This window comes from Sporosarcina sp. (genome assembly GCF_029257255.1).
Taxonomy (GTDB): Bacteria; Bacillota; Bacilli; order Bacillales_A; family Planococcaceae; genus Sporosarcina.
In genome coordinates this window covers 1-53838 of record NZ_JARICI010000055.1, presented here as the reverse complement: position 1 = coordinate 53838, position 53838 = coordinate 1, and the positions used below count along the sequence as shown (strand labels likewise).

The 53838-nt window shown below is 44.5% G+C and carries 55 protein-coding genes and 1 tRNA gene; 4 read left to right on the top strand and 52 right to left on the bottom strand.

Features of this window, described 5'->3' with window-relative positions:
• Positions 1–375 precede the first annotated feature (375 nt).
• The 15 genes from lysS to Q1J64_RS11720 form a co-directional block, all read right to left on the bottom strand.
• On the bottom strand, positions 376–1866 hold the full coding sequence (gene lysS, locus Q1J64_RS11790; RefSeq protein WP_301109261.1) for a lysine--tRNA ligase: 1491 nt from the start codon (positions 1864–1866) through the stop codon (positions 376–378).
• Positions 1867–2038: 172 nt separating this feature from the next.
• Entirely contained in the window at positions 2039–2554 is a 516-nt protein-coding gene (folK, locus tag Q1J64_RS11785; RefSeq protein ID WP_301109260.1) for a 2-amino-4-hydroxy-6-hydroxymethyldihydropteridine diphosphokinase, read from the bottom strand.
• A complete protein-coding gene (gene folB, locus Q1J64_RS11780) occupies positions 2551–2919 on the bottom strand; it encodes a dihydroneopterin aldolase (protein ID WP_301109259.1) in 369 nt (122 codons plus the stop codon). The genes folK and folB overlap by 4 nt, the downstream gene beginning before the upstream one ends.
• Before the next feature lie 20 nt (positions 2920–2939).
• Positions 2940–3791: a dihydropteroate synthase gene (gene folP, locus Q1J64_RS11775; RefSeq protein ID WP_301109258.1), complete on the bottom strand. Its 852-nt coding sequence runs from the start codon at positions 3789–3791 to the stop codon at positions 2940–2942.
• Complete coding sequence (pabC, locus tag Q1J64_RS11770) at positions 3791–4645, bottom strand: aminodeoxychorismate lyase (RefSeq protein ID WP_301109257.1); 855 nt, start codon at positions 4643–4645, stop codon at positions 3791–3793. Before pabC ends, folP begins: the two co-directional genes overlap by 1 nt.
• Positions 4642–6060: an anthranilate synthase component I family protein gene (locus Q1J64_RS11765; protein ID WP_301109256.1), complete on the bottom strand. Its 1419-nt coding sequence runs from the start codon at positions 6058–6060 to the stop codon at positions 4642–4644. Before Q1J64_RS11765 ends, pabC begins: the two co-directional genes overlap by 4 nt.
• Positions 6061–6089: 29 nt before the next feature.
• The gene (locus Q1J64_RS11760) at positions 6090–6746 is read right to left on the bottom strand and encodes a peroxiredoxin family protein (protein ID WP_301109255.1); all 657 of its coding nucleotides are present in this window, start codon (positions 6744–6746) and stop codon (positions 6090–6092) included.
• 161 nt (positions 6747–6907) lie between these two features.
• On the bottom strand, positions 6908–7834 hold the full coding sequence (gene cysK, locus Q1J64_RS11755) for a cysteine synthase A (RefSeq protein ID WP_301109254.1): 927 nt from the start codon (positions 7832–7834) through the stop codon (positions 6908–6910).
• A gap of 108 nt (positions 7835–7942) precedes the next feature.
• Complete coding sequence (locus tag Q1J64_RS11750; protein WP_301109253.1) at positions 7943–8869, bottom strand: peptidyl-prolyl cis-trans isomerase; 927 nt, start codon at positions 8867–8869, stop codon at positions 7943–7945.
• The gene (gene hslO, locus Q1J64_RS11745; protein ID WP_301109252.1) at positions 8847–9737 is read right to left on the bottom strand and encodes an Hsp33 family molecular chaperone HslO; all 891 of its coding nucleotides are present in this window, start codon (positions 9735–9737) and stop codon (positions 8847–8849) included. Before hslO ends, Q1J64_RS11750 begins: the two co-directional genes overlap by 23 nt.
• 14 nt (positions 9738–9751) lie before the next feature.
• The gene (locus tag Q1J64_RS11740; RefSeq protein ID WP_301109251.1) at positions 9752–10516 is read right to left on the bottom strand and encodes a type III pantothenate kinase; all 765 of its coding nucleotides are present in this window, start codon (positions 10514–10516) and stop codon (positions 9752–9754) included.
• Between the two features lie 165 nt (positions 10517–10681).
• On the bottom strand, positions 10682–12730 hold the full coding sequence (gene ftsH, locus Q1J64_RS11735; protein WP_301109250.1) for an ATP-dependent zinc metalloprotease FtsH: 2049 nt from the start codon (positions 12728–12730) through the stop codon (positions 10682–10684).
• Between the two features lie 142 nt (positions 12731–12872).
• Positions 12873–13415: a hypoxanthine phosphoribosyltransferase gene (gene hpt, locus Q1J64_RS11730; protein WP_301109249.1), complete on the bottom strand. Its 543-nt coding sequence runs from the start codon at positions 13413–13415 to the stop codon at positions 12873–12875.
• 18 nt (positions 13416–13433) lie between these two features.
• Complete coding sequence (tilS, locus tag Q1J64_RS11725; protein WP_301109248.1) at positions 13434–14843, bottom strand: tRNA lysidine(34) synthetase TilS; 1410 nt, start codon at positions 14841–14843, stop codon at positions 13434–13436.
• A 20-nt stretch (positions 14844–14863) separates the two neighbouring features.
• Entirely contained in the window at positions 14864–17275 is a 2412-nt protein-coding gene (locus Q1J64_RS11720; RefSeq protein WP_301109247.1) for a SpoIIE family protein phosphatase, read from the bottom strand.
• A gap of 207 nt (positions 17276–17482) precedes the next feature.
• Here Q1J64_RS11720 and Q1J64_RS11715 point away from each other — a divergent pair.
• Together Q1J64_RS11715 and Q1J64_RS11710 are read left to right on the top strand one after the other, a co-directional pair.
• Positions 17483–17556 (top strand) — tRNA-Met (locus Q1J64_RS11715).
• Between the two features lie 150 nt (positions 17557–17706).
• Positions 17707–17841: a hypothetical protein gene (locus tag Q1J64_RS11710; RefSeq protein WP_301109245.1), complete on the top strand. Its 135-nt coding sequence runs from the start codon at positions 17707–17709 to the stop codon at positions 17839–17841.
• Positions 17842–18043: 202 nt separating this feature from the next.
• On the opposite strand, the gene Q1J64_RS11705 is transcribed toward Q1J64_RS11710, so the two are convergent.
• From Q1J64_RS11705 to metG, 27 genes are all read right to left on the bottom strand, one after another.
• On the bottom strand, positions 18044–18466 hold the full coding sequence (locus tag Q1J64_RS11705) for a S1 domain-containing RNA-binding protein (protein WP_153723250.1): 423 nt from the start codon (positions 18464–18466) through the stop codon (positions 18044–18046).
• A 121-nt stretch (positions 18467–18587) separates the two neighbouring features.
• Positions 18588–19001: an FtsB family cell division protein gene (locus tag Q1J64_RS11700; protein WP_301109244.1), complete on the bottom strand. Its 414-nt coding sequence runs from the start codon at positions 18999–19001 to the stop codon at positions 18588–18590.
• Positions 19002–19030: 29 nt separating this feature from the next.
• Positions 19031–19516: a spore cortex biosynthesis protein YabQ gene (gene yabQ / locus Q1J64_RS11695; protein WP_301109243.1), complete on the bottom strand. Its 486-nt coding sequence runs from the start codon at positions 19514–19516 to the stop codon at positions 19031–19033.
• Positions 19513–19809, bottom strand: a complete 297-nt coding sequence (yabP, locus tag Q1J64_RS11690) for a sporulation protein YabP (RefSeq protein WP_153723253.1) — start codon at positions 19807–19809, stop codon at positions 19513–19515. Before yabP ends, yabQ begins: the two co-directional genes overlap by 4 nt.
• A gap of 915 nt (positions 19810–20724) precedes the next feature.
• Positions 20725–21015, bottom strand: coding sequence for an RNA-binding S4 domain-containing protein (locus Q1J64_RS11685; RefSeq protein WP_301109242.1), 291 nt, complete (start codon positions 21013–21015; stop codon positions 20725–20727).
• On the bottom strand, positions 21012–22472 hold the full coding sequence (gene yabN, locus Q1J64_RS11680; RefSeq protein ID WP_301109241.1) for a bifunctional methyltransferase/pyrophosphohydrolase YabN: 1461 nt from the start codon (positions 22470–22472) through the stop codon (positions 21012–21014). Before yabN ends, Q1J64_RS11685 begins: the two co-directional genes overlap by 4 nt.
• 5 nt (positions 22473–22477) lie before the next feature.
• The gene (locus Q1J64_RS11675) at positions 22478–24070 is read right to left on the bottom strand and encodes a putative polysaccharide biosynthesis protein (protein ID WP_301109240.1); all 1593 of its coding nucleotides are present in this window, start codon (positions 24068–24070) and stop codon (positions 22478–22480) included.
• 56 nt (positions 24071–24126) lie between these two features.
• Complete coding sequence (gene ytaF / locus Q1J64_RS11670; RefSeq protein ID WP_301109239.1) at positions 24127–24720, bottom strand: sporulation membrane protein YtaF; 594 nt, start codon at positions 24718–24720, stop codon at positions 24127–24129.
• Positions 24721–24861: 141 nt separating this feature from the next.
• The gene (locus Q1J64_RS11665; RefSeq protein WP_301109238.1) at positions 24862–26064 is read right to left on the bottom strand and encodes an NAD(P)-dependent malic enzyme; all 1203 of its coding nucleotides are present in this window, start codon (positions 26062–26064) and stop codon (positions 24862–24864) included.
• A 571-nt stretch (positions 26065–26635) separates the two neighbouring features.
• The gene (spoVT, locus tag Q1J64_RS11660) at positions 26636–27172 is read right to left on the bottom strand and encodes a stage V sporulation protein T (protein ID WP_301109237.1); all 537 of its coding nucleotides are present in this window, start codon (positions 27170–27172) and stop codon (positions 26636–26638) included.
• An 83-nt stretch (positions 27173–27255) separates the two neighbouring features.
• The gene (mfd, locus tag Q1J64_RS11655) at positions 27256–30789 is read right to left on the bottom strand and encodes a transcription-repair coupling factor (RefSeq protein WP_301109236.1); all 3534 of its coding nucleotides are present in this window, start codon (positions 30787–30789) and stop codon (positions 27256–27258) included.
• A gap of 117 nt (positions 30790–30906) precedes the next feature.
• Positions 30907–31134, bottom strand: coding sequence for an anti-sigma-F factor Fin (locus Q1J64_RS11650; protein WP_301109235.1), 228 nt, complete (start codon positions 31132–31134; stop codon positions 30907–30909).
• A 53-nt stretch (positions 31135–31187) separates the two neighbouring features.
• Complete coding sequence (gene pth, locus Q1J64_RS11645; RefSeq protein WP_301109234.1) at positions 31188–31751, bottom strand: aminoacyl-tRNA hydrolase; 564 nt, start codon at positions 31749–31751, stop codon at positions 31188–31190.
• A gap of 85 nt (positions 31752–31836) precedes the next feature.
• Entirely contained in the window at positions 31837–32460 is a 624-nt protein-coding gene (locus tag Q1J64_RS11640; RefSeq protein WP_301109232.1) for a 50S ribosomal protein L25/general stress protein Ctc, read from the bottom strand.
• A gap of 81 nt (positions 32461–32541) precedes the next feature.
• Positions 32542–33501 (bottom strand): ribose-phosphate diphosphokinase, encoded by a 960-nt coding sequence (locus tag Q1J64_RS11635; protein ID WP_301109231.1) that lies wholly within the window; start codon positions 33499–33501, stop codon positions 32542–32544.
• A 27-nt stretch (positions 33502–33528) separates the two neighbouring features.
• Positions 33529–34887, bottom strand: coding sequence for a bifunctional UDP-N-acetylglucosamine diphosphorylase/glucosamine-1-phosphate N-acetyltransferase GlmU (gene glmU / locus Q1J64_RS11630; RefSeq protein ID WP_301109230.1), 1359 nt, complete (start codon positions 34885–34887; stop codon positions 33529–33531).
• Between the two features lie 271 nt (positions 34888–35158).
• Entirely contained in the window at positions 35159–35434 is a 276-nt protein-coding gene (gene spoVG, locus Q1J64_RS11625) for a septation regulator SpoVG (protein WP_301109229.1), read from the bottom strand.
• A 272-nt stretch (positions 35435–35706) separates the two neighbouring features.
• Complete coding sequence (locus Q1J64_RS11620) at positions 35707–36081, bottom strand: RidA family protein (protein WP_301109228.1); 375 nt, start codon at positions 36079–36081, stop codon at positions 35707–35709.
• Positions 36069–36911, bottom strand: coding sequence for a pur operon repressor (gene purR, locus Q1J64_RS11615; RefSeq protein ID WP_301109227.1), 843 nt, complete (start codon positions 36909–36911; stop codon positions 36069–36071). Before purR ends, Q1J64_RS11620 begins: the two co-directional genes overlap by 13 nt.
• Positions 36912–36967: 56 nt before the next feature.
• Complete coding sequence (gene ispE / locus Q1J64_RS11610) at positions 36968–37834, bottom strand: 4-(cytidine 5'-diphospho)-2-C-methyl-D-erythritol kinase (protein ID WP_301109226.1); 867 nt, start codon at positions 37832–37834, stop codon at positions 36968–36970.
• A gap of 158 nt (positions 37835–37992) precedes the next feature.
• Positions 37993–38166 carry a small, acid-soluble spore protein, alpha/beta type gene (locus Q1J64_RS11605; protein ID WP_301109225.1) on the bottom strand — a complete coding sequence of 58 codons (174 nt, stop codon included), beginning with the start codon at positions 38164–38166 and terminating at the stop codon, positions 37993–37995.
• Between the two features lie 156 nt (positions 38167–38322).
• On the bottom strand, positions 38323–38589 hold the full coding sequence (gene veg, locus Q1J64_RS11600; protein ID WP_081243506.1) for a biofilm formation stimulator Veg: 267 nt from the start codon (positions 38587–38589) through the stop codon (positions 38323–38325).
• A gap of 155 nt (positions 38590–38744) precedes the next feature.
• Entirely contained in the window at positions 38745–39626 is an 882-nt protein-coding gene (rsmA, locus tag Q1J64_RS11595) for a 16S rRNA (adenine(1518)-N(6)/adenine(1519)-N(6))-dimethyltransferase RsmA (RefSeq protein ID WP_301109224.1), read from the bottom strand.
• Positions 39619–40185, bottom strand: a complete 567-nt coding sequence (gene rnmV / locus Q1J64_RS11590; RefSeq protein WP_301109223.1) for a ribonuclease M5 — start codon at positions 40183–40185, stop codon at positions 39619–39621. Before rnmV ends, rsmA begins: the two co-directional genes overlap by 8 nt.
• Before the next feature lie 134 nt (positions 40186–40319).
• Positions 40320–41558 carry a G5 and 3D domain-containing protein gene (locus Q1J64_RS11585; RefSeq protein WP_301109222.1) on the bottom strand — a complete coding sequence of 413 codons (1239 nt, stop codon included), beginning with the start codon at positions 41556–41558 and terminating at the stop codon, positions 40320–40322.
• A 137-nt stretch (positions 41559–41695) separates the two neighbouring features.
• Positions 41696–42463, bottom strand: a complete 768-nt coding sequence (locus tag Q1J64_RS11580; protein ID WP_301109221.1) for a TatD family hydrolase — start codon at positions 42461–42463, stop codon at positions 41696–41698.
• Between the two features lie 393 nt (positions 42464–42856).
• Positions 42857–44806, bottom strand: a complete 1950-nt coding sequence (gene metG, locus Q1J64_RS11575; RefSeq protein WP_301109220.1) for a methionine--tRNA ligase — start codon at positions 44804–44806, stop codon at positions 42857–42859.
• 302 nt (positions 44807–45108) lie between these two features.
• Between metG and abrB the strand changes: the two genes are divergently transcribed.
• Complete coding sequence (abrB, locus tag Q1J64_RS11570) at positions 45109–45384, top strand: transition state genes transcriptional regulator AbrB (protein ID WP_301109219.1); 276 nt, start codon at positions 45109–45111, stop codon at positions 45382–45384.
• 56 nt (positions 45385–45440) lie between these two features.
• Here the strand turns inward: abrB and rsmI are convergent, their stop codons facing one another.
• The 10 genes from rsmI to Q1J64_RS11520 all read right to left on the bottom strand — a co-directional run bounded on the left by rsmI (position 45441) and on the right by Q1J64_RS11520 (position 52596).
• Positions 45441–46316: a 16S rRNA (cytidine(1402)-2'-O)-methyltransferase gene (rsmI, locus tag Q1J64_RS11565; RefSeq protein WP_301109262.1), complete on the bottom strand. Its 876-nt coding sequence runs from the start codon at positions 46314–46316 to the stop codon at positions 45441–45443.
• Positions 46316–46579, bottom strand: coding sequence for a GIY-YIG nuclease family protein (locus Q1J64_RS11560; protein ID WP_301109218.1), 264 nt, complete (start codon positions 46577–46579; stop codon positions 46316–46318). Before Q1J64_RS11560 ends, rsmI begins: the two co-directional genes overlap by 1 nt.
• A complete protein-coding gene (locus tag Q1J64_RS11555) occupies positions 46566–47306 on the bottom strand; it encodes a tRNA1(Val) (adenine(37)-N6)-methyltransferase (protein WP_301109217.1) in 741 nt (246 codons plus the stop codon). Before Q1J64_RS11555 ends, Q1J64_RS11560 begins: the two co-directional genes overlap by 14 nt.
• Positions 47307–47364: 58 nt before the next feature.
• Positions 47365–47724 (bottom strand): DNA replication initiation control protein YabA, encoded by a 360-nt coding sequence (gene yabA / locus Q1J64_RS11550; protein WP_153723280.1) that lies wholly within the window; start codon positions 47722–47724, stop codon positions 47365–47367.
• Between the two features lie 13 nt (positions 47725–47737).
• Positions 47738–48565: a PSP1 domain-containing protein gene (locus Q1J64_RS11545; protein ID WP_301109216.1), complete on the bottom strand. Its 828-nt coding sequence runs from the start codon at positions 48563–48565 to the stop codon at positions 47738–47740.
• Positions 48558–49568 (bottom strand): DNA polymerase III subunit delta', encoded by a 1011-nt coding sequence (gene holB / locus Q1J64_RS11540; protein WP_301109215.1) that lies wholly within the window; start codon positions 49566–49568, stop codon positions 48558–48560. Before holB ends, Q1J64_RS11545 begins: the two co-directional genes overlap by 8 nt.
• 73 nt (positions 49569–49641) lie before the next feature.
• Positions 49642–50079, bottom strand: a complete 438-nt coding sequence (locus Q1J64_RS11535; RefSeq protein WP_301109214.1) for a YaaR family protein — start codon at positions 50077–50079, stop codon at positions 49642–49644.
• A 17-nt stretch (positions 50080–50096) separates the two neighbouring features.
• The gene (darA, locus tag Q1J64_RS11530) at positions 50097–50426 is read right to left on the bottom strand and encodes a cyclic di-AMP receptor DarA (protein ID WP_153723284.1); all 330 of its coding nucleotides are present in this window, start codon (positions 50424–50426) and stop codon (positions 50097–50099) included.
• Between the two features lie 88 nt (positions 50427–50514).
• Complete coding sequence (tmk, locus tag Q1J64_RS11525; protein ID WP_301109213.1) at positions 50515–51156, bottom strand: dTMP kinase; 642 nt, start codon at positions 51154–51156, stop codon at positions 50515–50517.
• 15 nt (positions 51157–51171) lie between these two features.
• Positions 51172–52596, bottom strand: coding sequence for an aminotransferase class I/II-fold pyridoxal phosphate-dependent enzyme (locus tag Q1J64_RS11520; RefSeq protein WP_301109212.1), 1425 nt, complete (start codon positions 52594–52596; stop codon positions 51172–51174).
• A 307-nt stretch (positions 52597–52903) separates the two neighbouring features.
• Between Q1J64_RS11520 and Q1J64_RS11515 the strand changes: the two genes are divergently transcribed.
• Positions 52904–53161: a hypothetical protein gene (locus Q1J64_RS11515; protein ID WP_301109211.1), complete on the top strand. Its 258-nt coding sequence runs from the start codon at positions 52904–52906 to the stop codon at positions 53159–53161.
• The last annotated feature ends 677 nt before the right edge of the window (positions 53162–53838 follow it).

Here is a 53838-nt window from a genome sequence, read left to right as displayed (position 1 = left end):
TAATAGAGAAATTCGAGTAGCTCGAGTTTCTTGCTGGCATCATTTAAGATACTCATTTTTGTTTATGTCACCGAAGTGCACAAACTATTTTCGTTAACGTTTTGCTGTTCAGTTTTCAAGGTTCATGTTGTTGCTCTTTCGTAAGAAGCAACTTTATTATAATACCAAATCGCTGTTTCGTTGTCAACACTTTTATTGAAAAACTTTTTAATTCGTTTTTTCGGCTGAGTCGCTAACTTCAAAAGCAACGTTATTTAATATACCATCCTCTTTTAAATAACGCAACTGTTATTTGAAATTCTTTTGTATTCTTTTCGTTTCCCTTCTTCTTACATAATGAAACAGCTCCGACATATAGAGTCGGAGCTGCTCAGATTAGTCTTTAGAACGCATCTGCGGGAATAGCAGAACGTCACGGATTGATTGGGAGTTTGTTAATAGCATGACTAGGCGGTCGATACCAATACCGAGTCCGCCTGTAGGCGGTAGGCCATATTCAAGTGCTTCAATGAAGTCTTCATCCATTTCATGCGCTTCGTCGTTGCCCTGCTCTTTCTCTACTAGCTGCGCTTCAAAGCGTTGGCGCTGATCGATTGGATCATTCAGCTCCGTAAAGGCATTCGCGTGTTCACGGCGTACAATGAATAACTCAAACCGGTCCGTATAGCGCGGATCTTCAGGATTCTTCTTGGCAAGCGGCGATACTTCAACCGGATGTCCGTAGATGAATGTTGGCTGTACAAGCTCTTCTTCAACTTTTTGCTCGAAGAATTCATTCAGAACGTGACCGGCTTCCATAGAAGGAGTTACTTGAACGTTATGTTCTTTCGCAAGTTCGTGCGCCTGCTCTTTTGTCAGCTGTTGCCAGAAGTCTGCACCTGTATATTCTTTTACTGCATCCGCCATATGAAGTCGTTTCCAGCGTGGTGCCAGTTCAATTTGGTCTTCGCCGTATTGAATAGTCGTCGTGCCGAGCACTTCTTGCGCAATATGCGCAACCAGGTTTTCCGTCAGTTCCATAATATCGTTATAATCTGCGTACGCTTCATATAACTCAATCATCGTGAACTCCGGATTGTGACGAGTGGACATTCCTTCATTACGGAATACGCGCCCAATCTCATAGACCTTCTCCAAACCGCCGACAATCAGGCGCTTCAGATGAAGTTCGATTGCGATACGCATGTAGAGAGTCATATCCAATGTATTATGGTGAGTGACGAACGGACGTGCAGCCGCTCCTCCTGCAATAGAATGCAACATTGGTGTTTCAACTTCCAAGAAACCTTGTCCATCCAAGTAATGACGCATCGATTGGATGATCCGGCTGCGCATAATAAATGTTTCTTTACTGCCTTCTGTTGAAATCAAGTCCAAATAGCGCTGACGATAGCGCTGTTCTACATCCTGCAAGCCGTGGAATTTCTCAGGCAGCGGACGAAGTGATTTCGTCAAGAACGTAAAGTTCGTTGCTTTAATAGAAAGTTCGCCTACTTTTGTTTTGAAAATAACCCCCTGAATGCCGACAATGTCGCCCAGGTCTGCCAATGTAAACAATTTATATGCATCTTCGCCGATTGCGTCTTGACGTACGTAAATTTGAATCTGGCCGCCGAGGTCCTGAATATGCGCGAAACCTGCTTTTCCTTTTCCACGTTTTGTCATGATCCGGCCTGCGATGGTTACTTCATGCTCAGTCGCTTCCAATTCTTCTTTCGACTGCTCTTCATAAGCCGAACGAATTTCATTTGTCAGGTGGGTACGTTCAAAACGCTGACCGAACGGGTCCAAACCGCCTTCTCTTATATCATTCATCTTTTGGCGTCTCACCAAAAGCTGATCATTCATTTCATCCAAATGGGACATTCCCTTTCACTCCTTATACTTTGGCTTATCTTCTTATCAGATCCAGCCTTCTGCAACTATTGTACACAAATTACACGCCTAACAAAAGTCCAAATGGTTATCGACTTTGATTCCATAGAAAAAACCGCCCCGATACAGAGCAGTTTTATCTTGATACAGTACTATGCCAAGCTCAATCCTGCTGCAAGAACTCCCCGGCGTTTTGAATTGGTTTCCAGAGAATCACTCCCTCTTCCTCCATAGCTGGCTCTTCGCGATAAAGCGACCCTGTCACAGGATTCTTCACTTCCGAATTAATCTCCACAAGAGGTACAAGCACAAATGCACGCTCCTGCATCCGCAAATGAGGAACAATCAGATCCTCCGTTTGTATACTTTGTTCATTATATAGCAAAATATCCAAGTCAACTGTCCGAGGGCCCCAGCGGATTTTTCGCATTCTGCCGAGTTTATTTTCAATCGACTGGCAGGCACTCAGTAACTCCACCGCTCCCAATGAAGTCTCCAGCTCCACAGCGATATTTAAAAACTTTGCCTGCTCCGTCAAACCGAGCGGCTCTGTTTCGTATATAGAGGAAACTTTTTTTACCTTCACAGCAGGATGTTCATGCAATAAGCGCACAGCCTGCTTCAAATGTTCCAGGCGGTTGCCAATGTTTGATCCGAGGGACAAGTAGGCTGCATTCACACATAGCGCCCCCTTTTGATTTCAACAGCAACTGAAGCATAATGGCCGTGAATCGGCGGATCAGGTTTCACCAGCACCACACGCACACCGTTAACTTTCTCCGCAAAGTCCGTCATGATTGTTCCCGCCACCGTTTCCGCCACCGTCTCAATTAACCGGACCGATTCTCCTTCGACGATGTTTTTGCACATATCATATACTTCCGCATAATTGACCGTTTTCGATAAATCATCAGCCTGCCCTGCTTCTGCCAGTTCTACTGCCAATGAAACTGTCAGCCGAAAACGCTGGCCCAGTTTATTTTCTTCCGGTAGTGCCCCATGATAACCGTAAAACTCCATATCATTCAAATGAATATAATCCATGAAATCGCCCCTTTGATTTCTTACATAGTCAACGCAGTCTTTTTCGTCAGAACATCCATCATCTTCGCCATACGTGCAATTCCTCTCACATCGTGCACACGCATAATATGGCAGCCGTGCTCAATACCATAACAAACGGTCGCACCGGTACCTTCCATTCGTTCTTCAACCGGCACATCCAGCACTTTCCCGATCATCCCTTTACGTGAAGTACCGAGCAATACTGGATATCCGAGATCCGCAATTGCCGGCAGCCCCTGCATCGCCAAAATATTCTGCTCCAGATCCTTTGCAAAGCCGATACCCGGATCAAGCCAGATCATCTCTTCCCGAACACCCGCAGCCTTCGCAATTTCCACACTCTCCTGCAGATCCTGCACGACCGCATTCATGAACGGCAACTGATAATCTCTATTGTCCCGGTTATGCATTAAAATAATCGGTACATCATAACGCGCCGCCACTTCGGCAATCACAGGCTCACGTTTCGCCCCCCATACATCATTAATAATGCTCGCACCTGCCTGAATTGCCGCTTCCGCCACCGCTGCTTTTGACGTATCCACGGAAATCACACACCCAAGCTCCTTCGTCAGCATCTCGATCACCGGAATTACCCGCTCCATCTCCTCTTCCAATGAAACCGGTGTGTATCCAGGACGCGTCGACTCACCGCCGATATCGATGATTTTCGCACCATCCTCAAGCATCTGCTGTGCATGGCGGAGCGCCGGATCTTTCAGGCCAAACTTCCCGCCGTCTGAAAATGAATCAGGCGTGACATTTAAAATCCCCATGATGACTGTTTCCTCTGTAAAATTCATTGTCGTCTGCCCAAATTGATACGACGACTTCGCCTTTGCTAACTCCATTACTGGTCACTCACTTTCATTCGGTTGACGGCCTGCTGATAGCCGTTATGTAATCGTTGATAGACAGGTCCTTGATTGCCAAGATATTCGATGTTCCCTGCACTGCGGATCGGCACAATTTCCTGAATTGCATTCGTAATGAACACTTCCTCTGCAGAATCCAGATCTTTCGGAAGAAACAGCCCTTCACGCACTACAATTCCGAGCCCATCTGCCAGCTCCAGTACAAACGCCCGCGTAGTTCCGGGCAAAATGCCGGTTTCCAATGAAGGCGTATAGAGCACACCGGCCTTTACCCAAAATATATTCGACGTAATTCCTTCCGCCACAATGCCTTCTTCTGTCACAAAGAATCCTTCAAGCTTCTGTAATGAAGGCAGTTCAAGTCTTGCCTTCACATTATTTGCGTACTGATGCGACTTATGACGCTGCGCACTTTCCGGTTCACTGCGCCTGGTCTGCAGCCATACCGCCTCTTTTTCCGTATGGGCAGGTGGCAGAACTAACGCCTTTTGGAAGATCATTACGTTCGGCTCCTGGTACTCCTGAGGGGCCAGCCCAATATCATGCACCCCAGCTGACACATTCAGACGGTAATAGCCGTCTTCATTGCCATTCTTCACATATAGCGAATGAACAGCCTGTCTGATCGCGTCATCTGTATACGGCATATCGATCCGGTACTCCATAAGCGCTTTCCGAAGCCGAGACATATGCAGATCAAATAGAAAGATTTCTCCATCATACGTCCGGAACGTTTCAAAAAACCCTACTCCATACAGAAACCCGTGATCAAAAGGTGAAATCCGTAAATCCTCAGATCGCTGCAACTCCCCGTTCATCCAGCAAATCAATGAAGCTGACCTATTGCCTGTTCAGCCATCTCTTTTGCCTGCCACAACGCCTTCGCCTTATTGAGCGATTCTTCATATTCTGCTGCCGGTACCGAGTCAGGCACTAATCCGGCTCCTGCCTGAATATGAACCATGCCATCTTGAATGAATGCCGTCCGGATCGTGATATTCAGCTCCATATCTCCATTGAAACCAATCCAGCCCATTGAACCTGTGTACAATCCTCTTCGGGTTGGCTCTAATTCTTCTATAATCTCCATTGTCCGCAGCTTTGGATCGCCCGTTATCGAGCCTCCAGGGAATACTCCGCGAATAATTGCGCCTGGATCTTCTGTAGCAGCTGTACCACGCACGTTTGAAACGAGGTGCATAACATGCGAATACTTTTCCACTACCATGAACTCATCCACTTCGACAGTTCCCTCAACACAGATCTCTTCAAAATCCTTACACTCCAGATCAACCAGCATCTTATGCTCGCCCTTCTCCTTCGTGTTCGAGATTAATTCCTGCTGCAAATCGGCATCTTCCGCTTCAGTGGCCCCCCGTTTGCGAGTTCCTCCGATTGGCCGTGTGCTCAATTCACTCCCGCGCTTTTTCAGCAGCAGCTCAGGCGATCCCGAAACGACTTCAAAATCAGGTGCGGCCATATGTGCCATATAGGGTGACGGATTAAATGAACGCAACGCTTCATACATAGACAACGACGTCGCACGGAGTGGCTTTGATTGGCGGACGGAAAGGTTGACCTGTACAACATCGCCCTGTTCGATAAATTGCTGCACATCGCGCACCATTTCTTCAAACTGCCCGCCTGTTACAGACACTTCCAACTCTTCCTCTGTGACGGAAACATCTACGGCCTGTCCTGCAGAAAACTGTCGGGCAGCGATTCCGGTTTCAGCAGCTTCGATCCACTCTGCCTTCATACTTGCCAATGACGCCTCCTCAGAAGGAAGTGCCATGAAATACGCCGTATCCGTATTGACATCAAGCACTGCCCAGCGATCAAATACATAGAAGTAAATATCCGGCGTCAGCAAATCTTCAGTCGCTAAAACGGGAAGCGTTTCATAGCGTCTGACATAGTCATAGCTGATCATCCCGATCGCTCCACCCTGGAAAGCAGGAAGCCCTTCATCTGTCTGCAATTCATACCGCGAAATGAATTCACGAAGAAGCGTTAGCGGATCTGCTCCCGTACGCAATTCTTCTGTGCCATCATTCCACTCTATCTGCAGACCTTCCGACACTGCTTTAGCAGCCGCAATCGGATCAATTCCCGCAATACACATCTCCCCGCCGCGTCCGCTTTCCAATAAAATATGTCGCTCTGTCTTCGCTGCCAGTTGCTTATACGAATAAAAGAATTCGTCTCTCGTCATTGAAGCGGATGTATAGGCTGCTGTTTCCATCATGTTTCCCCCTGCATTCTAGTTTAAATTTATTTGCTTTCGTCTATAATCTTCTTCAGAAACTTATCATCTATTGCTGATACGACTATATCTGTGATGACGCCTTCCGTGTTGATAATATACGTGGTTGGATAAGCCATTACACGATACATTTTCATCACTTTACTATCTTTATCCAATAGAATCGGAAAGGTTAGCCCGTACTCACCTACAAACTCTTTCGCGCTCTCTTCTTTATTGACTTCTGTTTTTGTCATATTAACTGCCAGTATTTCCATATTGTCTGTATCTTTGTATTCTTTATAATAGGTTTCCATATGCGGCATTTCAGTCCGGCATGGCGGACACCAGGATGCCCAAAAGTTCAACATGACTTTCTTGCCTCGGTAATCAGATAGTTTTACCGTTTTTCCGTCCAGCGTGGTCAATTCAAAGTCAGGTGCCAGATCTCCTCTTGCCAGACCAGATTCTTTCTCCTCATCTTCTGTAACGCTGTCGTCACCTTCAGCTACCCGCCACTCTTCCGGCACTTCCGCTAGCTCACCTTTAGACATATCTTTCATCATGGCGCTTTCATATCCCGGCATTCCGCCAGTTTCTTTCTTTATTTCTTGTCTAGTTATGATAACAATCGTCATCATACTGATAATAATCAATACTGAAATCAGCATACTCCACTTTTTCACAGCCAGCCTCCTCGTTATGTTTATTACGCAGTTTATTTTAAATTGTAGATCTAACTCACCTATAGCAATTATACAGAATCTTATAGTCTGACGAAAGCGTAGAGGTTTTACCTGTTTCTACTGGAATATGAAAAAAAGAGCGCAAATGAGCGCTCTTTGGGTTATTCTTCGTCAAATTGGTAAAGCGGTGTACTCAAGTAGCGCTCACCGTTGGACGGGATAATAGCTACTACCTTTTTGCCTTTGCCGAGTTTCTTTGCAACTTGCAACGCAGCTACAATGGCAGCACCAGATGATACGCCACCTAAAATTCCTTCTTCGCGCGCTGCACGGCGCGCGTAATCATATGCATCGTCATTCGAGACTTGAATGATTTCATCGTAAATATCTGTGTCCAATACTTTCGGGACGAATCCTGCTCCAATTCCTTGAATCTTGTGCGGACCCGGTTTGGCACCCGATAGTACAGCAGAATCTTCAGGCTCAACAGCTACAATTTTAATTTCCGGGAAACGTTCTTTTAAAACACCACCAGCTCCTGTGATCGTTCCACCTGTTCCAATTCCTGCGATGAAAGCATCTACGCGGTCAAGCGCATTTGCAATTTCAGGACCCGTCGTTAAACGGTGTACTTCAGGATTTGATTCGTTATTGAACTGCTGAGGAAGAAACCAGCCGTTTTCTTTCGATAATTCTTCTGCTTTTGCGATTGCGCCTTTCATACCTTCAGCACCCGGAGTCAATACCAATTCCGCTCCATATGCACGAAGCAAATTGCGACGTTCCAAGCTCATTGTGTCAGGCATTACGAGAACAGCCTTATAGCCTTTAGCTGCTGCAATCATTGCTAAGCCGATTCCTGTATTGCCGCTTGTCGGTTCAATGATTGTGCTGTCTTCTTTCAGGCTGCCGTCTTTTTCAGCCGCTTCGATCATCGCCAGTGCAATTCGGTCTTTAACACTCGAACCCGGATTAAAGTATTCTAATTTCAAATAAACGTCTGCATCCTCTGCACCAGTTAACCGATTTAATTTGACGAGAGGGGTGTTGCCGACTAAATCAATTACTGAATTTCCGACTTTACTCATAAATGATCCACTCCTAATCCCTAGTAGTTTGATATGTTTTATTGTTTTAATCATACTACCTTACTTTTCTCTTGTCAATTAAATTATTCAGAGAATTACAATCTGATTTCACTTCTTACCGTAAAACCATTCTGCATCAAACTCTTTCCAGAAGGCTTCCGGACTTACTGATTCAGGCAGCTGTTCCAAAGCAAGTTGGCGCTTGATATGGTCATTTACTTCTGCATATGTAAAATCACGTTCTTTAATCGTTTCAAGAACCGTAACAATTGCATAGGTTCCGTCCTTTAACGCAAACGGCTTACCCACTTCATCAGCTTTCAATTTTTCTGCCGCTTTAATCACCTGCGGATCCACATCTTCTGTCTGTGAATTTACATAGCCGAGGTCGCCACCCAGGTTACCAGAAGAACGATCAATGGAACGCTCTTTTGCAAGCGCAGAAAACGCAGAACCGCCCTTCAGTTCATCGGCTACCTGCTTCGCCTCTTTTTCTGTGGCAGAAACAATGATCGACGTACGGTAGGCAGGCAGTACATGAAAGAACATTTCATTTTGTTCAAAGTACTTTTTGATAGCGCTTTCCTTAATCACTACATCTTTCGTAAGTACTTTCTCTAAGATCAGTTCACTGCGAATCTGGTTCCTCGTCTGCTCCGTATCAAGTCCTGAGTGCTGCTGGCCATCGACTGATGTAATCAACGCAAGCTCGAGATCAACCTCTTTATCCGATACTTTTATACCGTATTCTTTAGCGGCAGCATTCATAACCCGATGATTCACTAAATCTTCCAGTACTTCTCTTCCTACCTCTTGCTCCATTGCCGACATCCATTCCGCACGGGTGATCGGCTCACCCGCCACAGAAGCCACTTCTTCTGTATCTGCAGCAGGAGAACGATCAGTCAACAGCCAATGAAATACCCAAAAGACATTCATGGCCAATAAAACTCCTAATAATGTAACAAACGGCTTCGTTTTCAGTCGCTTTTTCTGGGGTGCCGAAGCAAGCTCAGTCGGTCGATTGAATCTCATTAATATACCCCTTCAACTCTTGCTCCGAATACTGATACGTTTCCAGACAGAAATGACATTGTGCTTCAGCGCCGTGATCTTCGTCAATCATTGCCTGTATCTCTACAACGCCAAGACCCGTTATCGCTTCACCAAAACGTTCTTTCGAGCACTCACAATCAAATCTCACATCTACTTTGTCCAGGAACTCTACATTTTCCTGGCCTAATACTTCTGTAAGGATCCCTTCAGGAGTGAGACCTTGATCGACCATTGTAGAAATAGGTGTCATATTCGCAATCTTTTCCTCTAGAAGAGTGATTGTTTCATCTGTAGCACCAGGCATCACCTGAATGATAAAACCACCAGAAGCTTTCACCGTGTTATCCGGATTCACAAGTACACCTAGCGCTACAGCAGAAGGCACTTGTTCAGAGACAACCAGATATTGCGTGAAGTCTTCCGCTATTTCCCCGGAAATAATAGGAACCTGTCCTGTGAAATAATCCTTCAGTCCAAGGTCTTTAACAATAGAAAGTGTTCCTTCTGTACCGACAACACCGCGCACGTCTAATTTCCCTTTTTCATTTAACGGAACATGCGTCTGTGGATTCGTTGCATAACCACGGACTTCTCCATGAGCATTGGCATCCACAACAATTGGCCCCAGCGGACCGTTACCTTGAATTTTGATAGTCAGTTTATTATCACCTTTTAGCATTGCACCCATCATGACTGATGCTGAAATCGTACGGCCGAGTGCCGCTGTTGCAGTCGGCCACATCTGGTGACGCTGTTGGACTTCCGCTACTGTATCTGTAGAGCGTACTGCATACGCCCGAATTACTCCATCGAACGCAAGTGCTTTTACTAAATAATCAGTTGACATGTTCTTCACTCCTATTACAGATTTCTTTCATATATGAGATGCAGCCCTTTAAGCGTCAAGAAGTTATCGACTACATCAATGATTTTCGTTTCTGTAGATATCAGTTCGGCCATCCCGCCTGTCGCAATGACAGTAGGCTCTATATTGCTTTCTGCTTTCATCCGGTTGACGATACCCTCGACCTGTCCGACATAGCCGAATATGATACCCGACTGCATAGCTGCTACTGTATTTTTACCCACTACATGTTCAGGACGTGCCAGCTCTACTCGCGGCAATTTGGACGCACGGTCAAAAAGAGCTTCCATCGAAATTTTAATTCCGGGAGCGATCGCGCCTCCCATGTATTCACCGTGTTCATTGACATAGCAATATGTTGTGGCTGTACCGAAATCGACGATAATTAGCGGGCTGCCATAATCACGGATGGCCGCTACCGCATTAACGATACGGTCTGCTCCGACTTCCCGGGGATTTTCATACTTAATATTTAAGCCCGTTTTTACACCCGGACCCACGATCATTGGTTTCTGCTTGAAATACTTTTTGCACATCTGCTCCAGCGGGAACATGACGGGTGGCACCACAGAGGAAATAATGATTCCAGTGATGTCTTTAAATGAAAGACCTACGTGCTGGAACATTGCTTTGACCTGCATCGCATACTCATCTTCCGTCTTATGACGATATGTTTCCATACGCCAGTGATGCTTTAATTCGGCTCCCTCATACACACCTAAAACAATATTGGTATTGCCTGTATCTAATACTAACAGCATAGTCGTTTTCCTCTCTTACTCTGACTTTTCCCACACATCATACCATAAACATTCGGTCACTATACAAGCAGTTGGTTTGTCTTTTCAACATAGTTTTAGCACTTCAACAATAGCCCCGTCATAAGAAAACAGCCGACTGCTATATACAGTCGGCTGTTGTTGCACTTAATCTCTGCGTTCCTCATCAATGGAAGGAAGTGTTTTGTCACCTGTTCCACTTTCACTCGGCAAATCTCCGACAGACGGGTCTTGTGGTGCACCCGTGACGTCTGGATTTACATCAGAAGTTTCATTCGAATCCGTTTCCGTCGCGTCAGCAAGTTTTGGAGTCTCCGTTTCAGACTCTTTCACATCGCCTGCGCCATTGCCGTTTTCGTATGGTCGCTCAGGTAAGACACCATGGTCTTTCAAGTGATTAATTTGTTCCGCATCAAGCGTTTCGACTTCCAATAAAGTCGTAGCAATCAGATCAAGCAAATCACGGTTTTCAGTGAGTATTTGTCTTGTACGCTCATATTGCTCTTTAATGATCCGTTGCATTTCCTGGTCAATTTCATATGCAATTGACTCAGAATAGTTCTGCTCGGAATTAAAGTCACGTCCCAAGAATACCTGGCCGCCTTGCGACTGACCAAACTGCATCGGTCCGAGTTTATCACTCATTCCGTATTCCGTAACCATTGAACGCGCAATACCAGTTGCACGCTGGAAGTCATTGTGGGCACCCGTAGATACTTCGCCAAGAACAACTTCCTCTGATACACGGCCGCCGAGTAAACCTGCGATTTTATCGAGAAGCTCAGGCTTCGTCATGAAGTAACGGTCTTCTTTCGGAAGCATAACGGCATAACCGCCTGCCTGCCCGCGTGGAACAATCGTTACTTTATGGACGATTTCCGCATCATCGAGAATCAAGCCGACAACTACGTGCCCAGCTTCGTGGAAGGCCACGATATTGCGTTCTTTTTTAGATATGACGCGGCTTGTTTTTGCAGGACCCGCAATTACCCGGTCTGTCGCTTCATCAATATCGGACATATCAATCTTGGTTTTCTTTCTTCTTGCCGCGACAAGTGCCGCTTCGTTCAACAAGTTCTCAAGATCAGCACCTGAGAATCCAGGTGTACGCTGTGCAAGAGCTTTCATATCCACCGAATCATCCAGCGGCTTGTTACGTGCGTGGACTTTCAGTACAGCTTCTCTCCCTTTAACATCCGGGCGGCCAACCGTAATTTGACGGTCGAAACGTCCTGGACGAAGAAGAGCAGGGTCCAGAATATCCGGACGGTTTGTAGCAGCAACGATAATAATTCCTTCGTTGCCTTCAAAGCCATCCATTTCAACAAGCAATTGGTTCAATGTCTGCTCACGTTCATCGTGCCCGCCGCCTAAGCCTGCGCCACGCTGACGTCCAACTGCGTCAATTTCATCAATAAAGATAATACATGGTGCATTTTTCTTTGCATTCTCGAACAAGTCACGCACACGGGAAGCACCGACACCTACGAACATCTCCACGAAATCAGAACCTGAAATCGAGAAGAACGGTACACCCGCTTCACCTGCAACTGCACGCGCCAGCAAAGTTTTACCTGTACCCGGAGGCCCTACGAGCAAAATCCCTTTAGGAATCCGCGCACCGAGCTCTACAAACTTGCGAGCATCTTTCAAGAAGTCAACGACCTCTTCCAGCTCGGCTTTTTCTTCATCTGCACCTGCTACGTCATTAAAACGTACTTTCTTTCGATCATCGGTCTGCAGTTTCGCTTTACTCTTTCCGAAGTTCATCACTCGACCGCCACCGCCGCCTTGTGATTGATTCAATAGGAAGAAGAAAAGGATAATAATGATGATAAATGGCACAAGACCTGTAAAGAACGATACCCATGCACTGGTTTCAGCCGGCTTCAGGAAATCAATTTCCGTCTTTGTCGTTTGCGCGATTTCCTTAATACCGTCCATATCATTTGATGGAACATTGGTTACGAATGTCTCTCCCTTTTCGTAGCCTTCTATTTCCCCTTTTACTTCATACACGAGCTGTAAAGGCTGAAAAGTAGCGTTTTCGACTTTTCCTGCCTCCAGCGCTGCGACGAATTCGTCATACCGAATCGGTTTCATCTTCGGATTTGGATTATTTAGCGAACTGAATATCCCCATGATTGCAAGGAAGATCAATCCATATAAAAGAAAGTATCGAAGTATTCGATTCATCCCAAGCCTCCTCATCTCATTCAACAAAAACTAAACAGAAAACTATTGTAAATTTTAACATAGATTAACTCGACTCTACAATGAAAATGCCTTCATGGAAAAAGGCTTTCAAACCGGCCGTTCTAAGCCTAGTCGGAAAGCGTTAAAAAGAGTAAATTTCTTTTTTCAGCACACCAATGTATGGCAAGTTCCGATACTTTTCCGCATAATCGAGTCCGTAGCCGACAACGAATGCATCTGGAACGTTGAACCCTACATAATCTGCCTTCAGATCCACTTTGCGGCCTGTCGGTTTATCCAGTAAGGTTACAATTTTGATGGAGTTGGCTTTTCTATATTTAAATAGTTCCACTAAATAATTCAATGTCTTTCCACTGTCAATAATATCTTCAATGATCAGTACATCGCGGCCCTCTACACTTGTGTTCAAATCTTTGACAATTTTCACTTCGCCTGAAGAGACCGTTGCGTTACCATAGCTTGATACGTCCATGAAATCCAATTCAATATACGTATCAACTCGTTTGATAAGATCGCTCATGAATGGCAATGCCCCTTTTAAGACGCCAATTGCCAACGGAAACTTCTCGCGGTACTCTTCCGTTAAAGTAGCCCCGAGTTCCCTAACTCTCTCTTGAAGTTCTTCTTCTGAAATTAAAACTTGCTCGATATCTTGTGCGATCATCGGCTCGTCCCCTCCATTTTATCTATTTTCGCCTTCTCGCGTAATCCATATGTATGACTCGCCTTTCGGTTGGGAAGATAAAAACATCTCACCATACCGAACGCTCGGCACCGCACATACGATACCGCTTGCCGTTGTAACAACCGGCTGCTGCTGTCTTTGCGTCATTCCAACTTTTTCATCAATCAATAACCGTGATACACGCTTTGTCTGAGACATGCCTTTTAACTGTAATCGATCACCGGGTTCCCGAAGACGCACCGTCAGCGGCAGTTCAGAGGCAGGCAATCGAAAGTAACGCACTTCATCTGAGGATCGAATTTGTTCGATCGCGTGCGCCTCAGTATGCTGCCAATAAAACTGTATACTTCCCCAAGAATGCCAAGTTCCTTTTGACAGTACTTTTGGACAGAGGGATGCCGTATCCATATACGTTTTTGTAACTAGCAGTTTATCATATTCTCTAACAAATCGGTAGCCATAAGCCAAATCCATCGTACTGTTTCCTGAAGTATTGCAAATATGCTTTAACAGTTCTTCCACTACTGCAGAACGCTGCTCCGCTTTAACGATTTCAGGGCTTGGAAGACAACTTAATAGTAGTTGAATCACCCGCTTTTGTAAAGCTTGAGGAATAGCCAGAAATGCCTTTCGATCAAAAGAAGGAAGCTGTTCATCGGTATATTGAACAATTGGCTTCCAGTACTTCAGCGCAAGTTCCTGCAAAAATGTTTCTTCCGCTTGGCGCTGCATAGTTAATTGTACGACCCCGTCTGCAACAGAAGGGTTTTCTTCCGATAACAATGGCACCACTTGATGCCGGATACGGTTGCGCAAATAATCATCTTTTTGATTGCTCGGATCTTCTCTGTACAAAAGACCATGAGAAGCGGCATACGCATACAGCTCTTCTTTTTTCAAGGGAAGGAAGGGACGAACCACGCTCCCCTGATGAAATGGCCGCTGCAAGGGCATGCCGTTCATCGTGCGTCCTTTCGTTAGTTGAATCAGCACCGTCTCCAGCTGGTCTTCTGCGTGATGAGCAGTTGCCAACGCCGTGAAATTATGCTGCTGCATCGTTTCTGCAAACACTTTATAACGTTCTTCTCTGCACAGCATCTGCACATTGCCACCGGTATTTTCCACCAGCGACGGAATCGGGACCTGTTCAGCAAAAAATGGCAAATGAAATTTGTTGCACAGCTGTTCTACTACATATGCATCTTCAGCGGACTCTTTGCCGCGAAGCATATGATCAATATGAATGGCACCCGCTTCAATCGATAGCACGTCTTGATGGGTTGCAAGAAAATGCAGCAGCACCATCGAATCAACACCACCCGAACAAGCGACAAGCACACGGGAATTGGGAGGAATCAGCGTTTGTCTGTCGATGAACTGCAAAACTTTCTGTGTCAAACTCTTCATGATTCATCACCCTTCTGTCTCTATCCTACCACCTTTTGCTGAGAAATAATCCTCGATTTTTTATTTACGCTATACCATTTTGGCACCACATGATCCATTTTCATTACCAAGATCGTTCTGTCGTCATCAACTGTTTCAAATGTACGTTCCATTTCCGCCATAATCTGATCTGCAATCGTCCGGCAATCCAGTTCTTTATATCGTTCAATTGTCTGCTGGAGCACTTTCTCCTGTGCCTCCAGTGGAATTTCACCATTAAAAATTCCATCTGTCATCATGACCAGAATATCGCCTGACTTTAACTCCTCCTGCTTTGCTTCTATGGAAAAAGATGGCAGGAAACCAAACGGTACATTCTTACTGTCAAGACGAATACATTCCTCTCCCCGTTTAATATACGTACTCATCGAACCCGCTTTCCACGACCACAGCCGGCCTTCCTGCAAATCAATGAGTGCCAGATCAAGCGTCGCATACATATCATCCAAACCGTTCAGCGCCATCATATAGTGAAGCGTGTGGATCGCTGTTTCTGGATCCATATTCTGCCCCAAACATTCACGCATTAAACGAATAACTTTTCTACTTTCGTGATAGGCATTGAGGTCTTGTCCCATGCCGTCAGATAACAGCACGGCATACAGTCCATCATGAATTTTAAACACTTCATACGCATCGCCCGCCTGGAATGTACCTCCGCCGGCTGTCGTGACAATATCATAATCCAATGAAAAACGAACGGCCGAACTGAATGTCAACTGCATATGCGGAAACGGGAACGGTTGAAAAGTGGATTTTGAAATATAGATCGGTTCTTCATACATCTGTTCCAGAATAGGCAGAATTAAATATTCTCCTACGGTTGTCTCCGTTTCAAAATCTGCTTTCTTCTCGGGAATTGATATGACTACTTTGCAGGCACCTCTTTCTTCAGATAATATATCTACTTGGAAAAACTCCACTCCTTGCGCTTGCAGACGGTTTGCAAGCTCCTCCTCAGCCATTTTATACGTCGTCAGATCCTCCTTCACCTCACGCATCACTTTTTCTATATGTGTACTCATATCACGTAATTGCAGTGCCAGCATCTTCCTTCCGTGTTGCAGTTGTCCCATCAATAAACGGTTCGTACCGTGTTCTTCTAATTCATTAAGCAATCCTTTAAAACGCAGACATTTAAACTTCATCTTCTCTTCCACGCGCAGACGGGCTGCCTTTTTCGTTGCAGAATAGGTCGATTCCCATTCATTTACTAAAGTAGCCATACTGGCGTCCTCACTTTCCCAGCATTTTTTATAGCGGAAACAGGATTGGCAAATAGACGGCACTGAATCTGCAGCCGCAACTTCCTCTTCTGGAGAAAAACGATCATTGACGAGTGTCGACATGAAATGAGCAAACTGCTGAAACTCTTCCAGTTGTCCATCTAATTTATCCGCCAGCCATTGCTGACGCTTTTCCGAAATACCTTCCTGCTTCGGCAAAAAAACCTGACGGATCCGGTTCATTCTGCTCGAAGGAATAAAGAAAAACAGTATAGCTGCCACACCCATTGTGGCGAAATGGACTGTATCCAGCGGTAAAGTCGCGTCGTACAGCAGGAAAAAGACCGATACAAATAAACTCCCTGTTACAATACCTATTTTCCCAAACCTCTTCAGTCCACCTGCAAGCAACCCTGTCATACCGTAGAGCGCCATCATGCCAGTGAAGGCCAAATCAGAAACACCTATAATTAACGCGATAATCATACCTACCGTTGTCGCGAATGGAACGCCGCCTACCATGGCGGCTACATAAATCGCAAGAAACAAGAACACCCCTGCCACCGAAATGTAGCCGAGCTGCAAGCCGCCCATCCCGGTCGTCGCGAGTGCACCTACTATGCACATCGCACTTACTTGTTCAGGATTCCATGGTCCATACAGTAATCTTTCGATAGAAGGAAACGCGAGCAGCATGAACACTGTCATGAACAAAGCAAGCAAAGCTTCCAGCCCGATTGACAGCTGTACTGTCACAGGCGGGCTCCCGCTATACATAATAAGCTGCCATATGATCTGCGGGACGATCATGCAGCCTGCCACGGCGAGCGGAATAGACTTTTTGACAAACGGAGACTTGATTGCCGTGTGAAACAGCAGCAGTTGCGCCAGATGAATCACGGCTTGTCCCATTCCTAAAAACGCACTTCCCGCCATGCCTCCAATGAACACGTAGATCAGATACTGCCGGTAACGCACAGTGGCCAGCGCCCAGATAGATAAGAAAAACGGAACCGCCATGTCGAATACTACTGCCTGAGACAGAAAGAAGGAGCCGATCAAGAAAAGGAACGCGGTCAGTATATAGACTTTTCTGTTCATCAGTTCTTGCCATGCCACTCTAAACTGCTCGCCGAACGGTCTCTCCATATTGTCAATCATCTTCATTTCCCATACCCCCTATGTTCTCTTACTAGCAACTATACATGGGGTTTCCAAGAGAAATTGTCTGTTTGTGACAGCGGTTTCAAAAAACATTTCGACGTAATCCGGTTCTTTTTTTCTTTTTTCCAAAGAATTGTTGACACTTCTCACTTTGCCTTGTATGATAAAAGACGTTGCGCTCGAATTAAAAGATTCGGATGTGCATGTCTTGGCGGTGTAGCTCAGCTGGCTAGAGCATTCGGTTCATACCCGAAAGGTCGTGGGTTCGACTCCCTCCGCCGCTATACATATAAAAGTCCCTTGCTGATGCAAGGGATTTTTTGTTTGAACTCAATGGAACTTTGACTTTTATTAAATATTGAGGTTTTTTGCCGCGCTGAAGGGCGACTTCGGATCGTCTCAAGCTTTCTTTAGCATGCCGAAGTGCATGATGGGTGCGTTCGAAGACAGTAGCAGAACTGTCGATGATCATAGAAAGTCCGTTTGCGCTCATAGGCGGCGGCTGCGTGATCATTCAGCACGGCCAGCCGATCATATGGACGGACGGCATGATCAAATCCGCTGTCTGAGCGCTCATACAGCTTTCATTCGCTTGCAGGCTAGTTTGGTCCCCTGCCGCTGACGTAAGGTGCGCAGAAGGGTCTCTTTGGCGAGTTCCATTCCTATCGCTTATTTCATTGCACACAAAAAAACTGCCTGGAAAGTGTTTGTTCACTTTTCAAGCAGCCCCATCGATCATATATAACTTAAGTGTTTGAAACAGACAGCAAGTTATCCTCTTCTCGCTCCGCGACCGCCGCGTTTGGATTCTGTCGCTCTCTTTAAGGTAGTTAGACGTTCTTCGCTGTCCTTCATGAATTTTGCCATTTTCTGTTCAAAATTCTCTGGTCGCTCAAAGCTCGGTTTACTGCCTGGACGAGGTCTTTGTGGACGTTGTGGACGCTGAGGACGTTCTGACTCAGGTTTTGCCTTACGGATGGAAAGACCGATTTTACCGTCTGCTCCCACATTCATCACTTTTACTTCTACCATATCACCGACTTTTAGATGGTCATTTATATCTTTGACATAATTGTCAGCTACTTCACTAATATGGACTAATCCTGTGGATCCGTTCGGTAATTCAACAAATGCCCCAAAATTTGTGATCCCGGTTACTTTACCCTCTAACTTGCTGCCTACTTCAATTGACATAAAAAAAATGCTCCTCCTTAAGTTTTAAGCGGCCCTTAAGCCTATCAACCATATTGGCAGTGCCTGTATTTTACAGGCTCCTACTTATATTATAGCCAACAAAAAAAGAGTGTCAATACGACTACTCTTTTCTCGCCTCTTTTTCTGACGGTTTTTTCTTGTCAGGAATGGAAAATATGATCTCATTGGATTCAGAAAGGAAGTATTCTTTTCGCGCTAGTTTCGCGATATATTCTTCATCATCCAACTTAGCCAGTTGCTTATTCAGTTGTTCCTTCCCTGCATTTAAATCCTTTAGTGTCGCGATTGCTTCAGTCTTTTCCTTTTCTTTCGCAGCCAATAATTTCTTCTGCCCGGAATACATATTGAATAAACTCCCAAACACAACGCACATCAAAACGGCGAAGACGATAAGGCGATTACGCAGCCTCTTCTTTTGTGCCAGTTTCCATTTTTCTTTTTTCTGCATGGAGCGCACATATTCAGTTTCGATTGATGTAACGTTCCGAGTTGTCGGCTTCTGTGGTTTGTTCATGGCGCACACACCTCTCTCACTCTTATACTCTATTGTTCTCTATTATATAGTACTCTACCTTTTTTTTGAAGGAATTTCCCAGTCTTCTTAGCCAACCGGACAGCCGGCCAGCTAATAAATGTCAGAATGGAGATCAAAGCTTGGACGATTCGCCGAATAATCAGGATGACCAAGCGGATGATATACCACACAGGCCGGATGACCAGCAGCAGTATCAACCTTCCGGCAAACCGGAACGGATAATGGAATAATACTGCATACAACAGCATGCCGCTGACCTGCGCAATAGGGTCATACATCCGCCAAGCCCCTTCGCGTACGATCAGCAATACCCAAAATGCACCGACCCCGAGCAGCACCCAGATGACCAATTCAAACCAGAATGCCCGCCTGCGGATCCAGGATCGTTTATCACAGGCAGCAATGATTGTGCCGAATAAATCCATGACGGCTCCCGCCAGGATTCCCGCTCCAATCATTGCGAGTAAGCTGAAGAATTGGACGGATAGACTCATCCGAATAATTTATGGAGAAAGTTTCGTGAACCGGCTTCTTCTTCATCGTACTGCAAGGTCTGAACAGAGCCTTCGAGTGTCAGCAAGCCCTTGTCCACATCCAAATGTACAATACGCAATTCTTCTCCGCGAATTTGCAGCATTCCCTGCGACGTACGAACGAGAAACTCTTCCTGGTCGAACCGGTCAATTGTTTTCACAGAAGTGAGATCCATTCTTTTACGATTGCGCATGGTCACTACATGATCTCCTGTTGGAATGGTATACGTAGAACTGTCAGTTTGAATTTGCATATGCGTCCCCCTTTTCTAGTGCGTTCCCCATATCATATGCGTCGGGTTGGGCAAACATTACAAAAGGTTTTGGAGGGGGTTTAGTTTACAGAAGTAAGTGGAATTAGGATGGCAGTCTGGGATTTAAATCAAAGATGTGCTCCTAACGCTACGCTTTTACTCGCAAAAGCCGTTCTCCGTAACGGCTCTCACTTCAGCCGGTACGCTTTCCGGAGGGCGTGGCTTGAGCCTCCTCGTCCGCTAAGAGCGTGTGCTCCTAACGCTGCGCTTTTACTCGCAAAAACCGTACTTCGCAACGGCTCTCGCTCCCTGCGGGGTCTCAAGGCGCACGCTGAGCCTCCCGGAGTCGACCGGCTTACGCTCCAATCCTTACAATGTAAGCAGTAATATTTTGTTGGTCCACTGCAAATTCATACTACTACTTATTTTTATCATTACGAGTTGTAGCAGTACTTTCAAAAAGGTTCTCATTAATGAAATGGCTAATTATAAAAACCTGTTCCTGAGAGTCTACTCAAAAAGTAGTTTAGAAACCGTTTCGGAGTGCCGAGCCTAAGCTTGTGTTTAGAATGCATATAATGCTAATACTCAAATCGATCTTGATTCAATAGCTGCTTGAGTTAACAAGAACATAATCACATTAAAATCAATAATTCGATTAGGCTCTGCTTACCATTTGATATGTAAAGTGTTGAAACCCAAGCCAGTGTACCGTAGCGGAAGGCGGCGACTCCTGCGGGAATAGCATGAGCCGAAGACCCTGGACTGAGCGTAGCGAGGGAAGCGGCTGAGGCCATGCCCGCGGAAAGCGTCCGCCTGCAGCGAAGAGAAACGGTCTCCTCCCCACTAGCCAATCTTTTTACCCGCAAACCAAAAGACAGCCAAAACACAGCTGTCTCTTACTTCATTGCTTATTCAATCCTCATCATCCACAAACTCAGGCTCTACTTTTTCAAGGCGCTCTTCGCTGACGATGGTGTACATGCCTGCTGCGTCTTCTTTTTTCGTCGAAGCTTTTAGCTCATTAACAGTAGCGGTCACAATCTTCTGGCCGAAACGAATCGCTAGCTCATCGCCAGGCTTCACGTCAGAAGCGGCTTTTGCCACCTTTCCGTTAATGGTAATGCGTCCCTGATCCGCCACTTGCTTTGCTAATGTACGGCGTTTAATCAAGCGGGATACTTTTAGAAATTTATCTAATCTCATGTAGGTTCTTCCTCTCGTTTGGCTTGCTGCCAGAATTCTTCTAACTCGTCCAGCGTATATGTGGAGAACTCGCCGCTCCCCTGCCGGACACTTTGCTCAACAAATTGAAAACGGGATTTGAATTTTTCATTGGCGTGCCACATCGCTTCTTCAGGTGAAATCTTCAGGAATCTCGCAATGTTGACAATAGTAAACAACACGTCCCCGAGTTCGTCAAGCTGACGGTCTTTAGTGCCGCCCTCTACTTCTGCCTGAAACTCTTGCCACTCTTCTTCAAACTTATCAAAAGCCCCTTCGCTATCCGGCCAATCAAAACCTACTTTGGCAGCAGCTTTTTGATAATTGAACGAAGTCAGCAACGAAGAAGCATAGCGTGCCTGATCTTCCAATAAAGAACTACGCTGTGGTTTTTCCTGATCTTTGATCGCCTGCCAATTGCTCAGCACTTCTTCCGTTGTATCCGCTTCTGTCTGGCCAAAGACATGTGGATGACGGCGAATCATCTTGGAACCGATTGATTCCAACACGTCTTCCATGGAGAAATATCCATTGTCCTCTCCAATTTGCGCATGCAGGAAGACTTGCAGCAACACATCTCCAAGCTCTTCTATGATTGCTTCATCATCTTCCTCATCGATCGCTTGAATCAGTTCATACGATTCCTCAATTAAATAACGTTTCAGTGTCTCGTGGGTCTGTTCGCGATCCCAAGGACAACCATCAGGAGCACGCAGGGCCGCAATGATTTCTCTGAATGAACTCCACTCTTTCAAACGCTGCTCACGTTCAGCAAGCGGCGGTACGTAGATTGTCGTGAGATTATTCAGGGTCACCGCCCGGTCCAGTTCAAACAGCGGCACAGCCGTCAGCTTTTCATCGGCAGAACCGGCAGCTGTCACAATCGTGACCATGTGCTCATCCGGATACTTTTCCATCAGCGACAGCTTAACGTCTGACGCGACAAAGGAATCGTAAACTTGTCCCACTAAAACGTGCTGGTCCATCCGAATATCGTCGCGCTTCAAATCGGTACCGTCTAGCAGCTGAAAACCTTCAATCGGATCGATGCGCAAAGCGGTGAAAATGGGATCCAAAAAGCTGCTGCCCCCAGCTATCTGCAGTTCAATCTCGCCTGCTTGCTCTTTCTCAATCAATAACTGAACCGTTCTCTCCGCCACAAGCGGATGCCCAGGAACCGCATAAGTAATCGGATGATTCGCGCTCATTTCAAGCAGTTTTTCGACAATCGTCTGATACACCATATCAAACGATTCATTTGCTTCATAAATCGCATCAAAACTTTCCATCTGCAGCCCTTCTGCACGCAGTTCACTTACTACGGGATGTTCTTCGGTTCTGATAACCAGATGATCCGCCTTTTTTAATAAACGGTACGTGCCAAGCGACAATTGATCCAAGTCGCCCGCACCTAATCCGATAACTGTAATCTTCTTCACATGCTTCACCTTCTATTTTTAGTCAACCATAATTGTACAGTAGCCAGTCGTTTTCCGAACGGCAGCAAGTACCATTCTTTTTCCTTCATTATACGTGATTTTAATACGACGAACAGGAATATGGTTGCTCCGATCGTTACACCCGTCAAAGCTGTCATTGTGGCTTGCAAGCGTGATGGCAGCCAATCAAACAGCCACACATCCGACAGCATCATCCAAGGAAGTAGCACCGCCGCCATCGCAGCCGCTGCCCCCAGCAGTACCGCGTAAAAGCGTCTCGGCGCCAGTGAAAACTTCCAATAGCGCTTGAAATAGATAATCAATAACACTGCCACCACGGCAAACGCCGCAGCACCTGAAATCGCTGCTCCTTCAATTCCATACTGGCGCACCAGCCACGGCGTCCATAACGATTTAATGACGACACCAAGCAGCATCAATAACAGTGGCCCCCGCACTTTTCCGCTCCCCTGCAGAATCGCGGTCAACGGTAATATGATCGACAACCATAGAATCTGGATACAAAATATAATGAGCGCCGCAGAACCTGTCCGCGTTTCAAACAACATTTCATTGACATACGGAAGCACGAGCGCAAGTCCTACAGTAGCCGCCCAGCCGAATAAAATCGATGTGCGAAACGTCATACTGATGAAAGGAAGCGCACTGTTCCCGTCCTTTTTCGATGCATGATGGGCTATCAAAGGTACAAGCGCAAGCGCCAGTGTAGAAGCCAATAAAATCCCCATTTGAGCAAGCGGCTGGCCTCGATCGTATACACCTTTCATTTCCATCGCCTTCTCGCTCGCGATTCCTGTTTCAACAAGAGCATTATAAATGGTAAACGAGTCGACCAGCTGAAATACGAGTAAAATCAGCGAACTGGCACTGACGCTGATACTTAACTTCGTCAGATCCTTAACGACCCGCCACGGCTGTACCTTCACCAAAGGCACCCGTTCACGACGCATGAAGAACCAGGTTAAAATGAATACACCTGCTGCTTCTCCGGCAACTGCTGCCCACATCGTGATTTCACCTATTTTATAAAGCGACGTACCTGCACGTACCGCAATCCACGTGCCAGCCAGAACGATGATGACCCGAAACAGTTGCTCCGACACATTCGAAACCGCAACCGGTATCATCTGTCCTTCTGCTTGAAAAGCACCTTTCAGTACAGCTAGAAACGGCAGCACTAAAACAATATACGCACCGGTCTGCAACACAGGGGCTAACGCAGCATCCCCCATTACGTCTGCAAAAAATGCCGAGCCTGCCCGCAGCAGTAGGAAAATCATTCCTGCAACAATGAACAGGTAGGCGAGAGAGACGCGGAGTATCCCCCTTGATTCGCCCGGCCCTTTACTTTCGGCTAACATTTTTGATACTGCCACCGCAAAACCGGATGATGTCCAAACAATAAAAATCCCGATGAACGGATAGACTTGCTGATAAATATAGAACCCTTTATCCCCTACCAGATTCTGAAATGGCACGCGATAGACTGCGCTAAGCACTTTGACAATAATCGCAGCAATCGTCAAAATGGACGCACCTTTCATAAACGACTTCATATTCCATTTAGTCAACGCCATACATGTGCCTCTTTCATTCGATGATGGTTTCTAGTATACCATTTACTTAAACCAAGCTAGAAGAGACGTGTGAATGCAATAAGTAAAATGATGACACCGCTCATGAACGTACCAAATTGTCCGACACTCATCTTGCCGATCCGCAAGCCAGTCAGCTTCACTCCCAACGCCACACCAATCCATAAAGTTAGATAACTTCCAACAGCTGCAGACAGGGCTATTGCAAGCGGGGACAGTTCCAGAAGCCCTGCACCTACACCATTTGTCAGTGCATTTGCGGACAGCGCCACCCCCAGCAACAACGCTTCTCCCAAACTAATATGGGAAGATCCGTCAAAGTCCATTTTCTCCGGCTCATTCAGCACGCCATTGTCCTTTTTCTTCTGTTGCGAAAGCGAGATTACCATGATCCGTAAGCCGATGATACTCAAAACAGCAAATGCGACAAGATCCGGCAGCATACCGGGCAGCAATTCCGCGAGCCAGACACCCGAGATAATGCCGATTAAACTAAAAGCAAAACAAATTACTGTAATCAGCAAATTAGATAAAGCAGGGATCCGCACCCGCTGAACGCCATATGAAAGTCCAACTCCAAAGTTATCTATACTTGATGAAATAGCAAAGCCAGCGACAAGCAGCCAAGTCATTGTATTTCCCCCCAGCCTATAGGTTTTATCATACTATACGTACTAAGGGAAGACAGCGTGTGTGCGCGGCAGTGAATTTCTGTACAAATAAAAAAATCCAGTCTTTCACAAAGTGTGGAAGACTGGTAGGTATACTCAGTTTTAATGGGTTGGAAGGATGATGTCTTTAGCAACTGACACGCTCGTGCGCATTGCCGCCTTGCCTACTTCATGCGCCACAATCGAAGCAACACGATCATCAAATGGATCTGGGATAATGTAATCTTCACGTAAATCTTCTTCTTTGATCAAACCGGCGATTGCGTAGGTTGCCGCAAGCTTCATCTCTTCGTTAATTTCTGTTGCTCTGACGTCAAGTGCACCTCGGAAAATCCCCGGGAATGCCAAGACATTATTTACTTGGTTCGGATAATCAGAACGTCCTGTCGCAATCACGCGAACACCGTATTCTTCAGCAAGTTCAGGTTTCATTTCAGGAATAGGATTCGCAAGACCGAAGACGATTGGATCTGTATTCATGCTTGCCACTAATTCTTTTGTCAGTAAGTTTGCCACGGAAACTCCCACAAATACGTCTGCACCCTTCATTGCCTGTTCTAATGAACCTTCAATTTTTTCACGGTTGGTGATGAGTGACATCTCATGTTTGACGCTATTCATTGAGTAATCTCTGCCTTCAAAGATGATCCCTTTAGAATCGCACATGATAATGTTTTCAAAGCCCATGCTAAGCAACAGCTTCGTGATAGCCACACCTGCCGCACCTGCACCGTTTAAGACAATTTTCACTTCATTGGCTTTCTTGCCGACCAATTTCAGTGCATTGATTAATCCGGCACCTACAACGATTGCCGTACCATGCTGATCATCATGGAAAATCGGGATATTACATTCTTCGCGTAATCTTTGTTCAATTTCAAAACAGCGAGGAGCAGAGATATCTTCTAAGTTGATTGCGCCGAATGTCGGACTCATTGCTTTGACGATATTGACGATTTCATCCGGATCTTTGGTATCCAGACAAATTGGGAATGCATCGATTCCAGCAAACTGCTTCAGCAATAAAGCTTTTCCTTCCATGACCGGCAAAGCTGCTTCAGGACCAATGTCCCCCAGACCAAGTACAGCAGTTCCATCTGTTACGACCGCGACCAGATTCCCTTTTATTGTATATTCATATGCAAGAGAAGGGTCATGAGCGATTTCCACACACGGTTCAGCTACTCCTGGTGAATACGCCAGACTTAAATCCTCTTTATTTTCCAAAGGCACTTTTGAAATAATCTCCATTTTCCCGTTGTGGATTTGATGCATGTGTAAAGAAGATTTGTATTGCCTATTCATAAATATCTCTCTCCCTGTCCTGTTAAGTAGTTGGTGGTTCTTGTTGATAGTGATTATAAGCGCATTCACAAAGCAAATACAAGGGGGAATATTCTATCAACTCTAAAAACTCTAACTTGGTAAGCGGTTACATATGCTTTGTCAAGCCTTTTATAAGCATGTAAAATTTTTTAAAAAAAGTTTTGACTTTTGCTTAATTTCGTAGTATGTGAAATCTTTCACTTTTGATTTGGCTTATGTGAAGATTTTCACGTATGAAGCATGTGAAAAGCTTCACTTGGAGATTTCCGCCATGTGAATTTCATCACATGGGTAGTATGTGAAATCTTTCACCTTTATATAGAAGGAAAAATTTTCGTTTTGGTTGGAAACTGTCCCGTCTCCAGCAGAAACAAGTAAAAACTCCATAAATTAAGGTTCTGCACCAAAATTGGTTCTTTGCAACTTGTCACAGTGAAATCTCAAAACGGCTTTGACCTCAACCCTAAATCCACACACAAAAAAACCCACAATCCGTTCTCTCTGGATCGTGAGTCTTCCGATAACAATTTGGCACAATTCCTGCATCTGTTTAATTTTCCATCTGTTTTGCTAAAAAGTTTGCTGCAGTTTCAGCCGCTTTTTGTTCAACTTCACCAACGAAGTGAACTTTGGACAATAAATAGACTGCACCAATTGCATCTCCATTTGTCACAATCGGCGCAATACAATATGATTTAATTTGTTCTACCTGTCCAGGCACCCATTCCACTGACTTTTCATGTTTTTCCACAATAATTGTCCTATCGTTCAACAGCTCTTCACAGGAAGCTGACAGCTGTCGATTGACATAGTCCTTTTTCGACAGACCCGCAACCGCCAGCATCTCGTCACGATCACTAATCAAAGTAGGTGTTCCAAGCGTTTCATAAAGCGTCTCTGCATATTCCACTGCAAATTCGCCAAGCTCTGATATAGGCGAATATTTTTTTAGAATGACTTCCCCTTCTCGATCGGTGAATATCTCTAAAGGGTCTCCTTCACGAATTCGGAGTGTCCTCCTAATTTCTTTTGGGATGACCACTCTGCCTAAGTCATCAATTCTGCGGACAATACCCGTTGCCTTCATGTATAATGCCTCACTTTCTCGAAATGAAATGTATTTCTGAAAGTAGTATGCATCATCACTGGTCATTTTATGCAATGAAGGATTTACACGGAATCAGCAGACGAAACTTCTTTTGCTGTCTCCTGCATAACATGTACCATATCTTCCACCATATCGAACTCCGTGAATTGATTCGACTTCTTTTCATTCACTGTCACGATAATCTGGCCGTTTTCAAGAGTTAGCCCGACAGCATGGCCGAATTTCAATGAATGCTCCATAAGCTTCGCACCGTCTGCACGTGCCGTCCCTTCAACAGTCAGACGGATTTCTGCAATACCCTGCTGCTTTTTAATAGACTCCACACCGGCTGTCCGTCCCCATGCTTTCATTCGACCTACACGCAGCAATAAATCGGCTTCAAGCGGCATATCGCCGAACCGGTCAATCATCTCATCGACCAATTCCAAATAATCCTCGTCGCTTTCGATTGCTTTTACGCGTTTATACATTTGTATTTTTTGATAGCCATCCTGAATATACGTTTCAGGCAAGTACGCATTGATCGGCAAAGAGATTTCGACATCCGCTCGCGCTTCCTTGACGACGCCTGTTTGCCGTTCTTCGATTGCTTCCTGCAGTAATTGGGAATACAGGTCAAACCCAACCGAATCAATAAAACCGTGTTGTTGTGAGCCTAACAAGTTTCCGGCACCTCGAATAGATAAATCACGCATCGCAATTTTAAAGCCCGAACCGAGCTCCGTGAATTCTTTGATCGCCTGCAGACGGTTTTCTGCCACTTCTGTCAGCACTTTATCACGTTGGTACAGCATATAACTGTAAGCAACACGGTTAGAACGCCCGACGCGTCCACGCAATTGATAGAGCTGCGACAGACCCATGCGGTCGGCATCGTGGACGATCAGCGTGTTGACGTTTGGAATATCAATACCTGTTTCGATAATTGTTGTCGTCACAAGCACATCATATTCGCCTTCAAGGAAGCTCATTATAACTGCTTCCAGCGCAGCTTCTCCCATTCTTCCATGTGCAGAAGCAATACGCGCTTCCGGCACTAACTCGCGAATTTCCTCTACTTTTCGATCCATGTCTTCCACGCGGTTATACAGATAAAACACCTGTCCTCCGCGACCCATCTCACGTTCAATCGCCTCCCGCACTAATCCTCCGTTATGTTCCATGACATACGTCTGGACTGGGAAACGGTTGGCAGGAGGTGTCTCGATGACGGACAGATCACGCACGCCGACCATCGACATATGCAATGTCCGCGGAATCGGTGTAGCGGTTAATGTCAGTACATCGACATTGTTTTTCAGCTGCTTCAATTTCTCTTTATGCGTCACACCAAAACGCTGCTCTTCATCCACTACTAACAGTCCTAGATCTTGGTAGACTACATCTTTTGACAGCAAACGGTGCGTGCCGATGACGATATCCACTGTCCCTGCTTTTAACCCTTTAATCGTTTCATCCTGTTCTTTCTTCGTACGGAATCGATTCAGCAAGGAAACAGTCACCGGATAATCGGCAAATCTTTCTTTCATTGTTTCATAATGTTGTTGCGCTAAAATGGTTGTCGGCACTAAAAAGGCGACTTGTTTGCCGTTTGTGACCGCTTTAAAAGCTGCCCGGATCGCTACTTCCGTTTTTCCATAGCCTACGTCTCCGCATAAGAGCCGGTCCATCGGGCGTTCTCTTTCCATATCCTTCTTAATTTCACCGATTGACTGCAATTGGTCGGCTGTTTCTTCATAAGGGAAGGCATTTTCAAATGAACGCTGCAAATCGTCGTCTTCACTAAACGCAAATCCTTTTTCCGCTTCTCTTTTGGCATACAGCTTAATTAAATCATCTGCTATATCCTGGATGGCAGCTGTGACTTTACGTTTCGTTTTCGTCCAGTCTGCGCCGCCAAGCTTATGCAGCTTCGGCTCTTTCTCTCCTGAAGCAACATACTTCTGGATCAAATCAATCTGATCGGCGGGTACAAATAATTTATCTTCTCCGCGATAGCGTATATCTAAGTAGTCTTTTTGCAGACCACCCACTTCAAGCGTCACGACACCATAATATTTCCCGATTCCGTGATGAACGTGGACAATATAATCGCCAGGTTTAATTTCAGAATAGCTTTTAATTCGCTCCGCATTCGTAATTTTAGGCGGACGGGCTTTGCGCTTTGGCTTGCCGGTAAACATTTCAGCATCTGTGATGACTGCAAGCTTTTGAAACGGCAGTTCGAAACCTGCTGTCAGTTCGCCTTCAATAATCGACAATGTTCCTTCTTTGGTCAGCGGTCCATTCAGTACGGCTTCTATATCATATTCCCGCAAGATTTCTTGAATCTGCTTCATGCGTTCATCTGATGACGCCAAAAGGAACACATTGAAATTCTCTTTCTTCCAGCGGTCGATTTCATTTTTCAATAAAGGCATCTGGCCATGGAACTGCTGCATGGGTTTACAAGAAATCGCAAGTGTTTTTTTGATAGTAAATCCAGGCACTGTACGCGTGAATAAAGACAGATACAGCTTGAGCTGATGAATTTCGTTCAGCACATGTTCATATTTCCAGGCCAGCTTCGTATCATGCAGCATCTTGCCGTCTTCAAGCATTGCCAGCTGGTATTCCTGCTCTTCGGCTTCCAAAGTTGCAACCGACTCTTGAATTCGCCCCAATTCGTCGAATACGATCAGGCCGTCTGATGGAAAATAATCCGTCAACATAGCACTTGCCTCAGATGAGAAGGAAGCATACTTTTTCATTGTATCCGGGACAATTCCGTCTTTCATCAGACCGACATCTTCCATAATGACTGTCAGCAATTGCTGCTGCAGTTCTTCACTTTTAATTCTTGTCAGACTGTCGCCGAGTGCCTGCTTTACACTTCGGGATACTTGCAGCAATTCTTCCGGCGTCCATATAAACTCTGTCGCGGGCAGCAATGTAATAGAATCCATTTTGCCTGTTGAACGCTGATCTTCCGCTGAAAACGTACGGATTGAATCAATCGTCGTATCAAACAGTTCGATTCGCACAGGTTCCTGCATCGTCAGCGGATAAATGTCCAGAATCCCCCCGCGCAACGCAAATTCACCAGGCGCACTGACCAAGTCTTGACGTATATAGCCCATTGAAACAAGCTTCTCGAGCCAAATTCCCACATTGATCTCTTCATCTGTTTTTGCCGTGATGTAATTTGACAGCCACCGCTCTTTTGACGGCAGCAGCTTACGAAGGCCTGCTACCGGTGTGATATAAATTCCGCTGCCTGTGCGCGCCATATGATCCAGTGTGTCGATGCGGCCTGCCCGCAGTTCATAGCTCGCAAATGAAAAATCTGCAGCCACTAACTCTTCCGCTGTATACAAGTGGACATGGTCTTCACCCGCCATCTTGATCAGATCTTCATACGTACGCTGTGCTTGAAGCATATTCGGCGAGACGATCAAGACCGGCCGCTTCAGTGACTGCTGAATCACTTTAAAGAAGATAGCTTTAGATCCTCCGGAGAGCCCGGTGACTAACTGCTGATCTTGTCCAGCCTGCAAATCACTGAGCAGACCTTGAATCTCTTTTTCTTCTAAAAATAGCTGATCTAGTACTTCCAATCGAATAATCCTCTCTATATATCAATTATGACTTGTCTACCAAGTCTCGTTTTCTTATTTTCACCAGGAAGCTTTATGCACAAAAAGCTTTGGCGCTTATAGCCAAAGCAACTGTTACTATTGTAACCATTTTTTTAAGGTGTAATAATCCGGAAACGACTTCAGCGATTGTTCACAGTGTTCGCAAATACAACGTATGTGCAGGCCCCCGTCATGATCGACCGATAACATGGCTCGTTTCTCTTCTTTCTTCAACTTCTCGATTTGGCTAAGGGTTTCTTTTGCTGCTTCGAATGGAATGGAACCTATTTCCGTGTGACAGTGATTGCAAGAATAACGGATCACGTACTCTTCACCTTCCTTTTACAAAGTATAGGCAAAGAATCCATATGTTATGCTTACCCGTTAAATTTATTCATCACCTCAAGAAAAGGCGTCTCCTTGATCCAAGCTTCACATGCATCTGCACTCTTCTGTACGGCTTCTTCCATTAGAGGTAGCTCCTCTTTATGAAAAGGAGACAGAACGTAGTCAGGGACCTTCATACCGCCTGTAGGACGATCAACACCTATGCGGATTCGATTAAATTCAGAAGTTCCTAAATGTGCGATCAATGATTTCATACCATTATGACCGCCGGCACTTCCTTTTTGGCGAAGACGGATTTTACCTGCCGGCAGATCCAAGTCGTCATATAGGACAACAAGTTCTTCATCATTCACTTCAAAATAGTCAGCCAGCGGACGCACACATTCACCTGACAAATTCATATACGTCATCGGCTTCACCAGAATCACTTTACCCTGTGCCGTATGAACAGTCGTGTATTGTCCATTGAACTTTTGCTGGAAAGGAGGTGCCTGCAAGCGTTTTGCCAGCTCATCAATTACTTGAAATCCAATATTATGGCGTGTGTTCTCATAAGTTTTCCCGGGATTTCCGAGTCCGATAATTAATCTCATTTGCTTCTCTTCCTTTTCTGAGCGATCGATATATGCATAGAAAAGGAGCGCACGTTACAAACTCGTGCGCCCATTTCATTACCTATTATGCTTCTTTACCTTCACCAATTACTTCTGGTTCAGCTTTAGTTTCAGTTGTTTCATCCAAGGCTTCCATCTCCGCTTCCGTACGAGGTGCAGAAATCGTAACCAATGCCGTTTCATCATCATTCAGAATTTCAAACTTCACTTTATCGCGAATATCGCTGACGAGCAAAGTATCACCAATCTGAAGTTCTGAAACGTCTACGTCAATGCTTTCAGGAATATCAGACGGCTTCACACGGATAGTTAATTCCCATAGTGGCTGCTGTATAGTTCCGCCTTCTTTTTCGCCAGGAGACTGGCCTACTAAGTTAATAGTAGCCTCTACTTCAAGCTCTTCCGTCATATTGATCGCTAAAAAGTCAGCGTGTGTAATGTTTCCTATAAGTACATCGGATTGATAATCACTTAATACGACATTTACATCTTTGCCGTCTACGTTCAACTTGATGACACCGTTCCGCCCTGTTTCGTGAAGCGTATCAATTAAGTCACGCTCTTTTACAGAGATTGGTGTGCTTTCCGTTTTGTAACCATAGACTACGGAAGGAATCCATCCCTCATTTCGTAATTGTCTCAGTGTTGTTTTGTCAGTTTCTCTCAATTTCGACTGCATTATGCTCATTTGTATAGTCACCTTTCCTTTAAAAAAGTTTTTTCTACCTCTTGAAACATTCAATATCAGACGACTTCAGGTAACTTGTCATCAATCAAATAACGTGCTTACAGACTTCTTCTCAAACACCCGAACAATTGCTGAAGCCAGTAAAGGCGCAATGGACAGCTGTTTAATTTTCGGAGATTGTTTATCCTCCGGCAATTTAATGGAATTCGTAATGACCAATTCCTTGATTTTAGAGTTGTTTATCCGTTCAATTGCGGGACCGGATAATACGGGATGTGAACAACAAGCATACACTTCTTTTGCTCCGCTTTCAATTAACGCGCTCGCTGCAATCGTAATCGTACCAGCTGTATCAATGATATCGTCAATCAAAATTGCAGTTTTTCCTTCTACATTTCCGACAATATTCATGACTTCTGCTACGTTAGGGCGTGGACGGCGTTTATCGATAATTGCAATCGGCGCTTTCATGCGGTCTGCCATTTTACGCGCTCTTGTAACGCCTCCATGATCAGGCGATACGATGACAAGATCATCACCTACTAAACCTTGGCCTTGGAAATATTCCGTCAAGATCGGCTCAGCAATTAAGTGGTCGATGGGAATATCAAAGAAACCTTGGATTTGAGGGGCGTGTAAATCTACCGCAATTACACGGTCTGCACCTGCTTTTTCCAATAAATTCGCAACTAATTTTGCTGTGATCGGTTCGCGTGATCCCGCTTTGCGATCCTGGCGTGCATAGCCGTAATAAGGCATTACCACACTGATTGTACGGGCAGAAGCACGCATCAGTGCATCTAACATGATGAGGAGCTCCATCAAATTATCATTTACCGGGTTGGAAGTGGACTGAATAACGAATACTTCACATCCACGAATGCTTTCGTCGATATTGATCTGGATTTCACCGTCACTAAAACGTTTGACTGAGCATTTTCCTAAAGGAAGTCCGACTTGTTCTGCTACTTCTAGTGCTAGGGGTTCATTCGCAGTTAGCGAAAAGATCTTCAATTTGTTGTTTGGATAATGATTTGCCATGATGGCCCTCCTGTTAGTTGGGTAAGATTAGTTTTTTACGTATCCCTCTTTATTCTCTTGGCGAACGCGTGCAATTGCAAGTGAATTTTCTGGAACATTTTTTGTAATGGTGGATCCGGCAGCTACAAGAGCATTTTTCCCTATTGTTACAGGCGCTACTAAGTTAGCATTACAGCCAATGAAAGCATCATCCTGTATTTCGGTCTTATACTTATTCTTGCCGTCATAATTGACTGTGATTGTGCCGCAGCCGACGTTTACATTCGTGCCGATCTCGGCATCTCCGATATAGCTCAGATGAGATACTTTACTATGATCGCCGAGTTGTGATTTCTTCACCTCGACAAAGTTTCCAACTTTTACGTGATTGCCCAATTGTGAATTAGGACGTAAATGTGCGAATGGACCGACAGCGGTATTTGAGCCCACCTGGCTGTCCAGTACAACAGATGAGTGGACGGTCGTGTGATTGCCTACTATACTGTTCTGCAAATGACTGTTGGGTCCAATTATACAATGTGTACCGATTTTTGTAGGTCCTTCTATCATCACGCCGGGCTGAATGACTGTATCACGGCCGATTTCTGCATCTGCACTGATGACAGTCTGTTCCGGATTGATGATCGTTACACCATTGCGCATATGTTTTTCTGCGATTAGGTGACGCATTTCTTTTTCTGCCTGAGCAAGTGCTACACGGTCGTTGACTCCCAATGTTTCGTGGAAGTTCGGTGTCGTATATGCCGAGATGCGCTGTCCTTCTGATTTCAGAATACCGATGACATCTGGAAGATAGTATTCGCCTTGAACATTTTCGTTATTCACTTTTTTTAGTGTTTCGAATAATGCACGGTTATCAAAGCAATACGTACCTGTGTTAATTTCCGTTACGTTGCGTTCTTCATCATTTGTATCTTTATGTTCGACGTTTCGCAATACGTCACCATTCTCTGCCCGGATGATCCGGCCATAGCCTGTCGGGTCATCTGCGTTTGCAGTAAGTATTGTAGCTTTTGCTTCTGACTTATGATGATGAGCAAGTAACGACTTCATTGTTTCACTGCTGATCAGCGGCGTATCTCCGCAGACGACAAGCGTTGTACCGTCAAGGTTGCCAAGTACATCTTCTGCTTGCTGCACTGCGTGTGCTGTGCCGAGCTGTTCTTCCTGCAGTGCGTATTCACTTTTACTTCCTATTGTCTGCTCGACCATTTCTGCGCCGTGGCCGACAATGGTAACAATCCGGTCTGCATCCAAATGACGAATATGATCAATGACATGTTCGACCATCGGTTTACCGCAAACTGGGTGAAGCACTTTATATAAATCAGACTTCATACGAGTCCCTTGTCCTGCTGCCAGGACGATAGCATATGTGTTTGTCATCTGCCAGCCCCCATCCTTAATTCAATATTGACTATATAGGAATTGAGTGGGTTTTTCAAGCATACTCCCTTGACAATTATGGATCTTTCTTTTATCATTATTAATCTTTTTGCAAATTTTGCAGTGCTTCGCGCAATTTCTAACTCCAACTAACAGGAATGTCTTGGATATACCCTTTCTCAACCGATTGAAACCAAAAGGCCATCTATTCGAATAGATGGCCTTTTGGTTGATATAACGATATGAAAACGCTTTCTTTTATTTCGTTTGTTTAAAGCGCAACTTCCTCAAGTTCCCCAACCTTATGATAAGCTGCCAAAATCGATTCCTGCACTTTTGTTCTCGCTTCAGAATTAATCGGATGCGCTACATCGCGGAATTCCCCATCTGGTGTACGCTTGCTCGGCATCGCCACAAATAATCCGTCATTCCCCTCGATGACTCGGATATCATGGATGACAAATTGATCGTTTAGCGTAATGGAAGCAATCGCCCTCATTCTGCCTTCTGTGTCTACCTTGCGTAATCTCACATCTGTAATCTCCATTTTCCCCACTCCCTTGTTGTCAATTATTCACAATGTATATATTCTAGATAGAATGGAAAATTTCCTCTTTTTACCCAGAATTGTTGTGTTAATTCTATAATACTAGTTTTTCACTCAGATTAAAATAGAATTTTTTGTGAATTTTTAAATTTCACATTTGAAGCAATGTTTTTTCTCTAATTACTCCATATATCCCCACTCGTTTATCACTATAAAAAGAACGGTTCCCGTGTCCGAATTAGACATAAGAACCGTCTGCTTGATTGTGATCATTATTTACAAAGAGCAATTACTTCGATTTCAACACGTACGTCTTTTGGAAGGCGTGCGACTTCTACTGTGGAACGTGCCGGTTTATGGTCACCGAAGTGCTCTGCATATACTTCGTTTAATTCAGCAAACTCATTCATATCTTGAATAAATACAGTTGCTTTGATTACTTGCTGCAAACTGGATCCCGCTTCTTCGAGTATGGTTTTAAGATTGGCAAACACTTGATTTGTCTGCTCTTTGATTCCGCCTTCTACCAGTTCTCCTGCTGCATTCAATGGAATTGCGCCTGACGTATAGACCATTCCGTTCACTTTCACTGCTTGTGAATACGGGCCAATCGCCTGTGGTGCCCGTTCTGTTTTTACATATTCCATTTCTCATTACCGCCTCTCGAAAAGTAGTTTCCTTCTTCCAGCTCGATCTTTCTGTGTTTCTCGTCCACCCCGTGCAGTTTAATCAAAGACAGATAGTCATCCACCAGAATTTCTTCGGGATGTTCGGCCTCTACGAGCACCGCTACCCCGCCCAACTCGCAATTAAACTCTGACAGTAAGCTTTTCATGCCATGAATGGTTCCGCCGACTTTCATGAAGTCATCCGTCAGCAGCACTTTCTGGCCACTTTGCATGCTTCTCTTCGACAGCACCATCGTCTGAATCCGGCGTGCAGAACCTGACACATAATTAATACTGACTGTAGAACCTTCTGTCACTCTACTATCACGCCTTACAACAATCACCGGAACATTCAAATGCCGGGCAATTGCATGGGCAATAGGAATTCCTTTTGTCGCGACCGTCATAATCGCATCAATACCTGCATCAAAAAATGCAGTGGCAATTACTTTGCCGATTTGATCAAGGAACTTTGGATTGCCCAGCAGATCCGTCATATACAGATAACCGCCAGGAAGCAGGCGGTCAGACTGAGCCAGCTCATCCATTAATGAATCAATCACTTGCTGTATTTCTTCTTTGCTCGCCAGAGGAATATATTTTATACCGCCTGCTGCACCGGAGATGGTTACTAACCGTCCTGTGCCGCTCTCTTCAAAGGTTTCCTTTAAGATGCCCAGATCTTCACTGATCGAAGACTTGGCCGCAGCGTATCTAGTAGAGAAAAACGTCAAAGAAATGAGTGTGTGCGGATTTTCCAGCAAATGGCGCGTCATGTCGACCAGCCTTTCACTTCTTTTCCACTTCATAATACCGACTCCTAAATCCGAATGAATTATAAGTACATTATCATAATCGTACGGAATTAATCAACTACCACACGTTCACCCAGCATTCGTACAGCGTGAACGTCTTGGCAAAATCCTTTTAATGCATTGACGATTCTTGGTACGCGTGATTCCTGCCTGACCAGACCAAACACCGTCGGACCACTGCCGCTCATTAGCACCGCATCTGCCCCGAAACGTTCCATCTGCTCTTTCAGCACCACTACATCCTGATGAAGATTCATGGTGACAGGCTCAAGGACATTTCCTAATGATGAACACATTTTTTCATAATCACCTTCCCGCAGCGCTTCCATCATGGTCTTCGTCTGCGGATGCTTAATAGACGCCAAATCAAGCTGCCCATAAATATTCCCAGTAGACACACCGATCGTTGGCTTTGCCAGGATGACCCAGCAATTCGGCGGCGACGGTAAATGAGTGATCTTCTCACCACGTCCCTGTGCAATGGCTGTACCGCCATATACGCAAAATGATACATCCGAGCCAATCTCCGCTCCGAGCACCGCCAGCTCGTCCAGTGACAGCCCGAGCTTCCACAACCGATTCAGTCCGCGCAATGCGGCAGCAGCATCTGAACTGCCGCCCGCAAGGCCTGCCGCAATCGGAATATTCTTGTCCAGCGTAATTTCAACGCCATCACTTAACCGATAGCGTTTCCGCAATAAATCAGCCGCTTGATACGCCAGGTTTTTCCGGTCATTCGGCACAAAACGATGAGATGACTTAATCGTAATGCTGCGGTCCAAAGTAGGACGAAGCCAAATACGGTCAGCCAAGTCAACAGTCGTCATAATCATTTCGACCTCATGGTATCCGTCTGGCCGTTTATTCAGTACATCTAGCGTTAAATTGATTTTCGCAGGCGCCTTTTCGTAAATCATGATAAAAGCTCCCTCCCTACCGCATGTTCTTGCTCATAATATTACCACAGAATAGATAGAACGTAGGAAGATTAAATGAAAAAAGAACTGTAAAGCGCGTTTCGCTTTTACAGTTCCTTTTGTCAGCCTGCTTTGGATTGTCCGTGACATTGGATGGATTACTTCTTCTCCTCCGTCTGCCTGCTCGCCATTTCAATTGCACGTTTCACCATATTGCCTGCATCACGTGATCGAATACCGCCCCAGCCTTCTCGCTGTACTGTCTCGTAAAATCCCAGTTCTTTCGCGATTTCTATTTTCAATTGCTCTGACATAACACCTTTTCTGGCCATTCGGTTTTCCTCCTTTGGCTGACATATATAGCTTGTGTCATATAGAAGGAATTACACGCTTAGATTTTGAGTTAAATTTTGATTCAAATAAAAAAACCTGCACAAGGATTACTTGTACAGGTTTACTAGGAATTAAAATAAAAAATTGCTTGGAAATTATTTGATGATAAAGGCCGTTTGATCTGAACCATCAAGAATGGTTATTTCAACCGCTTCGGTCAAAATATCTGCATAGCTGTAAGAAACTCTTTCAAACGCATTGTCATCCTGGTCTAACTCCACTACGAAAACCGCACGATACGTATCACGCAATACTCCAGCATGTTCGATCGTTTTTTTACGACCACCATTTGCTTTTAGGTGGAGTCGTTTCCCTAAATGAGCGTCCAGTGACTTTTTAATGTCTGCTAATGTTTTTGGCATGTTGCTTACACCTCACTAACTAATAGCATAACATTTCTTTGCAGTTCTGTCAACCAAATTTTTTATTTTAACAGTGAACCTATATCTTTGTCAAATGTTTTTTATTAATTTCACCATTTTTTCACAACATAATGTTGTTGACTTTTACTCTGGTTTCACTTATGGAAGTGAGGGTATAACGCGTTCGCGAGCCTAATAAACTCCGGAATCGATAATGTTTCGCCTCTTCGCCCAGAGTCCAATTCTGCTTCATCAAAGGATTGCTGGATCAGTTCCTTCTTCTCTTTACCCTCGGGCAATGACGCCTGCAGATTATTCCAGATTGTTTTACGGCGATGTAGGAATGAACCTTGTGTAACAATAAACAAGAAATCTTCATCTGTCACATCAGGATATGCTTCTTCTCTGCGTGTTAAACGTAAAACTGCAGATTCCACATTTGGCTGAGGAATAAATACGGTCTTTGGCACGATCATCGATACTTCTGCATCCATATAATACTGCACGGCAATGGATAATGATCCATATGCTTTGGTGCTTGGCACAGCAGTAATACGGTCCGCCACTTCTTTCTGCATCATGATGACGAGCTGTTTAACCCGTGCTTTTTCCATTAGGAATTTCATGATAATCGGTGTTGTAATGTAATACGGCAGATTGGCAACCACAACAATATCTTCGTATTCCGCAAAATGCTCCTCAATCACCTGATGAAGATCGGCTTTCAGCACATCCTGGTGAAGTACCGTAACATTCGGGTAGGGAGACATCGTGTCCTCCAGCACAGGCAACAGACGACCGTCTATTTCAAACGCTACCACTTTTCCTGCCTGACGCGCCAGATGCTCTGTCAGTGCTCCTATACCGGGTCCTACTTCAATGACACCTGTTTCTTTCGTAATGTCTGCGTGAGACACGATATTATGCAGTACGTTCGGATCGACCAGAAAGTTCTGTCCTAAACTTTTTTTGAATGAAAATCCGTGTTTCTGCAGTATCTCTTTCGTTCTCATCGGTGTTGCGATGTCTTTATACATCAGTTTTCATTTCCTCCTCGTCGAGAACTGTCAATGCCTCGTCTAATTGTATTTGGGAAATCCGGAACATTTCCAAACGTTTCTTTAACCCTTTACCATTAACCTGCCCAATCTGAAGCAACTCACTCAGGCGTTCGCGCCGTTTTCTTGAGTCTTCATGGCCGAGCAGCCGCGCCTCGAGCAGCCTGGCCATAGGGATCTCTTCTATAGTATGCTTGCTAACTGTATAAACAGAAGCTAAAGCATGGCGAATTGCTTCATCACTGGCATGTTCAATCCCAAGTCCACGGCCGTTTTTCGCAATCGTCTCTTTTTTCGGCAGGAATGCGTGCTTAACGTCCGGTACCTTTTCTTCCACAATTGCGCGAATGCGTCTGCCGGGGAAATCAGGATCTGTAAACACGATGACGCCGCGTGTCTTTTGTGCATGACGAATCCGCTCTATCGTCATTTCATTGACGGCAGAGCCATTTGTTTCAATTGTATCAGCACCTGTTGCCCGTCTGACAGCGACAGTATCCGATTTCCCTTCCACTACGATGACTTCTTCTATATTCACAAGATTCCTCTTTTCTGCTCACATCATTCTTTCTATTTTACAGTTTTTTCACATGCTGCACAACCATACAGATCTCTTTGTGTACGCAAAAAAACCGGTAAAAGAAAGTCTCGCTTTCTTTTACCGGCAGTTTATCAGTTGATTACTTTAATTTTTACTGTACGGCGTCCAAATTGATAAGCTGCTGCTTTAGTCGGCATATGCAAATCGATACGGTTGCCTTTTATTGCGCCGCCTGTGTCTCCTGCTACTGCATAACCATATCCTTCAACCCATACTTTTGAGCCTAATGGAATCACGCTTGGATCGACCGCAATCACTTTTAAATTTGGGTTTGCGCGCAAGTCGATACCTGTTGCCGTTGTTCCCGAACATCCATTACAGTATGCTGTGTATGCACTGGCATTCGCATAAAATTCACGGCCGCCACTTGGTTCATTACCACGAGATACCCCTACGTTGCCGTTATTCTTAGAACCGTTACTCGCACTCGCTACCATAACTTTCGATCCGACATTCACTACTTTGTGCGTCGGTTTCTCTAATAATTTTTCGCTTACCAGCTCGCGAGATACGACTTTCCCGTTCTTCTTCGTTACTTCAAACGTTCGCTGTACTTTTCCTTTTTTACCTTCCTGAACCACTTTTTCGCGGCCTTTCAGTAATTTAGGATCTGCTTTCGTCTGTACTTTGAAGTTCTCTGCTTCTTCCACTACATCGGTGACCTTTTCTACTCGTGCAATGTTTACCGTTGCATTAGACGATGTCAGCGTTGCTTTCGAATCGCCTTCTACTTTATCCAATTCATTGAGACGGATATTTTGTTCTCTTAAAAAGTCAGCGACCGTAGTCGAAGTTGACCAGTGGGTACTTTCATTTCCACCGTCTTTTACCGTAACTTGAAATGCTCTTTCAATCGTAATCGGCTGATCAGCTGAAACATTTGACGCAAGCGCAGGTTCTATTTCGTCATGCGAGCTGACATCAATATTCGCTGTTTTAAGCACATCTTGCACAGTTTGCTCCGTCGTCCACATTTCTGTTGCCTTGCCGTCTACATCTATAGTAACTTTTTTCGCCTGTTTCCACTGGATAGCTAAGCCATTCTCCACTGGTGTGTTCATCGAAGGTTCAAGATGGTCTTGTGTCTTCACTTTTACGTCATGTGCAGCTAATACTTCTTCCACTGTTGCTGCTGCCGTCCGCAATTCGGTTTGCTTACCGTTTAGAGCCAACGAGACATTTTTCTTTTTACCATCAATCAAAACTAGTGATGTGGTAGTTATAAATAAAGCCATTGCAATCGCTAGAATGGCAATACGCTTACCCTTCGTTGAAAACGTAAACAGGTTTTTCATGGGTTTCTGAGACATGAAAAAAATCCTCCTTTATTACTCGGCTGAGTATATAGTGTTTGATTTTGCCTGTCAACCTTTTAAACTGACAACCAGTCAGGAGACGGCAGCACTTTTTTGTCTGTCAAGAAACGCAAACCCAGTGACCACTATATTCACTGTATACCGAAAAGATTCATCGCATTTTTGGTCGTTTGCATTCCAACTTCCTCAACAGAGAGTTCTTTCAGCCGTGCAATTTCTTCTGCAACAAGCGGTACGTATGAGGGTTCATTGCGTTTCCCTCTGTATGGATGAGGCGCTAAATAAGGCGCGTCCGTTTCAATTAATAATTTGTCCAAAGGAATTTCTTTTGCTACTTCTTTTGGCATTTTGGCATTCTTGAAAGTTACAGGTCCGCCAAGAGATATGAGAAAATTCATGTCGATGCATTGTTTGGCCGTCTCTACGCTACCTCCGTAACAATGCATAATGCCTCCCACTTCGCTAGCATTTTCTTCTTGCAAGATACGAACGACATCAGCAGTTGCATCACGATTGTGAATGATAATCGGCAAGTTTACTTCTTTCGCTAGTTGAATTTGTTTGCGAAACAGCTCTTGCTGAACGTCTTTCGGTGACTTGTCCCAATGATAATCAAGGCCCATTTCTCCGATTCCCACTACTTTAGGGTGCGCGGCCAGTTCCTTAATCCATTGTAAGTCGCTTTCCGTACAGTCGATTGCGTCAACAGGATGCCAGCCGATTACGCCGTAGATGAACGAATACTGTTCTACGAGTTCCATCGCCTTTTTAATCGTCTTCGTATCAAATCCAACGACCACCATTTTTTCTACCTTTGCGTCAATTGCGCGCTGGATGACCTCTTCAACATCCTCTTCGTATTGATCAGCATTTAAGTGGACATGTGTATCGATAAACATCTGTATCTCTCCTAACAGTATTCTCTATTTTACGAGCAATGATTATGTCTTTCATCTCATTTATATTACAACTGTGTAACAATCAAACTGCATAGTGTGCAATTGGTATTACTAGATTGCACTAGTAAATCATAATTTATCCCCGGTGTGAATTTATTTGCACTTTCTTGGTTTGAATGAAAGAGCGTTAATTGGCAGTCTAGATACCGTTACCCTGCGTTTCAGACGGACGCTTTCGGGAGGGGCCACGGTTAAACAGCTATTGAATCAAAAGCAATTTGAGTAACGAACACTATATGCATTTTATTTAGTACTATACCTAAAATCAGCAATATATGTTTCTGACCGAAAAAAAGACGCCAAGCTGTTTGCTTGGCGCCTTTTATTTCGGAGTTATTTCACTTGTGCTCCGTTTTCCAATGAAGCATCTACTGTTGCAAGTTTTAGTACGCCGTCTTTTTGACCGGCTAAAATCATTCCTTGTGAAAGCTCGCCCCGTAATTTTACGGGCTTTAAGTTTGCTACCACGATAACTTTCATTCCGACGACATCTTCAGCAGCATAATGCTCGGCGATGCCTGAGACGACTTGGCGCTGTTCATAGCCAAGGTCGAGTTGGAGTTTCAGTAACTTGTCGGCTTTTGGCATTTTTTCGCAAGCCTTGACGGTTGCCACGCGGAGCTCTACATTCATGAAATCGTCGAATGTGATTTCATTGGTCTCCTCAACGGCCTCTTCTTCAACTTCGGCAGGTGCAGTGATGGCCATTTGCTGACGAATGTATTCCACTTCTACTTCCGTATCGAGACGAGGGAAGATCGGAACACCTTTATTGATAACCGTTGTGCCTGCCGGGATCTTGTAATCTTCTTCTAATGTATCCCATCCAAGCGAATCTGCCGCCAGACCCAATTGCTCGACCGTCTGTTTCGGTGCATTCGTCATGAACGGCTGCAGCAATACGGCTGTGTGATGAAGAGACAGTGCCAAGTGATACATAACAGAAGCAAGTTTCATGCGGTCTTCTTCCGACTTCGCCAGGACCCATGGGGAGGTTTCATCAATATATTTATTCGTACGAGAAATTAATGCCCAGACATCAGATAAAACGACACTGAATTGCATTTTTTCCATCGATTTCTCATATTTATTCACAGTTTGCTGAATCATTGCGCGTAACGATTCATCAAATTCTGTTGCAACAAGATCTTCTGTCAAAATTTTACCGTCAAAGTATTTGTTGATCATAGAAATCGTACGGTTCAATAAGTTTCCTAGGTCATTCGCCAAGTCATAATTGATTCGCTCGACAAATGCTTCCGGAGAAAATACACCGTCTTGTCCAAATGGAAGCTCACGCAACAAGAAGTAACGTGTTGCATCCAAGCCGTAGCGCTCGACGAGCATTTCAGGATACACGACGTTCCCTTTGGATTTTGACATTTTCCCGTCTTTCATCATGATAAAGCCATGCGCGAATACTTTCTTCGGTAGCGGCAAATCAAGCGCCATCAAGAAGATTGGCCAATAAATCGTGTGGAAGCGAACAATATCCTTACCGACTACATGCACATCAGCCGGCCAGTACTTTTTGAAAAGAGAATCATCATCTGACAAATAGCCAAGTGCCGTAATATAATTTGTTAGTGCATCGACCCAGACGTAGATGACATGTTTTGGATCTCCAGGCACTTTAATTCCCCAGTCGAATGACATGCGGGATACAGACAAATCTTCCAGTCCAGGCTTAATAAAGTTATTGATCATTTCATTTTTTCGCGATTCCGGCTCAATAAATGTTGGATTTTCCTCATAATAAGCCAATAGACGATCCGCATATTTCTTCATGTTAAAGAAATAAGATTCTTCCTCCACCCGCTGAACAGGACGACCACAATCCGGGCAATTTCCATCTTCCAGTTGAGATTCTGTGAAATACGATTCACAAGGCACACATTTCCAGCCTTCATATTTCCCTTTATAAATGTCACCATTGTCTAGAAACTTCTGGAAAATATTTTCGACTACTTTTGTATGGCGATCCTCTGTTGTCCGGATCAAATCATCATACGAAATATCCATCAGTTTCCACAGATTCTTCGCAGTATCTGCAATAGCATCTACATATTTTATCGGTGTAAGCCCTTCTTCTTCAGCTTTTTCCTGGATTTTTTGTCCATGCTCGTCCATCCCCGTCAAAAAGCGGACGTCATATCCGCGCAACCGTTTATAACGCGCCATTGCATCGGATGCAATTGTTGTATAAGCAGTTCCAATATGGAATTTCCCACTAGGATAATAGATTGGTGTTGTGATATAAAATGTTTTACTTTGATTCTCCACACAAATTCCTCCAAATTAAATAATGTATAACTTCATTTTATCGGATGTTGTACAAAAGTGCCATGTTCTCCTCTGATTAAGCTAAATTCTATCCACTTCTCTCCCGTCATTTTTAAAAAACCAGCTAAAAAACGATATATATACCATTTAATACCTATCAAAAATTTAATAAAAAATATTATTGTTTTTTCGAGTTATGATGATTGACGATTATTGGAAGAGTTGGTATGATGTTTAATAGACAAGAGAATCATGTCGAATTTTGACGAATAGAAAACTAGAGTGTAGGAGGAATTCTTGTCATGAAATCTACTGGAATTGTAAGAAAAGTTGATGAGCTAGGCCGTGTGGTTATCCCCATTGAATTACGCCGCACGCTTGGTATCGAGCAAAAAGACGCGTTAGAGATATACGTGGACGACGACAAAATTATCTTAAAGAAGTACATGCCTAATATGACATGCTCTATTACAGGAGAAGTGTCAGACGACAACCTTCGTCTAATTGACGGTAAGTTAATTTTAAGCCCAGAAGGCGCAAAACAATTGATTGAAGAGATTCAAAATAAGATCAATTAATAAAAAAGAATCCTGAGCGTATTGCCGTTCCGGGTTCTTTTTTCTTTTAAATTTTATTAATCTACGTGGTATGCTTGATACACCTCACGCTTACCAAGCCCGCGAGCTTCCGCCACTTCCTTTATAGCTTCTTTCGAACGCACATCCCGCTGTTCGATTATCCGTTCCACATGTTCTTTGATCGAAAGTCCTGTCCACCATTCTTCAATTTGCTCTTTTGGAGCCTCATGATTTCCTTCCAACACTAAACAAAATTCGCCTCTGATTTCGTTCGAATCCGCCCAATCTATTGCTTCTGCGAGCGTTCCTCTCAATAACTCTTCAAAACGTTTCGTCAATTCACGTGCCATAACAATTCTCCGTTCATCACCGAACTGCTCTGCCAAATTACGCAGTGTTTGCTTGAGTCGGTGAGGTGCTTCATAAAACAATAGTGTCTCTTCATAGCGCTGTAGTTTAGCGAGCTGCGCTTTCTGCTCTTTCTTCTGCCGTGGCAGAAACCCCCAAAACAAAAATGGCTGCGGAGTAATACCTGAAGCAACCAATGCTGTCACTGCTGCATTAGGACCGGGAACCGGAACGACTGCCAATCCGTGTTCGATCGCCAATTCCACTAGATCAGCTCCAGGATCTGAGATGCACGGCATACCCGCATCACTGACGATGGCTATATCCTTCCCATTTTGAAGGTAATCTATAATCTTTTCTCCTGCATCCCGCGTATTATGTTCATGATAACTGATTAGCGGCGTCTGGATAGCAAAATGATTACACAGTTTGATCGTATTACGCGTATCTTCTGCGGCAATGAAATCAGCTTCCTGTAAAATACGCACGGCGCGGAACGTCATATCTTCCAAATTGCCAATCGGTGTGCCAACAATAAATAATTTCCCTGCTTCTGTTTCTTCAGCACTTTTTTGTGATGTAATCATTCTGAACGCTCCTTTCGAATATACTGCTCTTTTTGCGGACGGGTTAAGGTCTTAAACTGGTACTCAGCCTGCATCGCTTCCCGTTTTGTTTCAAAAGCTTCCTTATATAAATAGCGTACGGGCAAACGCCCTCTCGTATACTTCGCGCCCTTCCCTTCATTATGCACACGCAAGCGACGTTCTAAATCATTCGTGTAGCCTGCATAATAGGAACCATCCTTGCATTCTAACACATAAAAGAAATGCTCACTTGTCGCCATACAGCAAGAGCCTCACTTCTTCTGTGTATTCGTTGTTTTCCTGATAGACATATAAGGGAGGGAGAATTTTCAAGTCCGGTTTTCCGTCTTTTATCGCTTCGATTAGCAGCGTATTCGCCTCTTTGCCTTCCTTCGGATAAACAAACCGAATCCGCTTCGGCTCCAGACGATATTTCCTCATTGAAGTAATCATATCCAGCAACCTGCCCGGCCGGTGTACAAATGCAGCTTTTCCACCTTGCTTCAGCAATTCACTAGCGGACTGGACCGCCTGATCCAATGTTAATTCCACTTCATGCCGCGCAATCGTATAATGCTCGCTTTTATTCCTCGCACTCGCATCGTTTGCTGCGAAGTACGGTGGATTGCATGTTACCGTATCGAACTTATCATAGCCAATCTTTTTGGCTATGCCAATTACATTATCCTGCATAATCGTCAGCTGTTTTTCCAAATGATTATGCTTTACACTCCGCTTTGCCATATCCGCCAGCCGCTCCTGCAGCTCAACTCCAATAATATCAGCCTTCGTACGAGCACTCAAAAATAATGGAATTGCACCATTTCCAGTACACAAATCTACCACTTTTCCTCCTCGGATCGGCATATAAGCAAAGCGGGCCAGTAATACCGCATCCAATGAAAAGGAAAAGACTGAAGGACTTTGGATAATACGTAAGTCCTCCGCCAATAAATAATCCAGCCGTTCATCATCCCGTAAATTCATTCAGCATACTCCTTACTCAAAAGAAAAAGCCAATACCTAAAACTAGGAATTGACCTTCTCAACCATTCTGTTTATTTAAAAATGACAGACAAAACAAGCAATCTTCGCCCTTACGGCTGCTGCCGTAATGTACGTTGCACACATGAAACCCTTCATTGTACAGACGAGCTAGATTATCTACACCTTCGCCGACATCCAGTTTCTTCGGACGTTCATCCCGTGCGGTCTCTTCTATATTTTGTGTAATCTTATCAATTTCATCCAGACGCATTCGCAGATGATGATTTTCCAGACGAAGCGAGTGGTTTTCTTCAGTCATCTCTGCCACAAATCCAATGAGTTCCCTGAATTGTTTTTGCATGGAATCTAACTGCTGCTCAAACTCCATCACTCGATCAAGAAAATTCACTTCTTTCAACTGTTCCACCTCATCATTTCGTCAATTGAGCCATTTCCTTCTGTAAATCCTCAATCTCACTCCACGCATATTCGAGCACTCTCTCAAATGCCGGCATATTCACTTGCAATACACGTTCCAATAAATTCAGACCGACTACTTTTCCGACGCCATCTGGTGTAGCAACCTGTGTGCCGACGTCCGGCATCTGTGCTTTTGCTTCTTCGTACGCATCATTTTCATACTTCAGACAGCACATCAAACGTCCGCACAGACCTGAAATCTTCGATGGATTCAGCGAAAGGTTCTGATCCTTAGCCATCTTAATGGACACTGGTTCAAAGTCGCCTAAGAAAGTTGAACAGCACAGCATTCTACCGCAAGGCCCTATACCGCCGAGCATCTTCGCTTCGTCACGCACTCCAATTTGCCGAAGCTCAATTCGTGTACGGAAAATGGATGCGAGGTCCTTAACTAAGTTTCTGAAATCGACACGTCCTTCAGCAGTAAAATAAAATACAATTTTATTGCGGTCAAACGTATACTCTACATCAACCAGGCGCATGTCTAATCGATGTTCTATAATTTTATCAGTGCAGACATCAAAAGCCTGCTCTGCTTCTGCCTGATTTTCTTTCACACGCTCGCGATCACTCTCATCTGCAAGACGAATGATCTTTTTCAATGGCAAGACGACATCTTCATCATCTATTTCATTACTTCGACTGGCCACTTTACCGTACTCTACGCCTCTTGCGGTTTCCACAATGACATAGTTGCCAATTTCAATTGGCATATCTAATGGATCGAAATAATATAATTTACCCGCTTTTTTAAAACGGACGCCTACGACTTTATACAAACAATAACCCCTCCTGCATAGTAAGCACCAATTGTTCCAGTAAAAGCGTACGATTCATGTTTTGATGCAATCGTTTTTTTGCCTGCAAGATGGCATCTATTTTCACAGTTAAACTGCTATACGCATTTTTGACAGAGTGTCTAGTGAAGGTTTCCAGCTGATCGGGATAAGCAATAGTTTCATGCAGTCCCGCTTTCACCGCAACAATATCACGGTAGGCGAAGAGAAGCAAATCTATTCCTTGTTCACAATCGTTCTTTTCCTTCATTAAAGGCAGCCAATCTGTCTGAATGAACAGCAATGCCTCACTTGGCGAACGCTGCTCGATTGCCTCTACTAATTTTAACACTAATCTCCGTTTCTGTACAAAGGATTCTTCCTGCGCCAATTCATAAGCCGCTTCTATATCCGCAGTCATCAGTGTAACCGTAGCTGCCATTGATGCAGTTACTCCTCTTTCCGTGAGCTTTTCCATAATTTCTTCCCGGTTCATCGGTTGCAATGATATCCTTTGGCAGCGTGACTGAATCGTCGGAAGCAGAGAAGTATAGGAGTCCGTCAATAAAATGGCAGTCACTTCTCCCTCAGGTTCTTCCAGAAACTTCAGCAGCGTATTAGCTGCAAAGCCATTCATGCGCTCTGCGTTTGCGATAACATAGACTTTGCGCCCCTCTTCAAAGCCCTTCTTCGCCATAATCTGAATGACATTTTCAATCTGTTCTTTTTTTATATCTTGACCGTCTGGCCGGATCGTCAGTATATTTGGGTGGTTCCCTGAATCAATTCGTTTACACGAATGACATGTTTCACATGGAACATTTTCTTTTGGATCCATGCAAAGCAGGAGTTTGGTGAAATGTCGTGCAATTTCTTCCTTACCTGCTCCAGTCGGTCCATCAAATATATAAGCATGACCGATCCTTTTACGTTTATGAATAGCCTGTAAACGCTGGATCACCTGCTGCTGAGACTGCAGTGCACGATTCAATATTGCTTCCGACATGCAATCCCCTCCTTGCTAACTCTTCCATGCCGTTGTAAAAAACCCCGTGCTACTCGATTAGGGCAGCACGGGATCACGTATATAAGTTGATCAGAAGGCCTTTAATTTCACCTATTTTTGCCAACAAATCAATGGATGATGATTCTTCATCTAATAAAGCTTCTGTCAGCGCAATCAACTTTTCGTCAATCGTCTGTACAATTTTCAACCGGCGACCTTCACCGAATTGATTCCATGTATGAGATTGCTTCAGCTCAATACCGGAGTCTACTGCTTCTTTCAAAAAGCGCTTGATCAGCATTTTATACTTCGCCATGTCACGCAGATTCCGCGATCTGGCCAATCTGTCTCCCGCGCTCGAAATATCTCCAAATAACCGGGTAATCTGTTCACCCTGGAGACGTGATTCCTGCTTTTCAACCATTTGCCCGAAACGTGCATTAGGCGGGTGTGGTCGAAGCGGGTCCGGTAATTTTTCCATCCCTGTACGATAGTCACCATTGACTTTCATCAGAGCTCACCTCAATATCAAAAATGGTGGAATTGTTCAATTGGCAGGACAAATACAGTCGCTCCGCCCACTTCTACTTCAATAGGATACGGAATATATGAATCCGCATTTCCACCCATTGGTGAAACAGGTGCAACCATCTGATCGCGTGAACGGCAGTTAACCCGAATTAAATCCAATGCTTTTGATACCAGTTCATCTTCTACACCCATCAGGAATGTAGTGTTGCCCGCGCGGAGAAATCCCCCTGTACTGGCCAACTTCGTATTCCGAAAATCACTTTTAGTTAACGCGGAAGATAATCGGTTACTATCCTGGTCCTGTACCACTGCTACTATCAGTTTCAATGTACTCTCCCCTTTTCCGATTTCTTATCTATGCAAGGCTTTAATTGGAACGTGCCTATTATTAAAAATAAGGTTCCTCTTTATTATATCATGAATCTTTGTGTAAGATGACTTCTGAACTAACAATTTCCCAAACATTTTCGACTACTTGCGCCTGAGGCTGATTTGCATTGACTGTACGAACTCGATCCCCGTCCTGCCGGATTACTTCTTGATACCCTTCGTAGACCTTCTGATGAAACTCCAACTTTTCCAGATCCAGGCGATTCCGTTCGCGTTCCTGATCCTTCCAAATCCGTTCCAATCCGACTTCCGGTGGTACGTCAAAGAAAATAGTACAATCTGGCATATGATCTTCTATCGCGAATAAGTTAATGGCCAGTACTTCATCCATTCCAAGTCCTCGAGCAAAGCCTTGATATGCCAATGAGCTATCTAGGAAGCGGTCACACAGAACTATTTCACCGCCCTCAAGAGCAGGCAAAACTTTTTCGACTAGATGCTGCCGCCGTGCAGCTGCATACAATAACGCTTCTGTCTTCCCATCCATTTCCTGATGATCGGCATCTAAAATCACTTCGCGTATTTTTTCAGCAATTGGAATTCCGCCTGGTTCACGCGTAACCGTAACCGCATGCCCTTTTGCCTTCAAACGCTCTGCGATTTGATACAGCACAGTCGTCTTCCCAGCTCCTTCAGGTCCTTCAAAACTGATAAATAAACCTTTCACAAAAGCATCCCCTATCTATTCAATGACCACTTTAATTTGTTTTGTCTGATGGTCTAGTGCGCCTTGAAAGCGAGATCCCGCATCCAGTAAATTCTGCAATTGTCTCACATGTTCCTCCAACGCTCTTTCACCCGCGCACAACAAAGGGATACCAGGAGGATACGGTACAACAGACTCGGCGGCAACCCGATTCTTTGCATCTACTATTGCAACCCATTCCGATTTCATTTCGCGGAGTTGGGCAGTTTTATAAGCAACAGCCGACACAGGCATTGCTGGCAAATGAAGTATCTGCCGTCGTGCTGATGCCTTTGACATCCGCAGCGTATCTACTGCACATTTGAATTTAGACTCCAGGTCGACTGATAATGCCACATGACCTACTTTCACTAAAGGTAGCACCAATAGAACTTGATAAAGATCCGCCAGTTCCGGATAAATACCCTGTTGCTCCAATGCCTCCTGTAGCTCGAATCCCGTATAACCTTCTACACGCACTATTAACTTCAATGCGTCATCCACTTCCATCACTTCTATAGTAGGTATACTGCGTAGCCCTCTCAGCAACTGCAACCGATATATTTGAAAATATGCATAGTCTGCCTCTTTATAAGTATCCGCATAATACCTGGCATCATCTAATGAAGCCATTAGCAAATATGATGGACTACTCGACTGTAGCATGTGTAAAAAATGCGCAACTTGTTCTGGTTGTACCAACTTCGAGCGAATATGTAAAAAGGAGGCCATCGTCATAGCAGGTAATGTCTTGTGCGCTGACTGCACCACAATGTCTGCTCCTAAATCTAACGCATGATCCGGAAATGATTTATTGACCACAAAATGTGCTCCATGTGCTTCATCCACTAAAACAGGCACATCGTACGCATGACAGACGCTTATTATTTCTTTCAATTCCATATTTACCATGCCGTAATAGGTGGGACTTGTGAAAATTGCTGCCTTTATATCTGTATACTCCCTGAACGCTGCCTTTACGGTTGCAACGGATACCCCGCCAGCTGTCTGCGTTTGTTCATCCCACTCAGGCGTCAGGAAAACCGCCTGCGCTCCTATCAACTCTATGGCATGGAATACCGATTTATGCGCGTTTCTCTGCACCAAGACTATGTCATCTTTATCGGCGGTCGCATATAGCATTGCCAAATTGCCGACTGTCGAGCCGTTGACTAGAAAAAAGCTGCGAATGCTACCATAAAGTTTGGAGAGCTTCTCCTCCGCCTTCAGAATCGCCTCTGTCGGTTCATGCAAATCATCAAGACCTGTCAACTCTGTTACATCATAAGACAAAGCATCTTGTAATACTTCCGGTAAACCAGACAAAGCCCCATGCTTATGACCAGGAACATGGAAAGACGTAGGCCGTTGTTTCTGAAAGTTCTCTAACGCCTGTACTAACGGTCGATCTTCATACATCATCTGCTGCGCACTCCTTTTCCTCTACTTAGTATAGCAAAACTATAGTCCATGGAGACAGTTCACTGACTTTTTACCACATCTGTGTGCACAAGAAAGCTTAACTTTCTTTACATACGGATTAATTGGATTTGAGACTAAAGGTTTATATATTTCAATATGCACTAATAGTATTTACACATATATCCAAAACATTAACATTCCTCAATATCCATTTTTTACAACCCGGTATATACTAAATGTTAAGACTATTTTTCAATTACTGGATATTTCTTGCTTAAAAATAATCTAATACAAAGGAGTTGATTGTGTGCCTGCTTATATGGTGAATGAATACTATATTTTCACTTCATACGACGAGCTGTCGTCCCTTATTCATGATATTGTTCATTACTCAATTTTGCCCACCCAAAGAGATAGTCATCAATTCTCTATTCAAACAGGAGAACTAGATACACATAATCTTCAATTTAAAGCAGACGGTGGGCATTCGATTACAGTACGTTACGAATCGGAAGAAGATCTATATTACTGCGTGCAATTAAATGAACTTTCAAGAGTTATTTGACCTCCTAATACAGTGTGTCTTCTATTAAAATGCCTTATTCAATTGCTTTCTCTAAATACAAAATGCCAATCTACCTAGATGGCTTATGAGCGGTGTAACATTTTTATGGAGAACGCGTTCAATAGGAAATAGTTTGACACAGCTGTCATCCAGCTAAATTTTCTCCCCTAAACGAACCATTTCACCTATAAACAAAGTTAATACACATACCACACCATTACCTCTACCTACTTAACCAAACCCAAAAACATGAGAAAGCCAATATCTATAGCGGGGTCCCAGCGGGGTAGAAAAGGGATCCATAAATACATCTGGTTGGCTTTCCTTGCACTCCACTGACATATCTTTAAAGCACCAACCATTTTGAAGGACGAACCAAAATGTTTCGCGCCATTGAGGAATATCCTTTTGTTTATCAAAACACAAAAAAGCCACTCCCCATAAGGAATGGCTTCGCTTGCCCAGCAACGTCCTACTCTCACAGGGGGAAGCCCCCGACTACCATTGGCGCGCGAGCTTACCTTCCGTGTTCGGTGCTGCGAAGAGCAAGGAGCAGCGGATTGACTGCGTCAGCTTCTCCACTTGCGAGTCTCGCGTATATCATACGCTTCGAGTCACAGCGGCTCGCTTCCTTGCACTCCACTACTCCTCGCCCTTCTCGCTATTTAGTTCTCTGT

Excerpts from the sequence above, each read along its gene's own strand:
- lysS (WP_301109261.1), bottom strand. The coding sequence starts at position 1,866 with ATGTCCCATTTGGATGAAATGAATGATCAGCTTTTGGTGAGACGCCAA.
- folB (WP_301109259.1), bottom strand. The coding sequence starts at position 2,919 with ATGGATTATATTCATTTGAATGATATGGAGTTTTACGGTTATCATGGG.
- folP (WP_301109258.1), bottom strand. The coding sequence starts at position 3,791 with ATGGAGTTAGCAAAGGCGAAGTCGTCGTATCAATTTGGGCAGACGACA.
- Q1J64_RS11765 (WP_301109256.1), bottom strand. The coding sequence starts at position 6,060 with ATGGAAACAGCAGCCTATACATCCGCTTCAATGACGAGAGACGAATTC.
- cysK (WP_301109254.1), bottom strand. The coding sequence starts at position 7,834 with ATGAGTAAAGTCGGAAATTCAGTAATTGATTTAGTCGGCAACACCCCT.
- Q1J64_RS11750 (WP_301109253.1), bottom strand. The coding sequence starts at position 8,869 with ATGAGATTCAATCGACCGACTGAGCTTGCTTCGGCACCCCAGAAAAAG.
- hslO (WP_301109252.1), bottom strand. The coding sequence starts at position 9,737 with ATGTCAACTGATTATTTAGTAAAAGCACTTGCGTTCGATGGAGTAATT.
- Q1J64_RS11740 (WP_301109251.1), bottom strand. The coding sequence starts at position 10,516 with ATGCTGTTAGTATTAGATACAGGCAATACCAATATTGTTTTAGGTGTG.
- ftsH (WP_301109250.1), bottom strand. The coding sequence starts at position 12,730 with ATGAATCGAATACTTCGATACTTTCTTTTATATGGATTGATCTTCCTT.
- hpt (WP_301109249.1), bottom strand. The coding sequence starts at position 13,415 with ATGATCGCACAAGATATCGAGCAAGTTTTAATTTCAGAAGAAGAACTT.
- tilS (WP_301109248.1), bottom strand. The coding sequence starts at position 14,843 with ATGAAGAGTTTGACACAGAAAGTTTTGCAGTTCATCGACAGACAAACG.
- Q1J64_RS11720 (WP_301109247.1), bottom strand. The coding sequence starts at position 17,275 with ATGAAGATGATTGACAATATGGAGAGACCGTTCGGCGAGCAGTTTAGA.
- Q1J64_RS11705 (WP_153723250.1), bottom strand. The coding sequence starts at position 18,466 with ATGTCAATTGAAGTAGGCAGCAAGTTAGAGGGTAAAGTAACCGGGATC.
- Q1J64_RS11700 (WP_301109244.1), bottom strand. The coding sequence starts at position 19,001 with ATGAACAAACCACAGAAGCCGACAACTCGGAACGTTACATCAATCGAA.
- yabQ (WP_301109243.1), bottom strand. The coding sequence starts at position 19,516 with ATGAGTCTATCCGTCCAATTCTTCAGCTTACTCGCAATGATTGGAGCG.
- yabP (WP_153723253.1), bottom strand. The coding sequence starts at position 19,809 with ATGCAAATTCAAACTGACAGTTCTACGTATACCATTCCAACAGGAGAT.
- Q1J64_RS11685 (WP_301109242.1), bottom strand. The coding sequence starts at position 21,015 with ATGAGATTAGATAAATTTCTAAAAGTATCCCGCTTGATTAAACGCCGT.
- Q1J64_RS11675 (WP_301109240.1), bottom strand. The coding sequence starts at position 24,070 with ATGGCGTTGACTAAATGGAATATGAAGTCGTTTATGAAAGGTGCGTCC.
- ytaF (WP_301109239.1), bottom strand. The coding sequence starts at position 24,720 with ATGACTTGGCTGCTTGTCGCTGGCTTTGCTATTTCATCAAGTATAGAT.
- Q1J64_RS11665 (WP_301109238.1), bottom strand. The coding sequence starts at position 26,064 with ATGAATAGGCAATACAAATCTTCTTTACACATGCATCAAATCCACAAC.
- spoVT (WP_301109237.1), bottom strand. The coding sequence starts at position 27,172 with ATGAAGGCAACGGGTATTGTCCGCAGAATTGATGACTTAGGCAGAGTG.
- pth (WP_301109234.1), bottom strand. The coding sequence starts at position 31,751 with ATGAGATTAATTATCGGACTCGGAAATCCCGGGAAAACTTATGAGAAC.
- Q1J64_RS11640 (WP_301109232.1), bottom strand. The coding sequence starts at position 32,460 with ATGAGCATAATGCAGTCGAAATTGAGAGAAACTGACAAAACAACACTG.
- Q1J64_RS11635 (WP_301109231.1), bottom strand. The coding sequence starts at position 33,501 with ATGGCAAATCATTATCCAAACAACAAATTGAAGATCTTTTCGCTAACT.
- glmU (WP_301109230.1), bottom strand. The coding sequence starts at position 34,887 with ATGACAAACACATATGCTATCGTCCTGGCAGCAGGACAAGGGACTCGT.
- spoVG (WP_301109229.1), bottom strand. The coding sequence starts at position 35,434 with ATGGAGATTACAGATGTGAGATTACGCAAGGTAGACACAGAAGGCAGA.
- Q1J64_RS11620 (WP_301109228.1), bottom strand. The coding sequence starts at position 36,081 with ATGGAATATGTAAAAACAGAACGGGCACCACAGGCGATTGGCCCGTAT.
- purR (WP_301109227.1), bottom strand. The coding sequence starts at position 36,911 with ATGAAGTGGAAAAGAAGTGAAAGGCTGGTCGACATGACGCGCCATTTG.
- ispE (WP_301109226.1), bottom strand. The coding sequence starts at position 37,834 with ATGATTTACGAAAAGGCGCCTGCGAAAATCAATTTAACGCTAGATGTA.
- Q1J64_RS11605 (WP_301109225.1), bottom strand. The coding sequence starts at position 38,166 with ATGGCCAGAAAAGGTGTTATGTCAGAGCAATTGAAAATAGAAATCGCG.
- veg (WP_081243506.1), bottom strand. The coding sequence starts at position 38,589 with ATGCCAAAAACATTAGCAGACATTAAAAAGTCACTGGACGCTCATTTA.
- rsmA (WP_301109224.1), bottom strand. The coding sequence starts at position 39,626 with ATGTATAAAGACATCGCAACACCGATGAGAACGAAAGAGATACTGCAG.
- Q1J64_RS11585 (WP_301109222.1), bottom strand. The coding sequence starts at position 41,558 with ATGTCTCAGAAACCCATGAAAAACCTGTTTACGTTTTCAACGAAGGGT.
- Q1J64_RS11580 (WP_301109221.1), bottom strand. The coding sequence starts at position 42,463 with ATGTTTATCGATACACATGTCCACTTAAATGCTGATCAATACGAAGAG.
- abrB (WP_301109219.1), top strand. The coding sequence starts at position 45,109 with ATGAAATCTACTGGAATTGTAAGAAAAGTTGATGAGCTAGGCCGTGTG.
- Q1J64_RS11560 (WP_301109218.1), bottom strand. The coding sequence starts at position 46,579 with ATGGCGACAAGTGAGCATTTCTTTTATGTGTTAGAATGCAAGGATGGT.
- Q1J64_RS11555 (WP_301109217.1), bottom strand. The coding sequence starts at position 47,306 with ATGAATTTACGGGATGATGAACGGCTGGATTATTTATTGGCGGAGGAC.
- holB (WP_301109215.1), bottom strand. The coding sequence starts at position 49,568 with ATGTCGGAAGCAATATTGAATCGTGCACTGCAGTCTCAGCAGCAGGTG.
- Q1J64_RS11535 (WP_301109214.1), bottom strand. The coding sequence starts at position 50,079 with ATGAAAGTCAATGGTGACTATCGTACAGGGATGGAAAAATTACCGGAC.
- Q1J64_RS11520 (WP_301109212.1), bottom strand. The coding sequence starts at position 52,596 with ATGATGTATGAAGATCGACCGTTAGTACAGGCGTTAGAGAACTTTCAG.